The following is a 57671-nucleotide window of genomic DNA, read 5'->3' as shown; positions in this document are numbered from 1 at the left end:
GCCGGGGGCGACGAGGCGCTGCTGCGCTTTGCCCGTGAGCGGGAGATTGCCGAAATGGTCGAGACCATGGCGCCGCGCCTCTTCGGCGCGGTCTCCAGCGTGCCGCACGCTGACCCTGTGCGCGAGCCGAGCTGACGCCATGAAGCAGAGCACTCGATCCGCTACCGCCACCCACCCAACCCGCCACGTGCCCACAAGGAAACCTGCCATGGCCCGGCCAGTCACCTGTTCCCTCGCCAGCCTGCTGATGCTGCTCAGCCTCGGTGGCTGCGCGCAGAACCGCACCCACGAGCTGGCGCCGCCGCCCGGTGGTGCCCAGGTGCACTTCAGCATCAAGGTGCCGCCGGACCTGGCGGCGAACCCGATGCGGGTGATGTATCGCTCGGCAAAATGCCCCGCCACCCGCTCCGGGGCGGACTGGACGACTTACGAGGAAGACGGCCGCCACGCCATTGAGGTACTGCCGCAGCGCCAGGGCAACAGCGACCTCTACGTTGCCGACCTGGCGGTGGACGGCGGTGGTGCCTGCCAGTGGCAACTGAGCAACGTGACCTTTGGTGTGGACTACGGCAATACGTCGCGCTTTGGCGCTGACGTCAAATCCGGTGGTGGGGCGGAGATAATTTTGATTTTCGACGAAAACCTGCCGCAGCAGCGATCAATGTACCCGCCAGAGATAGTTAATGGGGATTTGACAATAAAACAAGACTATTACCCTTGGATTAGTGAGTCATTCCTAATTAGGCATGAACAGCTATCTCGTTTGTTTGGTAATACAAATTCTTTCATAACATACAAAGTCAAACAGGCCCGTAATGTCACTTTCGAGCCAGTACTGCATGCGGACTATGTCGTGTATTCGGAAGGCCCCAAAGTCAAGCGAGAAGGCAACTACACCCGCTTTACCTACCCTGACGGCAGCGTGGTGGCCGATGGCGACAGCAAGCCTGACTTCAGGAAGCTGGAAGCGATTAGGCAGGGACGTCAGCCATGAACGCGCGTCTTTCCCTGCTCATTGGCGGACTGGGCCTTGCGCTGACCCTGACGGCGTGCAGCTCGCGCTATGACCTGGCACCGCCGCCAGGCGGGCCGCAGATTAGCGTGACGATCAAGGTGCCCGAGGGCGCTTCGGTGAAGGCCATTGAGGCGAAGTATCTGTCTGACCAGTGCTTCCCGCCGCAGTCCGGGCCCTTCAACAGCTACGGCTCCGAGGTGCTGAAGGTCAAGCCGCAGCGCCAGGGCGACAGCGACCGCTACGAGGCGCGACTGGACCTGGATGGCGGCAGCATTTGCCGCTGGCGGCTCGCCACTGTGACGGTGGGGGTCAAGTACTGGCGAGCGGGGTTGCTCGACCTGGCCGGCAGTATGCAGGAAGACGTAACGGCTCTCTTCAACGTCGATCGCCAGCCCGAGCGCCTTAATGAGTTGCCCGAGGCCATGCGCACCCGCAAGGAGCTGCTGCTGACCGCTCACTACTACCCCTACGTGGCCGGAGCGGGATCGGGCAGTGCGGTGATCCGCTTCATTGCCAGCGGTTCGGATTATGCCGAGGGACCGGCAGCCGAGCGCCTGGTGTTCGAGCCCCAGGTGGAGAGCAAGTTCGTGGCGCGGATGAGCCAGGATGCTCAGGGGGAGTACAGCATTCTCTACCCGGATGGTAGCCGCAGGCCGGCGGAAACCTGGCATCCGGATGTGGAGAAGCTGGACGCCATTCGTTTGGGAGCGCTGCCTTCTCGATGACAAGGTTTTCATTCGCGTCGTTAAGGCGGCAAGGGCGTTTATCCCGTGATTGAGATGCCGTCAATTCAGCGCTCTGAACAAGGGCGATTCCGTATGCAAGGTAGTGGGAGTTATTGGTAATGAAGAAAGGACTCATGTTCGCTTTTGCTGTCGTTGTATTGGGCGGTTGCGCGAGTACGACACAGATAAACGGCAGTCTCGCGCAACATCCGGGTGCGACGAAGAATGCCGAGAATTCTTATTTCATTGATTTTGAAGGGCACGAGATTGTTGAGCTTGCGCCGGGAGCCAGGTTCTCCGAGGGAAGACGAGATGCGGCTCGGGGTATTACGAATAAAGCTGGCGAGACAGGAGTCTTCGTGGTCAAGGGGGATATTCAGGATAAAGACTATCGAGTGTTGCCGACCTACCGCGATTTTCTTTATGGCGCGTCGTACGGACTTAAGGATGAGAAAGGGAAGCCTGGATCATTTGTCGAGTACACGATCATCAATCAGTGCGACAAAAATGATCGTTATACGTCGGTGAGCGATATGCGGGGCAATACGGTGCTCTTCACTACGGAAAAGCCCTGCGACCTCTTGATTGAATTTCCTGGCTCGGAGTGAGCGTGCTTTCCGATCTTCCGGGAGGGAGTTTTTATGCCTGAGGGACTCGTTTTGCTTGGCGACAGGACCACTCACGGTGGCCAGGTCATTTCTGCGACTTCAACCCACGAAGTGCACGGCAAACTCGTGGCGCTGGTGGGTGATCAGGTCAGTTGCCCTGCCCATGGCGTCAACGCCATTGTTGAAGGCTGCACGGACTGGTCCGAGAACGGCCGCGCACTGGTGGTGAACGGGTGCCGCAGTGCCTGCGGCTGCCAGGTGATTTCCAGCGCCCCCGACTGCTCGGTGTTGTAAGCCATGGCTTGGAATCGTCGTGCGCCTGACGTCATCGAGGCACCTACGCCACTGTCGATGATCCGTTGGCTTGGAGCTGCTCTGTTGGCCGTGATCATTGGCATCGGTTTGTTCGTGCTGGTGGTGTCCGGGCGCCTGCCCGAACTGAGTACCTTCAACCCCTGGATGCTGGCTGCTTCGCCATTGCTGGTGTGGCTATTGGCGTTCGCGATACGCAGCTACACGTTTGGCGGTGCGCTCGGTCATTTCCAGTTCCTCGAGGAGCAGGCTGATGACGCCAAGGCCGCCTGGAACCAGTGGGCGCAGCGGAGTTTCGGGGTGCAGGCGAGTTGCGTGGTGTTGCCGGAGCAGGTATCCGCGGCCGTGATCGCCCAAGGAGCCCCTGGTGAGCCTCGCCGTCCAGGCGAAGTCTGCCGAATTGCTGAACTTCCGGCGGAGGGCAATGAGCGTGTGCAGGTGGCGTTGCAGCAGCTATTCGCCGGCGTAGGCCCTGCCCTGAATGCACTTCCCGTCGATCGTGATTTGCGTGTGACGGTGCTGAGTGACCTTGAGGCAGAAGGCCTTGAGGCGTTCCGCACGGTGTGGGGGAAAGCCTGGCTCAAGGCCATGCCTGGACGTTTGCACGTAGCACCGAACTTCGTCAGTGAGCTTTCCCTGCAATGGCTGGAAGACAACCTGAAGGCCCCCGGCGCGGCGATCGAGCTGATCCTGGTGCTGCAGGTCAACGGCGCGAGCGCGTACTCCGATGGATTGGCTGCCTTGTTGCTGTGCCCGGATGCCCTGGCGCAGGAGTGGGAGCTGCCCGTGCAAGGCCGGTTGCTGCGGCCGATGCCTCTGAATGTCGACCAATTGGATACGGAGCTTCCGCTCTTCCTTGAAACCCAATTGGCCGCACGAAGCGCAACCAGCATCCTCGCCGACAGCGTGCAATGGCAGCCGAGCCTGGGAGCCATTCTCGCGATGGGCGTGGCGCGGCAGGCGAAATTCCAAGTGGGTCAACAATGGATTCAGGAGTCGCTTTGTGGCGTGCCAGGGCCTTTCAGTGTCTGGCTGCTCGCGGCGTTGGGCCTTGAAATCAGCCGGCATTTCCAGCAGCCGCTGGTGCTGCTCAGTCAGGAGCCCTTGCAGCATTGGATCAGTACTGTCGCCGCGGGAGATTTGGTATGAGGACCTATAGCAACCTTTGGCGTCGGGCTGGCGGCGGGACGTTGATCGTTGTGGCGCTGGGGGCAGTGGGCGTGCTGATCTGGCGTTATGGCGATCGGATAGGGCTGGTCGAGGATCGCGACAAGGTGCTGGCCTTCCTGCTGCTGTCGGTCATCGTGCTGATCCTTCGTTTCGCTCCCAAACTGCTGGCCCATATCAAACGCCAGCAGCATCAAGAGCGAGGCGTGGCGACAGGCGTTCGTCCTGCATCGGATGGGACCCTACCGCCTTCTAGCAAGCGTGCTTCGCCGAAGGACGAGATCCCTGGACAGTTGCAGGCTCAGTACGGCTTCTTCTGGAAGCGCAAGGTCCGCCTGCTGCTGGTGGTTGGTGAGCAGGAGCAAGTCGAGGCAATAGCACCTGGGCTGTTCAAACAGCACTGGCTGGAGGGGCAGGACACCGTGCTGCTGCATGGCGGTTCGCTCCAGGGCCAGTGGCAAACCGATGTGGCGGCGTTGTTGAAGTCGCTGCGCCGTTCGCGCCCGGTGGATGGAGTTGTCTGGGCACTGAATGAGGGGCAGGGCAATGATGTGGCCACCCTGAGCACGGGTGTACGCCAGTTACGCGACCTGAGTCAGGCGTTGCGCTGGCAGTCGCCGCTGTACCTGTGGCAGGTGTGCGCGAGCCCGTGGACCCAGGCCGAGCGCGAGGCGCAATCCGTAGGCTGCCTGCTGCCGGCTCGGGCCACCGCAGAGCAGATCGAGGTGTCGTTGCGCAAACTGGTGGTGCCGCTGCGTGAGCGTGGGATAGGCCAGATCGCCGAGCACTCTTCCCATGATTTCTTGCTGCGCCTGTCCCGTGACCTGGGGCGTTCTGGCATCAGCCAATGGCGTCAGGCGCTGAGCCCCTTCCTGGCACAACTCAATCGTTCGGTGCCGCTGCGCGGTTTGCTGTTCAGCCCGAAGCTCACCGGTATTGCTACCGGCACGCCGAATACGTGGTGGCCGGAGGCGAGTTGGAACGCGGTACTTGGGGACAAGTCTACCCGCGGTCGTCGTTTGGCCTGGTCCTGGGTGCGGGGAGCCTACATCGCAGGATTGGCACTTGCAGGCCTATGCGCCCTGGCTTTCCTGTTGTCCTTCGCCAGCAACCGTAGCCAGATCGCTACCGTGGAAGCGGCATTGGCAATCATCAACATGCAGGGCGATGCCGATGCACAACTCAAGGCCCTGCACGAGCTGACTCGTGAAATGGCGCGTCTGGATTACCGGCGTGAGCATGGCGTGCCCTGGTACCAGCGTTTCGGCCTGAGCCAGAACGATGCCTTGCTGTCGGTGCTGTGGCCGCGCTACACGCAGGCCAACAATCGCTTGATGCGCGATTTGGCGACGAAGCACCTGGAGCAGCAACTCGCGGAGTTCGCCGCCTTGCCGGCGGACAGCCCGGAACGCACGTCGCGCGCGGAGGAGGCTCACGCCCAGCTCAAGGCCTACCTGATGATGGCCCGCCCGGAAAAGGCGGACCCGGCGTTCCTGGCCAGGGTGCTGACCGGCGAAGAAACCGTACGCCCCGGCGTCACGTCCGGCCTCTGGCAAGACCTGTCGCCCAACCTCTGGGCCTTCTACGCCCAGCACCTGGCTGCGCATCCCGAGTGGCGTACGCAGACAGAACCCAGCCTGGTGTCCCAGGCCCGGCAAGTCCTGCTGAGCCAACTGGGCCAGCGCAACGGCATGGCCAGCCTGTACCAGCAGGTAATCGACCGGGCGAGCAACAACTACGCGGCAATTACCCTGAAGAACATGGTCGGCGAAACCGACGCATCGATGCTGTTCGATACTCCCAACAGCGTGCCGGGTATGTTCACTCGCCGGGCCTGGGAGGGCCAGGTAAGGCAGGCCATCGACGAAGTTGCAGAGGCCCGTCGCGAGGAAATCGACTGGGTGCTGAGCGACCAGCAGAACACCATCGACAGCGACCTGAAGCCTGAGGTGCTCAAGGCGCAACTGACCGAGCGCTACTTCCAGGAGTTCAGCGGTGCGTGGCTTGCGTTCCTCAACAGCATCCGTTGGCGCAAGGCGGACAGCCTGTCTGACGCTATCGCGCAGTTGACCCTGCTCAGCGACGTGCGCCAGTCGCCGCTGATCGCCTTGATGAACACTCTGGCCTACGAGGGTAAGACTGAAGTCAAAGGCGAGGCCCTCAGCGATTCGCTGATGAAGTCAGCACAGCAGTTGCTGGACAAGGACAAGCGGCCGGTGATTGACCAGAAGGCCAGCGGCCCGCAGGGGCCGCTGGATACCACCTTTGGCCCGATCCTCGCGTTGCTGGGTCAGGAAAAATCCGCGAGCAGCAACGACAACCTGAGCCTGCAAGCCTTCCTGACCCGCGTTACGCGTGTACGCCTGAAGCTGCAGCAGGTAACGAATGCCCCCAACCCTCAGGCGATGACCCAGGCTCTGGCGCAGACGGTATTCCAGGGCACCAGCGTGGACCTCACCGACACGCTCGACTACGGCAGCCTGATCGCCGCCAGCCTGGGCGGGGAGTGGAACGGCTTTGGGCAGAACCTCTTTGTGCAGCCGCTCAACCAGGCTTGGGAAGGTGTTCTGCAACCCTCGGCGGCGGGGCTGAACCGCCAGTGGGAGCGAGCAATCGTGGGCAACTGGGAACGCTCCTTCGATGGTCGCTACCCCTTCGCCGTGAGCGGTAGCGATGCCTCCTTGCCGATGCTGGGGCAAATGATCCGCGCGGGAACCGGCCGTATCGACCAGTTCATCAGCTCGCAACTGGGTGGTGTGCTGCACAAGGAAGGCAACCGCTGGGTGCCTGACAGCGCCAACAGCCAGGGCCTGCACTTCAATCCGCAGTTCCTCAAGGCGGTGAACCAGCTCAGCGAACTGGCGGACATTCTGTACACCGATGGTGGTATGGGCATGACCTTCCAGCTGCAGGCCAAGCCGGTGCGCAACGTGGTGGAGACCACCTTCATCCTCGATGGGGTGAAGTTGGAGTACTTCAACCAGATGGAGAGTTGGCAGCAGTTCACCTGGCCGGGCGGCACCGACCACCCTGGCGCTTCGCTGAGCTGGACCAGCCTCAAGGGTGGGGCGCGGCTGTTCGGGGATTACTCGGGAACCTGGGGGCTGATCCGCCTCTTCGAACAGGCGCAGGTGACGGCACTGGACAGCAGCGACACGCTGTTCGAACTGGTGCTGACGGCACCGGACAAGCTGCCGCTGACCTGGCAGCTGCGTACCGAACTCGGCAGTGGGCCGCTGGCCTTGTTGCAACTGCGAGGGTTCACGTTGCCGGCCACTATCTTCGATGTGGGAGCGGGGCAGTCGATGCCCTATGCCAACCTCGATCCGTTCGAATAGGACACCCCGATGAGTTTGCATGGACTGATATCCAACTGCCTCGACGGTCAGGATGCCGTGGCGCTGGCCAAGACCCGGGGCGCCCATTGGGATGCCTGGCTGAAGCCGATCAGCAAGGCTGCACCCGTGGGGGAGGACCCTGGCTACGATGACGACTTCCAGCACATGCGCGAGGAAGTCAACAAGCTCTCAGGCGCAGATGTGGAGCGGGTAATCGGGTTGGCGGAGCAGTTGCTCAAGCAGCGCTGCAAGGACCTGCGGATTGCCACCTATTACCTTTGGGCGCGCACGCAACGCGATGGCGAAGCAGGGCTCGCCGATGGCCTTGAGTTGCTGGCGGCGCTGCTCGGGCGTTTCACCAGGCAGGTGTTGCCGATTCGTCCAAACAGCCGGCGCATGGCGCTGGAGTGGGTGGCCAGCGGCAAGGTTCTGGACAGCCTGTCGCTGTTTCCCGAGGTCGTAAAAATGGAGGCGCAGCGCACGGTCGCTGCGCTTGCCTGGCTGGAGCAGATCGTCTCGGCCTGGCCGGAAGGCGAGCGACCGGGCCTGGGATCGCTGTATGCAGCCCTGGCCGCTCGCTTGACGCAGTCAGGCGGGGTCAATGCTCTTGTGCCACAAAACAGCGCCGTGCAGAGCGAGCCGACTCCCCATTCGGCGGCACTGGTGCTGCCGGCGATAGGCTCCGGACGCGACCTGCTGGACGGCGGCAAGGCCCTGGCCGGCTACCTGCGCGATCAGCCCCAGGGCTGGCTGGCGGCCCACCGCCTGATGACCAGCCTGCGCTGGGACACCGTGCATCAATCGCCGCCACAGGAGGTCAACGGTTATACCCGCCTGGTGCCGCCCCGCACCGAGTACCGGGCGCAGCTCAAACGCCTGTACCTGCAACAGAGTTGGGCAGAGCTTCTGGACCAGGTGGAGCGCATGTACGCCGAAGGAGTGAACCATTTCTGGCTGGACCTGCAGTGGTACCTCTGCCAGAGCCTGGGCAAGCTGGGTGTGCCCTACGAAGGCTGGGCGGACATCATCAAGCGCGACCTGGGCATGTTCCTCGATCGCTTGCCGGGCATCGATCAGTTGCGCTGGAACGACGGAACACCGTTCGCCGATGAGACCACGCGCGATTGGATTGTGCAGCATGTCAGCGGCAACCAGCCTGCGGCCTGGATGTCCACACCGGTGGCCGCCAGTTCGACGACGGACGACATTCTTGCCCTGGAAAGCGAAGCATTGGCCCAGGCCGACAGCGACGGCGTCGGAGCGGCGTTGGCCTGGCTGGCGACACGACCCGAGGTGACCAGTGGGAGGCAACGCTGGCTATTACGCCTCTTGATGGCGCGGGTAGCAGAGCAGTACGGCAAGAGCGACCTGGCGATCCATCTGCTGGGCGAGTTGGACAGTGTCGCCCAGCAACAGCATCTGCAGGCCTGGGAGCCGGAGCTGGCATTCGAGGTCAAGGCTCGTTTGCTCAAGTTGCTGCGGCAGAAAGCCCAGCGCAATGACGTGGACAAGACCGCACTGGCCCAACGCATGGAGCATCTGCTGGCTGCCCTGGTGGCGGCCGACCCGGTACGCGCGGCGGTGCTCTGTGGCTAAGCCTCCCTTACTTTCAGGAATTCATTGGTGAGCATGGACAATCTGACGCTGCGTTATTTCGATGCCGAAATGCGCTACCTGCGCGAGGCCGGCAAGGAGTTCGCCGAAGCGTTTCCGGATCGGGCGGCGCAGCTCAACCTGGACAAGGCAGGCGCGCGCGACCCCTACGTGGAACGCTTGTTCGAGGGCTTCGCGTTCCTGATGGGACGCTTGCGCGAGAAGCTTGACGATGATCTGCCGGAGCTGACCGAGGGCCTGGTGAGTCTGCTGTGGCCTCATTACCTGCGCACCATTCCCTCGCTGTCGGTGGTCGAACTGTCGCCGGACATTCGCGAGATGAAACGTTGCGAGACCATCGCCCAGGGCTTTGAGGTTCTCTCGCAACCGGTTGGCCCCAAGCGCACGCGCTGCCGCTATACCACCACCCAGGACGTCATGCTGAATCCGATGGCGATCGAGTCGGTGCGAGTGGCCAGCGAGCCGGATGGCCGCTCGGTCCTGCGCCTGCGTTTTGCCTGCAGCCCCTTGGCGGACTGGTCGCAGATCGACCTGAGCCGCCTGCCGCTGTACCTCAATGCAGACGGTCCGCTGGCCTGCGCGCTGCATCGAGCACTGACGCTCAATGCCCAGACGCTTTATGTCCGGGTGCCAGGGCATACGGACCGACTGAAGCTGGACGGCCATTTCTCGCCCAAGGGGTTCGGTGATGAAGATCGCCTGTGGCCCAAGGGCGACAGTGCCTTCAGCGGTTACCAACTACTGCTGGAGTACTTCACCTTCCGCGAGAAGTTCATGTTCGTCATGCTCCGCGGCTTGGAGCAGATGCCGATCCCACCGGAGCTCACTGGCTTCGAGTTGGACGTGGTGCTGAGCGAGCAGTGGCCGCACGAATTCGTGGTGACAGCCGAGAATGTGCGCCTGCATGCCGTGCCGGTGATCAACCTGTTCGCCCTGGAAGCTGACCCGCTGACGCTGTTGCCGCTGCAAACCGATTATCTGCTGCGGCCGATGCGCCTGCAGGACGGCCACACGGAGATCTATTCGGTAGACAGCGTCTCGTCCTCCAAGCATTCCACGAAACGCGACTACGTACCCTTCACCAGCTTCCGCCACAAGGGCGGCATGCTGCGCGACGACGCGCCGGAGCGTTACTTCCATACGCGGATGAAGCGCGGCGCGAATGGCATGCATGACACCTGGTTGATCCTCGGCGGCGAAGGGTTCGATGCCGATCGTTTGAGCGACACCGAGAGCCTCTCCCTGCGCCTCACCGGCACCAACGGTCAGCTGCCGCGGAAAGCCTTGCAGAGCACGCTGCTGGACTCGCTGGTGAAGTCTCCTCTTTTCGGCTTGAAGGTGCGCAACCTGTGTGCCCCGACCCTGCCGTGCTATCCGCCCAACCAGGACCGCTTCCACTGGCGAGTGCTCAGCCACCTGGGCTCGAATTTCCTGCCCATGCTGGACAACGCCGAGGTGCTGCGCGGCACCCTGGCTCTGTACGACTGGAGCCATAGCGAACTGAATCGTCGGCGCTTGGCGGCCATCGTCGAGGTGCGTCATCACCTGATCCAGCGTTTTGAAAAAGGCTTCCTGCTGCGTGGCGTGGATATCGAAGTAACCCTGGACGCCAATGGCTTCAGTGGCGAAGGCGATATCAGCCTGTTCGGCGAGATGCTCAACCGCTTCTTCGCCTTGTATGCCGACATTCATCTGTTCACCCAGCTCACGCTGATCCTGCAACCTACTGGAAAGTGCCTGCGATGGAACGAGAATCACAGTCAGCGTATTCCCGGCTGAAGGCCAGCGGCCTGCTGGAGGTGCTGGGCGAGCGGATTTCGGAAGCCAACCTGTACCGTTTCTGCCAGTTGCTCGAGGCGGCGGCGCCGGGCAATCCGCCGCTGGGCACGACGGCGCGCCCCAGCGACGACGCCGTGCGCTTTCGGCCGCATCCCGGGATGGGCTTTCCTGCCAGTGAGCTCAGGGCCATCGAGTACGACGACGAGCATCCGGAGCGCCCGCCCACTGTGCGTACCCGCCTGCTTGGGTTGTACGGTGTCGACTCGCCGCTGCCCACCGTGTATCTGGACGACATCGCCCAGCGCCGCGAAGGTCATGAGGCGCTGGAGGCCTTCCTCGATATCTTCAACCATCGAGTCTTCACCCAGTTCTACCGCATCTGGCGCAAGTACTCCTATCCGGCCACCTTCGAGGCCGGTGGAGCAGACAAGACCTCGCAGTGCCTGCTCGGCCTGATCGGTCTGGGCATCCCGGGAACTGCCAACCATATCGCCACGCCGGTTTCGCGTTTTCTCGCGCTACTCAGCGTGATGCGGCTACCTACGCGAAATGCCGAGGGCATCGGTGCATTGGTGAAGTTGTTGGCCCCCAATACACGGGTTCGCGTGACACCGCATTGGCCGCGCAAGGTGCCCCTGGCGCAGCCCGCAGGGCTGTCGCGCCATAGCCCGGTCAGCCTTTGCCAAGGTACTCCGCTGGGAAACGTTGGCGCGGATGCCAATAGCCAGGTGCGCCTGGAGCTGCTCACCGAAGACCTCGCCGAAGCGCAAGGTTGGCTGCCAGGCCAGCCACTGCACACGGACCTGCTGGTACTGCTGCGGGTTTACCTGGGGTGGCGTTGCAACGCCAAGCTTGCACTCACCTTGCCGGTTGAGTGCCTGCCTGAACCTGTGCTGGGCAGCGCAGGAGTGTGGCTTGGGCTGACTGGCGTGCTCGGGCTTGCCGGTGGGAATCCGGAGCGTGCAGAACAACCGTGCATCACCGTCAACCTGGGCCGTTACCAGGGGCTGACAGAGAATATGACGCCCAGGGAGGCACAGCATGTCGCGTACGCTATTTAGGACCCTGCTGGTTACCACGACGCTTGTCTTGACGCTCGGCGGCTGCGGCTTGAGCCAGCGCGCGATGGACGGCGGCAGCACGATCGCCCATGGCATTTTCTACAAACAGGTCAAGATTCTGCATCTGGATCTGAATGCTCGGGCTGCCCTCAATACCAACAGCACGGACATGTCCGGACTCTCGGTATCGACCCTGGTCCGCGTCTACCAGTTGAAAGACCGGAAATCGCTCGATGCAGCAGACTATGAGAGTTTGCTCAACGAGGGTGATGGTGTCCTGGCTTCGGACCTGGTGGATTCGCAGCAGTTGGTGGTGAAACCCGATGAGGGTGCGCAACTGAATGTGCCGTTATCGCTGGATGCGCAGTATGTTGCGGTGGTCGCGCTGTTCCGCGCCCCAGACACGGAAAACGGTACCTGGCGCCTGGTGCTCGCCCGTGAGGACCTGGAGCCGGACCAGGCGAGGGTGATCGAGCTGGGTGACAACGCGTTGAATCTGGTGCCGTTGCCGAAGAAGGATTCCTGGTGGTGAGCGAACAGAGCCCGTCGCTTTATGAACTGCTGTTGCAGAACTTCACCGGTGAACTCGATCTGCAACGGGTCAGCGAGGCGGATCAGCCATTGTTGTCGGTACTGGACAACCTGCGGCGCATCCTGAACTGCCGCGCCGGCACTCTCAGCCATTTGCCCGACTATGGCCTGCCGGACATGAGCCAGATCCTGCAAGGGATGCCGGGAAGCGCGCATGGGTTGATGGGCACCATGACCAGCATGCTGCTCAAGTACGAGCCGCGCCTGGCCTCGCTACAGGCGGTGCTGCTGCCGCAGACGCTCCCTGGGCACCTGCAGTACAGCCTGGAAGTCGAACTGCGCGACGGTACCCGAGCCACATTCGGCACGACGCTGGACCCGCAGGGCAAGGTGCTCATGCGTCACCTGAGGCAGCAGGAGTACCTGGTGCGCTGATGGCAATGGAGTGGGATGAAGGGATGACAGTGGTCGAGGAAAAGCTGCGCCTGGGCGGTAATCCCCAAGGGCTTGAGAAGTCTGCGGCTCTGGGCGGCGAGCTGGCGAAACTGAATCATCCAGCGCAGCCGGATATGGACTGGCCGCGAGTGGAGCGTCTGTGCGTGGCGTTGTTTTGTGAACATGGCATGGAGTTGCAGTCCGTGACGGCCTTCGCCTTGGCCAGGGCGTATCTGCACGGATTGCAGGGGTTGGAAGAGGGGCTCGGCTTGACCCGCAGGTTGCTTGTCGGCGACTGGGAGAGACTCTGGCCGCTCACTCCGGCCGTGCGCATGGAGATGCTGGCCTGGCTGTTCACACAGGTGCGTCCGTGGCTGCGTGGCGTGTCACTGTCGGATGCGGACGTGCCGGTCCTGTTGCGGCTGGAGGAGTCACTGAAGGCGCTGGCTGATCTACTGCAACAGCGACAGCAGATGGCCCTGGCGTCGCTGGAGGCGCTATGCATTCAGGTGCAGGGGCTGCTCAGGCTGTTGTCTGGAGACGGACACGCGACGTCCCGGACAGTGACGACCACACCGGCAGAGGTCAAGACTGGTTTGCCAGTGCCCGCCGAGCCCATTGAAGAGCGGCAGATGGTGCACAGGCGCAGCGGCGACGCTCCTTCGGTCGTGGTGCTCACTCTGGACCGTGAGCCCGTGGCGACTGAGCGCAGTGGCCGCAAGCTCTGGCCATGGCTGCTGGTGCTGGGCGCGCTGCTGGTGTTGACCGGGTTGCTGGCCTGGGTACTCAGCCAGGGGCGGCAAGCCGCGCGGGTGGTTGCGCCGACGCAGGCAGTCTCTCCTCAGCCGTTGCGCCTGGACGGCCAACTGCTGTTTCCTCCCGGCAAGGCGGAACTCAGGCCCGATTCGGACAAGGTGCTGGTCAGAAGTCTGATCGACATCAAGGCGCAGCCCGGCTGGCTGATCATCATCACCGGACACAGTGACTCGACCGGAGATGCCCGGCACAACATTGAGCTGTCGCGAAGCCGAGCGGCCGCTGTCCGCGACTGGATGCAGCGGATGGGCGACATCCCCGACGATTGCTTCGAGGTTCGCGGCGCCGGTGATAGCCAGCCGGTTGCCAGCGACGAAACGGAGCAGGGGCGCAATGCCAACCGGCGAGTCGAGATCATTCTGACTCCCGACGGCGGCGCTTGCCGCAACGACAAGTCGCACCCGGACGCCTGAGGCTTGCGTCGCACCGAAAGTCAGCCAGGGCTGACATTCGGTGCGGTGCAGGGAGGTGTCAGCACACCGCGATATGCGAATCCGCCCGCGGCTCGGTACCGCCACAGAGCACGCCGGTCTGCGGATCGCGGACGATGATCTGGCCGCGGCCGTAGTCGGTCAGGTCGCAGGCGATCTCCACCTCGTGGCCACGCCGCGCAAGGCCGAAGGCGAGGTCGCGGTTGGCGTGCTGCTCGATGCCGACCTTCATGCCACCCAGCCATTGCCAGCGTGGGGCGTCCAGCGCAGCCTGCGGGTTGAGGCCGAAGTCCACCAGGTTCATCACCATCTGCACGTGGCCCTGGGGCTGCATGTAGCCGCCCATCACGCCGAACGGGCCGACGGCCACGCCATCCTTGCTGAGGAAGCCGGGGATGATGGTGTGGAAGGTCTTCTTGCCCGGTGCCAGGGCGTTGGAGTGCGCCGGGTCGAGGCTGAATTCCGAGCCGCGGTTCTGCAGGCCGATACCACTGTCGGGCAGCACCACGCCGGAGCCGAAGCCGTGGTACGCGCTCTGGATGAACGAGACCATGTTGCCTTCTCCGTCGGCGGTGGCGATGTACACGGTGCCGCTGGAGAGCGGGTCGCCATGCCTGGGTTCGGCGGCGTGCTCGCCGATCTCGGCGCGGCGGCGCGCGGCATAGTCATCGGACAGCAGCGCGGCGGTGCTGACGCGCATGTGCTCGGCGTCAGTGATGTAGTGCAGGCCGTCGGCGTAGGCCTTCTTCATCGCTTCGAGCTGGCGGTGCCAGGTGAGCTGGCTGTCGCGCTGGTCGAAGTCGTAGCCCTGGAGGATGTTCAGGGTCATCAGGGCGATCAGGCCCTGGCCGGCCGGCGGGATTTCCCAGACGTCGTAGCCGCGGTAGTTGGTCTTGATCGGCTCGACCCACTTGGGCTTGTAGCCGGCCAGGTCAGCGGCGCTCAGCTCGCCGCCGGTGGCGGCGGAGTGCGCGGCCAGGCGCTGGGCGAGGGCGCCACGGTAGAAGCTTTCGCACTTCGTCTCGGCCAGCTCGGCGAGGGTTTTCGCCTGGGCCGGGTTACGGAACAGCTGGCCGGCGCGCGGCGCTTCGCCGTTGACGGTAAAGGTGTCGAACCAGGCTTCCAGGGCCGGCACGGCGGCGCGGCTTTCCTGGTATTCGCGGCGGGCGATTTCCCATTGATGGGCGACTACCGGGGACACCGGGAAGCCGTCGCGGGCGAGGGCAATGGCCGGTTGCAGCAGGTCGGCGAAGGGCAGCTTGCCGAAGCGTGCGGACAGCTCGGCCCAGGCCGAGGGAATGCCCGGCACGGTGACCGGCAGCCAGCCGTGAACGGGCATCTTGTCGTGCCCGGCGGCTTTCACCTTGTCGATGGAAATGGACGCCGGCGCGTGGCCGCTGGCGTCCAGGCCGTGCAACTGGTCCTTGACCCAGACCAGGGCGAAGGCGTCGCCGCCGATGGCGCAGCCGGTGGGTTCGACCACGGTCAGCGCGGCGGCGGTAGCGATGGCGGCGTCGATGGCGTTGCCGCCGGCACGCAGCATGGCGATGCCGGCCTCGGCAGCCAGGGGCTGCGAGGCGGCGACCATGCCGTTACGGGCGAACACGCTCTGGCGCTGGGAAGCGTAGGGGTACTCGTGGGCAGAGAAGCTCAGCATGGAAAACTCTCTTCGGTTCAGCGGTCAGTCTTGATACGGGTCCATTCGCGGGTGATCACGCGCTGGATTTTCGGCGGCAGGTCGGCGGAGACGTAGAGCTTCTCGATCACCGCGTCGCTGGGGTAGATGCCGGGGTTGTCGCGCACTTTTGCATCGAGCAGCGGCGTGGCGTCCGGGTTGGGGTTGGCGTAGCCGACGTAGTCGCTGACCGGAGCGATCACTTCCGGGCGCAGCAGGTAGTTCACCAACTCGTGGGCGCCCTTGGGGTTCTTCGAGTCGCGCGGGATGGCGAGCATGTCGAACCAGAGGTTGGCGCCTTCCTTGGGAATCACGTAGCGCACGTCGATCTTCTTGCCGGCTTCCTGGGCGCGGGTCTGCGCCTGCATGACATCGCCCGAGTAGCCGACGGCCACGCAGATGTCGCCGTTGGCGAGGTCGGTGGTGTACTTGGAGGAGTTGAAGTAGGTGATCGACGGACGCAGCTTCTGCAGCAGCGCCGAGGCCTTGGTGTAGTCCTCGGGATTCGTGCTGTTCGGGTCCAGGCCCAGGTAGTGCAGGGCCTGCGGGATGATCTTCACCGGTGCGTCGAGGAAGGCCACGCCGCAGCCGTGCAGCTTGGCGAGGTTCTCGGGCTTGAAGATCAGGTCCCAGGAATCCAGCGGCGCGCTGTCGCCGAGTGCGGCCTTGACCTTGTCGTAGTTGTAGCCGATGCCCACGGTGCCCCACATGTAGGGCACGGCGTACTGGTTGCCCGGGTCGGCGGCTTCCAGGCGCTTCATCAGGCGCGGGTCGAGGTGCTTCCAGTTGGGCAACTGGGCGCGATCGAGCTTCTGGTAGACGCCGGCGTTGATCTGCTTGGTGAGGAACTGGCTGGACGGCACCACCAGGTCGTACCCCGAGTGCCCGGAGAGCAGCTTGGCTTCGAGCATCTCGTTGGTATCGAAGACGTCGTACTGGACCTTGATGCCGGTGTCCTTCTCGAAGTTCTTCAGGGTGTCCGGGCCCATGTAGTCGGACCAGTTGTAGAAGCGCACCAGCTTGTCGTCGGCATGGGCTGCGGTGGCGCAGGCGAGAAGGGTGAACAGCAGAACTCCATTACGCATGAGCTTTCCTTTCTTCATTGGTCAGAGAACACGGCTGAGGAATTCCCGCGTACGCGGGTGGTGCGGATTGCCGAAGACCTGCGCGGGCGGGCCCTCTTCGATGAGTTCGCCCTGGTGCAGGACCACCACGCGGTCGGCCACTTCGCGGGCGAAGCCCATTTCGTGGGTGACGACCACCATGGTCATGCCTTCGTCGGCGAGCTCCTTCATCACCTGCAGCACTTCGCCGACGGTTTCCGGGTCGAGGGCGCTGGTGGGTTCGTCGAAGAGCATCGCCTGGGGCTTCATCGCCAGGGCGCGAGCGATGGCCACGCGCTGCTGCTGGCCGCCGGAAAGCTGGCCAGGGTAGTGCTCGGCCTTGTCCGATAGACGCACGCGGGCGAGCAGGCGGCGCGCCTGCTCCAGCGCTTCGCCCCTGGACACGCCGAGCACCTGGGTCGGCGCTTCGATGATGTTTTCCAGCACGGTCATGTGCGGGAACAGGTTGAAGCGCTGGAACACCATGCCGATGTCGCGGCGGCGCCGGGCGATGTTGCTTTCCGAGTCGCGTACCAGCTTGCCGTCGGGGCGCTCGCGGTAGCCCATCAGCTCGCCGTTGACACGGATGCTGCCGCCCTGGATGTCTTCCAGGTGGTTCATGCAGCGGATGAAGGTGGTCTTGCCCGAGCCGGAGGCACCGATCAGCACCACCACTTCGCCGCGGTGCACTTCCAGGGACACGCCCTTGAGGATTTCCAGCTCGCCGAAGGCCTTGTGCACGTCGCGGGCCTGGATCACCACGTCTTTCATGTCCGGGATCATCTCAACGCCCCCTCAGCAGTTTCATCGCCTGGCGACCGAACATGCGGTTCGGTGCGGCGGCCTGGCCGTCGGATTTGCCGAAGCGAACTTCCAGCCAGCGCTGGAAGAAGCCCCACAGGGTGGTCAGGGCGAGGAAGTAGATCGCCACGACCAGGTACAGCTCGAACACGCGGAAGGTCGCCGAGGTGACCATCTGGGTGCTCAGCAGCAGTTCCTGCACGCCGATCACGCTGACCAGCGTGGTGTTCTTCAGCATCACGTTGAACTCGTTGCCCAGCGGCGGAACGATCACCCGGAAGGCCTGGGGCAGCACGATGCGGCGCATCAGCTTGGGGAAGGTCATGCCGAGGGATTTGCCGGCTTCGTACTGGCCCTTGTCCACCGCGCCGATGCCGGCGCGGATGATCTCGGCCATGTACGCGCCTTCGTTGAGGCCCAGGGCGATGATCGCTGCCTGGATGTTGCCGGGCAGGATGAACAGCCCCAGGTCCAGGTCCTCGAAGCGGAAGAGGCCGCCGGCGGCCAGTGCGGTGTAGAGGAAGACGATCTGCACCAGCAGCGGCGTGCCGCGCATCAGCCACACGTAGAAGCGCACCGGGTATTGCAGTAGCGGGTTGGTCGACAGGCGCATCAGCGCCGCCAGCAGCCCGAGCACGCAGCCCAGGAGCATGGCGCTGACGGCAATCACGCAGGTCAGCCAGAGGCCGTAGAGGTAGATATCGCTCGGCCGCAGCAGGTACTGCCAGAACACGTCCCAACTGAAGTTCATGTCTCGTTACCTCAGTCCAGTTTGTCGCCTTCGATGTGCCACTTGGCCAGGAGCGCGGCGTAGCTGCCGTCGGCCTGCATATCCTTGATGATCTGGGTGACGGCTTCGCTGAGCTGCTTGTCTTCCTTGCGGATGCCCAGGCCGGTGAGGATGCGTGCGAAGGCCGGCACGCCGATCTCGAACAGGTCCGGGGCCATGCTCTGGTAGTAGCCGGCGGTTTCCACGGTGGTGCCGTAGGCGTCGGTCTGGCGGATGCGCAGGGACTGGAAGGCGTCGGTGTCGGTGTTGTAGACCACCACCTTCATCGGCGGCTTGCCGGCCTTGGCCAGCTTCTCGTTGTGGGCGTCGAGCAGGGTGCGGATGGTCGAGCCATTGAGCACGGCGACCTTCTTGCCGGAGAGGTCGTCAAGGCTGCGGATGCCTTCGGGGTTGCCCTTGCCGACGACCACGGCCTGGCTGGAGTACATGTAGTTGACCATGTCGATCACTTCGCGCCGCTCGGGCTTGTCGAACAGCTGGTCCACCAGCATGTCGCACTGGCCGGCGAGCAGCGCCGGGATCAGCCCGGAAAAGGGCGTGATGCGCCAGTCGATCTTCTTGTCGCCCAGGCGCTTGGCGATGGCTTCGCCGAGGTCGATGGTGACCCCGGTGAGCTTCTGGTTGGCGTCATAGAAGCCCATGGGCGGGGAGTCCATGCCGCCGCAGAAAGTGACCTTGCTGGCGTTCTGCAAGCGGTCGGGAATCTTCACTTCGGCGTGCGCCAGCGGGGCGGCCAGGCAAAGGGCGAGAAGGCACTGCGGGATCCTGCGTTCGAACATGTTGCTCTCCGGGGTGGGGTTGCCAGGGGCAGTTCAGGGACACAGAAGTACGGGTCTAGGCGCCCGTTGCTTCAAAGGACTTGCGCTTGCTCAGGAGGATTGCGCCTCGAGGAATTTGGCCAGGGAGGGGATGGTTCCCTCGATGTGATCGCAGATCACCCGCTCGGCTTCGCGGGCATCGCCCGAGCGCAGGGCGTCGAGGATCACCGCGTGCTCTTCGCGAGCGCTCATGGGCTTGTCGACGTGCTGCAGCCACAGGCGCATGTGCGGCTCGATCACCGAATACAGGGCGGTGATCTGGCGTAGCAGGCGAGGGCGCCCGGCGAGGCTGCAGAGGTATTCATGGAAGGCGCGGTGACGGCTGACCCACTGCGCGCTGTCGTCGCGGTAGTCGTCCATCTCATCGAGCATGCGCTCCAGGCGAGAGATGTCGCGGTCGCTCAGTTGCGGCACGGCAATGCGGATGGCCAAGCCTTCCAGGGCGCTGCGCATTTCGAAGACTTCACGCATCTCCTCGATGTTCAGGCCGCTGACGATGGCGCCGCGATTGGGCCGCAGGGTGACCAGGCCTTCGGCGTCCAGGCGCTTGAAGGCTCCGCGCACGGGCATGCGGCTCATGCCGATCTCACCGGCGATGTCCTCGGCCACCAGCCGGTCGCCAGTCTTGTAATGGCCGGTGCAGATGGCTTGGAGGAGGTAGTCGTAGGCCTCGTCTTCGGCACTCATCGGTGGGCGGGCAGTGGGCACCAGGCGCATGGGGATGTTTCCTTGTGGATTTTTGGATCCAATTATCCATGCATGCAAATAAGCAGATGCCGTGCCAATGATGGCGAAGTGATTGGAAGTCGGCGGGGTAGAGCGGCGGGCGCCGGAAAGTGGCGTAGGAGCCATGGAGGGGGAAGGGGCGAAACAGTAACGGATGGGGCTGTTGGTGCGCGCTCGCGGTGCGCTTCGGTAACGTTGTGGTGCAGCAAGAGCATTGAGTTTTGTAGGAGCGAGCGCGCTTGCGAAGGGTTACCCGGCGAAACCGAGGCTGAGGGGGGAGCAAGCTCGCTCCTACAGTCCATGGCGCGCGCGCCGCGTGCAACCGAAGAACACACCTACATACAAACCGGCTGGTCGATAGTTGACCAAGACGCTTGGTGAATAGCTGCGGCTTTCTATAGAATGCACAAACGTTTCAGCAGACCATGCATCCCTCCCACAACAAAAGCCAAAGCCGAAGGCTTTGCGTGTCTCTCTGCGCAGGACGTCCCTCATTCCATCAAGCAGGCCCCAGAGCCGGCGGAGGAGGGAACTGAGTCCCGACTCATCCTCGTCATCTGTCGCCTTGCCCATCGCTCGCACGCTGTGCGCCGGGTCTGGCCTTCACGCTGAATGACGCCGGTGGGGAAGGCCAAGCCCTAACGACGAGAAACCTTTCGATGATCAAGAAAGTTAGCGGGGCGCTGCTGGGCCTCGCTCTGGCAGTGAATTGCGCGCCCGCCTTTGCGGATACCAAGAAAGTCGACGTGCTGCTGATCGGCGGCGGCATCATGAGCACCACCCTGGGCGTCTGGCTCAATGAGCTGGAACCGGGTTGGTCGATGGAAATGGTCGAGCGCCTCGACGGCGTCGCCCAGGAAAGCTCCAACGGCTGGAACAACGCCGGCACCGGCCATTCCGCCCTGGCCGAGCTGAACTACACGCCCGAGGACAAGGACGGCAACGTCACCATCGCCAAGGCCGTGGAGATCAACGAGTCCTTCCAGATCTCCCGTCAGTTCTGGGCCTGGCAGGTGCAGAACGGTGTGCTGAAGAACCCGCGCTCGTTCATCAACTCCACCCCGCACATGAGCTTCGTCTGGGGCGATGACAACATCGCCTTCCTCAAGAAGCGCTACGAAGCGCTGCAGGCCAGCCCGCTGTTCCGCGGCATGCAGTACTCCGAGGACCCGGCGCAGATCGCCAAGTGGGTGCCGCTGATGATGCAGGGCCGCGATCCTTCGCAGAAGATTGCCGCCACCTGGACGCCCATCGGCACCGATGTGAACTTCGGCGAGATCACCCGCCAGTTCGCCGGCTACCTGCAGACCAGGCCGAACTTCAGCCTGAAGCTCTCCAGCGAAGTCGAGAACATCACCCGTAACGACGATGGCACCTGGCGCGTCGAGTACAAGAACCTCAAGGACGGCAGCGTTACCGAGACCGACGCCAAGTTCGTCTTCATCGGTGCTGGTGGCGGCGCGCTGCGCCTGTTGCAGAAGTCCGGTATCGAGGAAGCCAAGGACTACGCCGGTTTCCCGGTGGGTGGTTCGTTCCTGGTCACCGAGAACCCGACCATCGCCCAGCAGCACCTGGCCAAGGCTTACGGCAAGGCGTCGGTTGGCGCACCGCCGATGTCCGTGCCGCACCTGGACACCCGCGTGCTCGACGGCAAGCGCGTGATCCTGTTCGGGCCGTTCGCCACCTTCTCCACCAAGTTCCTCAAGGAAGGCTCGTACCTCGACCTGCTGGGCAGCACCAACGTCCACAACGTCTGGCCGATGACCCGCGTGGGCATCGACGAGTACCCGCTGGTGGAGTACCTCGCCGGCCAGCTGATGCTCTCCGATGACGACCGCCTCGCCGCGCTGCGCGAATACTTCCCGGAAGCCAAGGCCGAGGACTGGCGCCTGTGGCAGGCCGGCCAGCGCGTGCAGATCATCAAGCGTGACGCGGACAAGGGCGGTGTGCTGAAGCTCGGCACCGAGATCGTCGCTTCCGCCGACGGCAGCATTGCCGGCCTGCTGGGCGCTTCGCCGGGTGCATCCACTGCGGCGCCGATCATGCTCAACGTGCTGGAGAAGGTGTTCAAGGACAAGCTCGCCACGCCCGAGTGGCAGGCCAAGGTCCACCAGATTGTCCCGAGCTACGGCAGCAAGCTCAACGACAGCCCGGAGAAGACCTACGCCGAGTGGAGCTACACCGCCAAGGTCCTGCAACTGGACCCGCCGCCGGCCATCGACCAGGCACCGGCCGTGCAGCCGACCGACGCTGCCCCGGCTACGGAAAAAGCCTCCAGCGACATGGCGCTTTAAGTTGCCACGCTGAATAAGCAAGGTCCGAAGACCGGACTTCAATCCCGGTCTTCGGAATCACTCTCCCTCTATTCATCCACTCTTGTATTGGCCGAACTAAAGTTCGGTGCCAATTGCCGAGATATAGTCTCGGCCTCCGCGCTATATCCCTGCCTTTCCCATGTCGCTTGGATTGTCCTTGCGAGAAAACAGACAACTTCGAAAGTGCCGGTGTGAGCCGATTGGATAACGACACCCGGTAATCCGCTGCTTTTGCCAAAGTTTCGCGCTCGCGTATTCAGCGGTGACGATCTGCCAGCCGTGCAGTCGGAAAGCGGACATTTACATTCGATTTTGCATGTCAGCCTGTCTATTCCGCCGCTTCGCTCTGGAGCGGGCCTCGGCGGGCCGGCTGGGCTGGAAATGGGCATGACCGTCCGGACAGGATTGCGTTATTAATTTTTCCGACGAACGGTATTTTTGTAAGTTATGGATTACATCGGTGTAAGCCGTTGGCGATAGTCAGGCAAGCGACTGAATATTGTCATGGAGGGGCCGTAGTGGCGAAGTGTGGCCGATCATCCGCGATGAAAAGAGTGTGTTCCCGGACTGACGCTGCTTGCAGTGCATGTCAATTAATTGTCGAAAATTAATGGGATAACAGCCAGCGCTTATATCTTCCATTGGTGACTGATGTCTGAACTTTCCCGTGGGTGCTTAGGTTACTACCTTTCGATTAAACCTTTCGTCCAAGAGGCCGTGGGAGTGCCTCCAGCGCCTTGTACAGAAGCTGCTATTTCTTTCAGGCCATAAACAACAACAGTTCCGGTCAGAGGAAGACAGCATGGCGATCCAGGCGAAGGTCGTGGCATCTCAGGTGGAGGTAGCCACCGCCACGCAGCAGACGGTTCAAGGAAGCATCGTTCTTCAGCAGGCCAGCAATGTGGCCCTGGATGTCACCGCTGATGCGGTCGCCAGCTACCAGCAGGTCGGTGCAGACCTGGTGGTACACCTCAAGGATGGCGAAACCATCCGTATCGCCAACTTCTACGCCCCGGACCAGCCACCCAGCCAGCTCTACCTGGTCAACGATAAGGGCGACCTAGTGGTGACCGAGCTCGACCAGGTCGCTGCCGATGGCACCCTCACGGCCACTTATGCCTCCGAGCCGATCGACGCCGGGTTCGAGTCCCTTACCGGCGCCGAGGCCGCTGCCGCGGGCACCGCCGGTGCTGCCGGCGGTATCGCTGGCCTGGGCGTGACTGGAACCATTCTCGCCGCTGCCGCGGTGATCGCCGGCGGTGCAGCCATTGCCAGTAGCGGCGGTGGTGGCGGTGGCGGTGGCGGAGGTGGAAGCGGAAGCAACCCGCCCACGACGCCGGCACCGGCGACCGATGTCGCGGTCAGCCCCGACGGCAGCACGATCTCCGGCCGCGCTACGCCCGGCAGCACTGTCGAAGTGGACGTCAATGGTGACGGCCAGCCGGACTACAGCGCGCCGGTGGACGGCAATGGCAACTTCCAGGTACCGGTCAGCCCGCCGCTGAGCAATGGCGAGACTGTCACCGTCATCGTGCGCGGCCCCAATGGCGGCAGTGCCAGTTCCGGCACTACGGTCACCGCACCGGATACCACGCCGCCGGGTGCCGCAACAGGCGTGACGGTCTCCGAAGACGGCAGCAAGGTCAGCGGCAGTGCCGAGCCGGGCGCCACTGTGAAGGTCGACACCAATGGCGATGGCATCCCCGATGCCAGTGGGGTTGCCGGTTCCGATGGGACTTTCCAGATCACCTTGCCCACCCCGCTGACCAATGGCCAGAGCGTCACGGTGACGGTGACCGACCATGCCGGCAACACCGGCCCTGCCACCGTGGTCAGCGCACCGGACACCACGCCGCCGGCACCGGCCAGCGGCCTGGCCATCAGTACCGACGGCAGCCAGCTTACCGGCCATGCCGAGCCTGGCAGTTCCCTGACGATTGACCTGAACAACGATGGGGTACCGGACATCACGGTGCAGGTGGGGGCGGACGGTAGTTTCAGCCTCACGCTGAACCCGCCGCTGCTGGGCGGCCAGCCGGTCTCGGTAATCGTCCATGATGCGGCGGGCAATGCCAGCCCTCTGGCGCAAGTGATCGCGCCGAACCCGAGCAGCCTGCCGTCGCCGGTGATTGAAGCGAGCAACGGCCACGTCATCCAGGGCACGGCCACGGTCGGTACGACGGTGTACCTGACCAATGCACAGGGTGGAGTGATCGGGGTTGCGCTGGTCGGCGGTGACGGACATTGGAGCTTTACGCCAACCGCAGCGCTGCCCGACGGCACGGTGGTCAATGCCATCGCGCGCGGTCCGATGGGTACCAGCGGCATATCGAGCGTGACGGTGGACGCGCTGGCGCCGGCTGCGCCAACCATCGCCCCGAGCAATGGCAGCCTGCTGGAAGGTACCGCGGAGGCAGGCAGCACCGTGGTCCTGACCGGGCCCGGTGGAGTTCCGATCGGCACCGTGCAGGCCGACGGCAGCGGCCACTGGAGTTTTGCTCCGGGTTCGGCACTGCCCAATGGTACCGAGGTCACAGCCACGGCACGCGATGCCGCCGGCAACACCAGCCTGCCAGGGCATGTCACCGTCGACGCGCTGGCGCCTGCGGCGCCGCTGGTCAACCCGAGCGATGGCGGATTGTTTTCCGGCACCGCCGAGCCAGGCGCGACGATCCTGCTGTTGAATGGCAATGGCCAACAGATTGGCCAGACCCAGGCTGACGGCAGCGGTGCCTGGTCGTTCACCTTCTCCCCGCCGCTGGCCAACGGCAGCGAGGTGAAAGTCCTCGCCAAGGACGCTTCCGGCAATGTCGGCGCCCCGACCACGGTCGTGGTCGACGACGGCACGGTGCCCGCTCCGATTGTCGAGCCCAGCGACGGCCACGTGATCTTCGGCCATGCCGAGCCCGGGCTGCGGGTGGAGATCCGCGATGCCAACGGTACGCTGCTCGCTGCGGTCACCGCCGACGCGAACGGTAGCTGGAGCTATATCCCTGGCACGCAGTTCCCTGATGGCACGCAATTGCAGGTGACCGCGGTCGACACCACCAACAGCCACCAGAGCACCGTGGTCCTGGTGACCACGGACTCCGTGGCACCGGCCGCGCCGCACGTCGACGCGAGCAATGGCAGCGTAATTGCCGGGACCGCCGAGATTGGCGCGACGATTATCCTGCTCGATGGCAATGGCAACCCGATCGGCCAGACCACCGTCGATGCGAACGGACATTGGACTTTCAGCCCGCAAACACCGCTGGCCAATGGCACGCTGGTCAATGCCATTGCCCGGGACGCCGCCGGCAACTCCAGCTTGGCCGGTACGGTAACGGTGGACACGATTGCACCACCGCCGCCCGTCGTGGCGCCCAGCAATGGCCTGGTCCTGACCGGCACCGCCGAGGCGGGCGCCACCGTGCGGATTCTCGATGCCGGCGGCAACCTGATCGGCCAGACCAGCGCGGATGGCTCCGGCAACTGGTCGTTCACGCCGTCCACGCAGATCCCCAATGGTTCAGTGCTGAGCGTGGTCGCCGTCGATCCATCGGGTAACCCGAGCCTGGCCAGCAGCGTCACGGTGGACGGGCTGGCGCCTTCCGTTCCGGTCATCGCTCCGAGCAATGGCAGCGTGCTTTCCGGTACGGCCGAGGCGAACGCCAGGGTGATCCTCACCGATGGCAGCGGCAATCCGATCGGCCAGGTCACTGCTGACGGGACTGGCCACTGGAGCTTCACTCCGGGCGTCCCGCTGGCCAATGGCACTGTGGTCAATGCCGTGGCGCGCGACGCCGCCGGCAATACCAGTACGTCGGCACAGACCACGGTGGACGCTGTGGCGCCGCCAGCGCCGCAGGTGAATCCGAGCAACGGCCTGCAGCTCAGTGGTACCGCGGAGCCGGGCAGCACCGTGCTGATCAGCGATGGCAACGGTAACCTGCTGGGGCAGGTGACGGTGGGCGTGAATGGCGCCTGGTCATTCACCTTCGGCCAGCAACAGCCGGACGGTACGCTCCTGCAGGTCACGGCGCGCGACGCCGCGGGCAATACCAGCATCGCCGCCAGTACTACGGTGAATAGCGCGCTGGTCTCGCCGCCGCAGGTGGACGCCAGCAACGGCGTGGATTTCAGCGGCACCGCGGAGGCAGGCCAGCAGATCGTCATCCGCGATGGCAACGGCAACCTCATCGGCCAGACCTCCGCTGACGGCAATGGCCACTGGAGTTTCTCGGCCGGCTCGGCGTTGGCCAACGGTGCGGCCTACCAGGTGGTCGCGGTCGACCCTGGCAGTGGCCGCAGCAGCGTGCCGGTCAACGGCACGGTGGATTCGGTCGCCCCGGCCGCGCCGACCATCGATGGCAGCAACGGTACGTCCCTCAGCGGCAGCGCCGAAGCCGGTTCGACGGTGACGCTCACCGATGGCAGCGGCAACCTCATCGGCCAGGCCAGCGTCGATGGCACTGGTCACTGGAGCTTCACTCCGGCCAGCCCGCTGCCCAACGGCACGGTGGTCAACGCCGTGGCCAGCGACGCTGCCGGCAACACCAGCACGTCGGCCAGTACCACGGTGGACAATGTGGCACCGCCGACGCCAACGGTGGAGCCGAGCAATGGGGCGCTGGTCGAGGGTAGCGCCGAAGCCGGCGCGACCATCCTGGTGCGCAATGCCGGCGGCAATGTGATCGGCCAGGTGACGGCCGATGCTGGCGGGCACTGGTCGTTCGCCCCGCAGCCGGCGTTGACCAACGGTACGCAACTGACGGTGCAGGCCCGTGATGCCGCCGGCAATGAAAGCGGTACCGCCAGCGTGACGGTGGATACCCAGGCACCGGCCGCGCCGGTGGTCGAGCCCAGCAGCGGCAGTGAGCTGACGGGTACCGCCGAGGCCAATGCCGAGGTGGTGATCATTTCCGCCAACGGCCAGGTGATTGCCCAGGTGCCGGTCAGCCCTGGCGGCACCTGGAGCTACACACCGAGCAGCCCGCTGCCCGATGGGGTGACCCTCAGCGTGGTCGCAGTGGACGCCGCCGGCAACCGCAGCGGTACCACCACGGTCACGGTGGACAGCACGCCGCCGGCCGCGCCCGTGGTCAACCCCAGCAACGGCAGCAGCATCAGCGGCACCGCTGAGCCGGGCAGCACGGTGACCGTGACCGATGGCAGCAACAATCCGGTCGGGCAGACCACTGCCGACGGCCAGGGCAACTGGAGCATCACACCGACCACGCCGTTGCCCAACGGCAGCACAGTCACGGTGGTTGCCACCGACGCCGCCGGGAACCCGAGCAATGGCACCAGCACGGTGGTGGACTCCAGTGCGCCGAGCACACCCGTGGTCAATCCCAGCAACGGCACCAGCCTCAGCGGCACTGGCGAGGAGGGCAGCACGCTGGTCTTCACCGATGGCAACGGCAGCACCCTCGGCCAGACCACCGTGGGGGCGGGCGGCGCCTGGTCGTTCACGCCGCACCAGCCGTTGGCCGATGGCACGGTGGTGACGGTCGTTGCCAAGGATGCGGCAGGCAACCAGAGCGGTACGGTGCAGGTCACGGTCGACGCGGTTCCGCCGGCCAACCCGACACTCGACCCGAGTAACGGTGTGTCGCTCACCGGCACCGGCGAGATCGGCAGCACGGTGATCATCAGCGTCGCCGGCAGCGAAGTAGCGCGCGTCGTCGTGGGCAATGACGGCCACTGGAGCTACACCCCGGGCAGCCAACTGGCGAACAACACCAACGTCTCCGTGGTGGCTGTGGATGCCGCCGGCAACAGCAGCCAGACGGTCAGTGGCGTCATCGACAGTGTGGCGCCGCCGACCCCGACCATTCTCCCCAGCGAAGGCCTCACCTTCTCCGGCACCGCCGAAGCAGGCGCGACGGTGATCCTCACGGACGCCGGCGGTAATCCGATCGGCCAGGCCACCGCCGATGCCGATGGCCGATGGACCTTCAATGCCGGCACCCAGGTGCCCGACGGCACCGTGGTCAACGCGGTGGCGCGCGATGCCGCCGGCAACAGCAGCGGCGCCGCCAGCACCACCGTGGATGCCGATGCGCCCGCGGCGCCGCTGATCAACCCGAGCAATGGCACCATCGTCAGCGGTACGGCGGAGATCGGCAGCACCATTACCCTGGTCTACGCGAACAATGTGCTGATCGGCCAGGCGACCACCGACTCCGACGGCAAATGGACGTTCACCCTGAGCCCGGCGCTGCCCGATGGCACCGTCATCACCGTGGTTGCCCAGGACGCCGCCGGCAATACCAGCAACTCGGCCAGCATCGTCATCGACAGCATCGCTCCGTCTGCACCCACGGTGGTGCCGAGCAACGGCAGCAGCCTGAGCGGCACCGCGGAGGCGGGCAGCACTGTGATCGTCAGCCTGGGCGGCGTGGAACTGGGGCGTGTCCAGGCCGACATCAACGGTCATTGGACGCTTCCGCTCAGCCCGACCCTGGGCGACGGCACCCAGCCCAGCGTGGTGGCAGTGGACGCCGCGGGCAATGCCAGCGCGCCCACCACGGTCACCATCGATGCCGTTGCTCCAGGTGCGCCGACCATCAGCGACAGCAATGGCACTCTGCTGATCGGCACGGCGGAGGCGGGCAGCACGGTCATCCTCACCAACGGCAGTGGCACTGCCATCGGCCAGACCACCGCCGATAGCTCCGGCCACTGGAGCTTCACGCCTCCCGTGCCGCTGCCCAATGGTACGAGTGTGACTGCCGTGGCGCAGGACGCCGCGGGCAACACCGGTCCGAGTGCCAGTGTTGTGGTCGATACGACGTTGCCCAACCCGCCCGTCTTCGAGCCGAGCAACGGCGTGACGATCAGCGGTACCGCTGACGCCCTGGCGCTGGTGCGGATTCTCGACGCCGGTGGCAACGTGCTGATCGAGGTCAACGCGGATGGCTCCGGCCACTGGAGCTGGACGCCGAGCGCGCCTCTGGCCAATGGCGTGGAGGTACGCGCCGTGGTGGTGGACGGGACGCGCGTCAGCGGCGTCAGCAGCGTCATCATCGATGCGCTGGCTCCGGCTCAGCCGGTGGTTCAGCCCAGCAATGGAATCCTCCTCAGCGGGACCGCAGAGGCCGGTAGCGTCATTACCCTGCTCACTGGTGGCGGCCAACTGATCGGCTCGACCACCGCCGACGCAGCCGGGAAGTGGAGCTTCAGCCCCGGGTCCCCGCTGGCGGACGGTACCCAGGTCCAGGTGCTGGCGACGGATGCCGCAGGCAACACCAGCATCCCGGGGCTCACCACCATCGACGCTGTGGCGCCTGCTGCACCAGTCGTCGCTCCGAGCAATGGCAGCGTGGTGGCCGGTACCGCCGAGGCCAACGCCACGATCCTGCTGACCGATGGCAACGGCAACGTCATCGGCCAGACCACCGCCGATGGCAGCGGCAACTGGAGCTTCACCCCGATTGCGGCGCTGGCCAATGGCACCGTGGTGAATGCCGTGGCACGGGATGCCGCGGGCAACACCAGTGTGCTCGGCAGCACCACGATCGACAGTGTCGCGCCGGGCGTGCCCACCGTCGATCCGAGTAATGGCGTCGTACTCAGTGGCACCGCCGAGGCCAATGCCATCATTCTGATTACCGACGGCAACGGCAACCCCATCGGCCAGACCGTAGCCAATGGCAGCGGACAGTGGAGCTTCACGCCCGGCACACCGCTGGCCAATGGCGTGGTGGTGGATGTGGTGGCGCGCGATGCTGCCGGCAACACCAGTAGCATGGCCACGACCACCGTGGATGCGGTGGCGCCACCCACTCCCACCATCAATCTCAGCAATGGCACGTCGCTCAGCGGTACGGCCGAGGCCAATGCCACGGTGATACTCACCGACGGTGGCGGTAATCCCATTGGCCAGGTACACGCTGACGGCTCCGGCAACTGGAGCCTGGCAGTCAGCCCGGCGCTGGCCAACGGCACCCAGGTCAATGCTGTGGCCCGGGATGCCGCTGGCAACACAAGCGGGCCGGTCAGCACTACCGTCGACTCGGTGGCACCTGGCAATCCGACCATTGCTGCCAGCAATGGCACCGAGCTGCACGGCACCGCGGAAATCAACGCCACGGTGATCCTCACCGATGGCAATGGCAACCTCATCGGCCAGACCACTGCCAACGGCAGTGGCGTCTGGAGCTTCATGCCGGGCACTGCACTGGCCAACGGCACAGTGGTCAACGCGGTGGCGCGCGATGCGGTCGGCAACACCAGTGGCGCCGCCAGCACCACCATCGACAGCGTGGCGCCGGCTACCCCGACCATCGACCCGAGCAACGGCTCGCTGCTGTCCGGCACGGCCGAAGCCAATGCCACGGTGATCCTCACCGATGGCAACGGCAACCCGATTGGCCAGACCACCGCCAATGGCAGTGGCAACTGGAGCTTCACGCCCGGCGTTGCGCTGCCAGACGGCGCCGTGGTCAACGTCGTCGCGCGCGATGCCGCGGGCAATAGCAGCGGTGTAGCCACTACCACCGTGGATACCGTGCCGCCGCCGACACCGACCGTGGAGCCGAGCAACGGCACGCACCTGGCCGGTACCGCCGAAGCCGGCGCCAGGGTGATTCTCACCGATGGTGGCGGCAATCTCATCGGCCAGACCACTGCCGATGGCAGCGGTCACTGGAGCTTCACTCCCGGCACGGCGCTGGCCAACGGCACCGTGGTGAATGTGCAGGCGCGCGACGCCGCCGGCAACGGCAGCGGTATCGCCACTACCACGGTGGATTCGGTGGCGCCGCCGACGCCGACTATCGACCCGAGCAACGGCACGCAACTGGCCGGCACCGCCGAGAGCAGTGCGACGGTCATCCTCCACGATGGCAATGGCAACCTGATCGGCACGACGCAGGCAGACGGCAGCGGCCACTGGTCGTTCACCCCGAGCCCGGCGCTGGCCAACGGCACCACGGTGAATGCCGTGGCCCAGGATGCCGCCGGCAACACCAGCGGCGCGGCGTCCACCGTGGTCGACAGCCAGGCACCCAATCCGCCCGTCTGCGACCCGAGCAACGGTACCCTGCTGAGTGGCACCGGCGAGGTGGGGGCAACCATCCTGGTCAGTGTCGGCGGGGTGACGCTGGCGCAAGTGCAGGTGGATGGAAGCGGCCACTGGAACTACGCGCCACCTATCGGGCTGCAGAATGGCGTCCAGGTAAGCGTGGTGGCGCGCGATGCGGCGGGCAACCTCAGCAGCGCCGTGAGCGTCACGGTCGACGCCGTGGCACCGCCGCCGCCCGTCATCGCGGCGAGCGATGGCACGGTCTTCGCCGGCACCGCCGAGGCCAACGCCACCGTCGTGCTGAGCATCGGCGGCAGTGTGCTGGCCGAGGTGAAGGTCGATGCCAACGGCAACTGGCAATACGTCCCGGCCGTTCCGGTGGGCGACGGCGTGCTGGTGAGCGCCAGTGCGCGGGACGCCGCGGGTAATGTCGGGCTGCCAGGCGATGTCACGGTCGACGCCAGCCTTCCGGCCATCCCGGTCATCAGCCCGAGCAATGGCCTGTCCATCAGCGGTACCGCGGAGGCCAATGCGACGGTCCTGATCAGTGTCAACGGCGTCCAGGTCGCGCAGGTGTCGGTCAATGGCGCCGGCAACTGGAGCTATGTTCCCGGCCTGGCGCTGGCCGATGGTGCGGTGGTCACTGCGGTCGCTCGCGATGGCAGCGGCAACCTCAGCGCTGCTGCCGTGGCGGTGGTCGATGCACTGGCACCGGCGGTACCGGTGGTGACACCGAGCAACGGCAGTGCCCTGAGCGGTACCGCCGAGGCGGGTGCGACGGTGATTCTCAGCGTGGGCGGAGTTCCCATCGCCCAGGTCACTGCCGATGCCAGCGGCCACTGGAGCTATGCGCCGGGTACTGCGCTGGCCAATGGCGTACAGGTCAGCGTCGTGGCCCGCGATGCCGCCGGCAATACCAGCGGTGCCGTCAGCGTCACGGTGGACAGCGTCGCGCCCAACGCCCCGACCATCGCCGCCAGCAATGGCGTCACCTTCAGCGGTACCGCCGAAGCCAACTCGACGGTGATCATCACCGGCGCCAACGGCGCGCTGCTCGGCCAGGTCACCACCAATGCCAGCGGCATCTGGAGCTTCACGCCCGGTGTTCCGCTGGGCAACGGCGTGGTGGTCAGCGTGGTCGCCAAGGATGCCGCAGGCAATGTCAGCGTCGCCGCCAGCACCACGGTGGATGCCGTGGCGCCAACCGTGCCAGTGGTGACACCGAGCAACGGCACCGTATTCAGCGGCACCGCCGAGGCGGGTTCGACAGTGATCCTCAGCGTCGGTGGCGCAGTGATCGGCCAGGTCACCGCCAACGCCCAGGGCCAATGGAGCTTCGCTCCCGGCACGGCAGTGGCGAACAACGCCCAGGTGAGCATCGTGGCCAAGGACGCGGTGGGCAACACCAGTGTCGCCGCCAGCGTCACCGTGGACGCGGTGGCGCCGACGGCGCCCGTGGTGGCGCCGAGCAATGGCACGGTACTCAGCGGTACGGCGGAGATCGGTTCGACGGTGATTCTCAAGGTCGGCGGCGCGGTCATCGCGCAGGTCACCGCCGATGGCACCGGGCACTGGAGCTTCACGCCGGGTACGGCGCTGGCCAACAACACCCAGGTCAGCGTTACCGCCAAGGACGCCGCCGGCAACATCAGCGTGGCGACTACGGTCGGCATTGACAGCGTCGCCCCGGTGGCGCCCAGCGGCTTGAGCGTCACCGCCAATGGCACGGTGCTCACCGGCATCGCCGAAGCCAACAGCACGGTGAAGGTGATCATCAACGGCGACACGAACAATCCGATCACCGTACAGGCCAACGGCAGCGGCAACTTCACGGTCAACCTCAGCCCGGCGCTGACGGCCGGCCAGGTGCTGACGGTGAACGCGGTGGATGCCGCCGGCAACGTCGGTTCGGCGATCCAGATCCAGGCGCCGGACCTGACCCGGCCGGTGCTGGCCATTGCCGAAGCGGCCGACGGCTACATCAACAAGACCGAACTCTCCGATGGCATCCAGGTGCGGGTGGGCCTGACTGCCGGTGCGCAGGCCGGGCAGACCCTGACCCTGCGCTACAGCGGCGCGGGCGGTTTCACCTACACCCAGGCGCACGTGCTCACGGCGGCGGAAATCCTTGCCGGGGTGGCGCTGGTGACCGTATTGCCGGGCGCCGGCGTCGGGGTGTTCCCACAGGGCGCGGCGAGCATTACCGCCGACGTCAACGGCGGCCTGACGGCGACTCCGGCGGCATTTACCGTCGATACCCTGGCACCGACCGCACCGGTGCTGGCGCTGGCTGGCAACGTGCTGGGCATCAGCGGCGAGGCCAACAGCACCTTGCTGGTGGACGTCAATCTCGCCGGGCTGAGCTCGCATACGGAAATCTCGGCCGGCAGCAGCGGTGCCAATACGCTGGACCTGTTGACTGGTCTGACCGGTGCCAGCCTGACCTGGGACCAGTTACTCGACGCCAGCATCGCGGTGGCGGCGCGTGACGCCGCCGGCAACGTCGGCACCGCGGCGAGCCTCAACCTGGAGAGTGTGCTCACGCAGAACACCGTGACCATCGGCGGCCTCGGCCTCGCCGTGGGCTTGCTGCCGCCGACCCTGGGTATCAGCGGTGCGGCGATTGCCGGCGGCAGCCTGGCCGTGCAGGTGGTCACCCCGGCGGCAAACGTGACGCTGCATCCCACGGTCGACGCCACCGGGCACTTCACCATCAATCTGCTGGCACCGGACCTGCTGGCGCAGCTCGGCCTGTCGGTGACCCAGATACTCAACCTGGGCAGCCAGCTCAGCCTGCAGTTGATCGCCTATGACTCCGCCGGCCACCCGAGCGCGACCTATGGCCTGTCCCTCACCGGCTCCGGCCTGACCCTGGCCATCGGCGAGGTCAGCGTCACCGGTACGGCAGGCGCCGACGTGTTCGTCGGCCAGAGCGGCGCTGAGCACTTCTACGGCAATGCCGGTGCCGATCTGTTCCTGCATGTGGGCACCAACGATATCGTCCAGGCCGGCGACGGCAACGACACCATCCAGTTGCAGGCCACCAACTTCAAGACCATCGACGGCGGTACCGGCTTCGACACGGTGATGCTCGGCAACGGCATCAACCTGAACTACGGCGCGGTCGGGACTGGCACCTTCACCAACGTCGAGCGTTTCGACATGGTCAAGGGGGACGCGGGCAGCAGCCTGACGCTCACCGCCGCCCAGGTGAATGCGGTGACCGACGCCAACCACACCCTGCAGATCACCGGCGACGCCAACGACACGTTGACGGTCAGAGGCGCGGTGGACACCGGCGTCAACCAGGTCCATGGCGGTATCAGCTATGACGTCTACAGTTTTGGCACCAGCACCCTGCTGGTGGAGGAGAACACCGTCCACGTCGTTGTGTCTTGAACAAGGAAAGCACTGCATGACACCACGCAACGCCTGGTTGTATGGCCTGTTGCTCATCAGCGCAGCAGGCCATGGGCAGACCCTGGATGAGGCCGTTCGCATTGGCCTCTCGATTCATCCGCAAGTCCGCGCCGCCGTCGCCGAGGCGGAGCGCGGCAAAACCGATGTAGATATCAGCAAGGGCGGCTACTACCCGCAGGTCAGCCTGTCCGGCGGCCCCAACGAATTCGATTTCGGTGAGGTGGTTTATGACGTCACCGCTTCGCAGATGCTCTTCGACTGGGGCCGGATGAAAAGCAAGGTAGACAGCGCCAAGGCCACCCATCGCCAGCTCGATGAGACCGCGCTGGTGAGCCGCGAGGATGCGGCGCTGGACATCGTCGAGACTTACCTGGACGTCCTCGCCGCGCAGGCCCGGATCGACACGGTGCGCGAGCATATCCAGCGCCTCGGCGACATCCGCGAAATGACCCAGGCGCGCGGTGGCGATGGCTACTCGGACCGCAGCGAACTGGACCGCGCGAACCTCGAGTTGTCCCGCGCTCAGGAGCAGCTGGCGCTGGAGAAGGGCGCCCTGCAGGACGCGCGCAATCAATTCGAGGTGCTGGTCGGCAAGCCGCCGGCCGATCTCGCCGTACCGGAGCCGCTGTCCATGCAGCGCTACCTGCTGGGTACGGATCTGAACCGGTTGGTTCTCGACAGCCCGCTGTATCGCAAGGCCGCCGAGGACGCCGAAGTGGCCGAGGCCAAGGTCCGCGAGAGCAAGGCCTCGCTGCTGCCGCAGCTGAACCTGGAAGCGTCGAGCCTGCGCCGGGAAATCGGTGGGCACCTGGAAAACGATTCGGTGGTCTCCCTGCGCCTGCGCATGGATACCTTCGAAGGCTTGTCCAACTTCCGCCGGCCCACCGCCGCCCAGCAGCACCTGGAGTCCACCCGCTGGACCCGCGACGCCATGCTGCGCGACATCAAGCGCAAGCTGCAGACGCTGTTCGATACCGACGACACCCTGCGCTGGCGGCAGGACTCGCTGGTACAGCAGGTGCACGAATCGGATCAGGTCAGTGGCGTCTACCGCGACCAGTTCGAAGTCGGCCGGCGCGACGTGATCGACCTGCTCAACGTGCAGCGCGAACGCTTCGAGGCCGAGCGCCAGTTGGCCAACCTGCGCTTCGAGCGCAAGCGCGTGGAATACCGCGCCGCCGCGCAGATCGGCCTGCTCGGGCCACTGCTGGAAAATCACCTCGCCCCGGGAGCCTCCTGATGAACGCCGACAATGTCGTACTGCTGGCGGAGCACGAAGCCACTACCGATCCGCTGCGCCAAGGCCTGGCCTTGCTCTGCCGGCAGCTGGGGCGGCCGCTGGGCATTGCCGAGCTGGGCGAGGGCATGCCGCTGCAGCAGGGCCGCCTGCCGCTTCGCTTCGTGCCGCGCGCGTTGCGCCGTGCGGACATCGTGGCGCGGGTCGAACGCCTGCCGCTGGTGAAAATGGACAGCTACCTGCTGCCCGCGCTGCTGGTGCTTGAAGACGGCGGCACCCTGGTGCTCTGCGAGCTGGACGGCGAGTCCGCCAGCGTCCTGGTGCCGCACAGCGATGGCGGCGTCGAACGCCTGTCGCTGGCAGCACTGGAAAGCCGCTACAGCGGCATCGCGATCTTCGCCAAGTGCCGCTACCGTGCCGACGGCCGGGTCGGCGACTTCGCCAAGCGGGCCCAGCAACACTGGTTCTTCGGCCCGCTGCGGCAGCTCTGGCGCTCCTACTTCGAAGTGGCGATGGCGGCGATGATGGCCAACCTGCTGGCCATCGCCTCTGCGCTGTTCGCCATGCAGGTCTACGACCGCGTAGTGCCCAATGCGGCCATGGACACGCTGTGGATCCTGGCCAGCGGCGTCGGCCTGGCGATCATCCTCGAAGGCGTGATCCGCTCGCTGCGCGGCCACCTGCTGACCACCATGGGCAAGCGCATCGACCTGCAGCTCTCGACCTTGCTGTTCGAGCGCGTGCTCAATACCCGGCTGGCGGCCAAGCCCGCCTCGGTGGGGGCCTTCAGCACCCAGGTGCGCGAGTTCGAGGGCGTGCGTGAGTTCTTCACCTCGTCCAGCGCGGCGATGATCAGCGACCTGCCGTTCGTGTTCCTGTTCCTGCTGATCATCGCGCTGATCGGCGGCCACCTGGTCTGGGTGCCGGCGGTGGCGGCTGTGCTGATGCTGTTGCCGGGGCTGCTCTGCCAGGGTCTGCTGGCCCGGCTGTCGCGGGAGAACCTGCGTGAGGGTGCGGTGAAGAACGGCATCCTGCTGGAGTCGATCGAAAATCTCGAATCGGTCAAGGCGACCCACGCCGAAGGTCGCTGCCTGCACCTTTGGGAGACGCTCACTGCCCAGCTGGCAGGCAATGCCATGCGCACCCATACGCTGACCACGGCGCTGTCCTATGGCGCAAGCATCGTTCAACAGTTGTGCTACGTCGGCGTGGTGGTGTTCGGTGTCTACCGCATCAGCGATGGCGCACTGAGCGTCGGTGCCCTGGTGGCCTGTTCGATCCTCGCGTCCCGTGCGGTGGCGCCACTGTCCCAGGCGGCGGGCATCCTCGGTCGCTGGCAGCACACCAAGGTGGCCATGGAGGGGCTCGACCAATTGATGCAGGCGCCGATGGAGCGGCCCCAGGACAAGCGCTTCGTCAGCAAGGAACGGCTAGCCGGGCATTACCGCCTGGAGCGGGTGCGCCTGGTGCACGGCGAGAACGCGCCGGCAGTGGACATCGCCGCGCTGGAAATCCGCCCCTACGAGCGGGTCGCGCTGCTGGGCGGCAATGGCGCCGGCAAATCCAGCCTGCTGCGGCTATTGGCCGGGCTGTACGACCCGGAGTCCGGCCGCCTGCTGCTGGATGACGTGGCGCTGGCGCAGATCGACCCGTCCGACCGCCGCCGTCACATCGGCTATCTGCCGCAGGATGTCGCGCTGTTCTACGGCACGCTGCGCGACAACCTCAACCTGGAGGGCGTGGCAATCAGCGACGAGGAGATGTTCGAGGCGCTGGATGGTGTCGGCCTGGGGGATTTCGTCCGCGCCCATCCACTGGGCCTGGACCTGCCGTTGCTGGGCAACGGCAGCCTGTCCGGTGGCCAGCGCCAGGCTGTCGGCCTGGCCCGGGTGCTGTTGCAGGACCCACCGGTGGTGCTGCTCGACGAGCCCACCGCGAGCTTCGACCAGAGCACCGAGCTGCATGTGATCGGCTACCTGCAACGCTGGCTGGAGGGCCGCACCCTGATCATGACCACGCACAAGAAGAGCATGCTGGCGGTGGCCACCCGTGCGGTGGTGCTGAGCCAGGGCAGGGTCGTGATGGACGGCGCGCTGGACCAGATCGTCAAGGATCGCACGGTACAGATTCCCGAGCAGGAGGGCGCTGCCCATGGCCAGTGAAACCCGTGCCGCCGAACGCCTGCGTCGCGAACTGCAGGACCCCTTGCTGGCCGCCAGCCACCCGGTGTCGCGGCCGCTGCTGTGGGCGCTGCTGTTGAGCCTGGTGGCGGCCATTGTCTGGGCTGCGCTGGCCCAACTGGATGAAGTCACCCGTGGCGATGGGCGTGTGGTGCCGTTCAGCCGCATGCAGAAGATCCAGAGCCTGGAGGGCGGCATCCTCGACCGCCTGCTGGTGCAGGAGGGCGAGCTGGTGCAGGTCGGCCAGCCGCTGGTGCGTCTGGACCGCACGCACTTCGAGACCTCCTGGCAGGAAGCCGCCAACCAGGCCGAGGTGCTCGGCGCCGCGATCGCCCGGTTGGACGCCGAGGTGATGGGCCAGGACCACATCGTCTTCCCCGAAGGCATGCCTGCCGACGGCCCGGTGGCACGCTCCGAACGCGAGCTGTTCAAGTCGCGCCGCGACAAGCTGGAGGAAAACTCCCGCTCGCTGCAGAAACAGATCCGCCTGGCGCAAAGCCAGCTGGCGCTCGTCGAACCTCTGGTGGCACGCCGCGCGGTGAGCCAGATGGAGGCGCTCAAGCTGAGCCAGGACATCGCCACCCTGAGCGGCAAGCTCACCGAGTTGAAGAACACCTATTTCCAGGATGCCTACACCGAGCGCCAGGAGAAGAAGGCCCAGCTGGCGCAGATCGAACCCATCGTCCAGCAGCGCAAGGACCAGTTGCGCCGCACGGAAATCCTCTCGCCGGTGCGCGGGCGGGTGAATACCGTGCTGATCAGCACCCGCGGCGGCGTGGTGCAGCCGGGCGAGCCGATCATGGAAGTGATCCCGGTGGAGGAGCGCCTGCTGGTGGAAGCCAAGGTCAAGCCGCGTGACGTGGCCTTCCTGGTGCCGGGCATGCCGGCCAAGGTCAAGATCACCGCCTATGACTACAGCATCTACGGCGATCTCAAGGGCACCCTGGAACAGATCAGCGCCGACACGATCGAAGAAGATACCGTGCACGGCAAGGAGTACTACTACCAGGTGCTGATCAAGACCGACGGCAGCCAGCTCAAGCGCAATGGCGAGGTCTTGCCGATCATCCCCGGCATGGTCGCCGAGGTGGACATCCTCAGCGGCAAGCGCAGCGTGCTCAACTACCTGCTGCGGCCGTTGCTGAAGGCGCGGTTGATGTAGATCGCCACTGATCGCCCGTGTGAGAGCGGACTCTGTCCGCGATGATTTTGCCCCGCGTCGAGTTTGGTCGGAGCGGGGATGAGCCACTCGCGGACAGAGTCCGCTCCTGCGCAAGGTTGGCTCTTGGCAGCAATCGGAACACCCGGCGTACGCCTCCTTCCCGCGACAGGAAAGGGCCGGGGACCTGGGGAGGGAAAGGCGTGGCACTGTAGGGGCGAGCCCGCCGGCCATGAGTATCCGGGCGGGGCTTGCCGCTGGGCTCGCTCCTACGGCGGCCAATCAATCCTCGCACCCGCCACACTGGCTCTTCCTGTAGGAGCGAGCTCGCTCGCGAACCGCCCAGCGCCGGAGTCACCGGGAAACTCGTTCGCGAGCAAGCTCGCTCCTACAGATGCATGGCCGAGCGTAGGAGCAGACTCTGTCCGCGATCGACCCAACACCGATCCAATCGACCAGGGAGCTGGGCGCAATCATCGCGGACCGAGTCCGCTCCCACGAGAGAAGCGCCAGCCGCTGCTGCGGCTTTTCGTGTAGGAGCGAGCTTGCTCGCGAATCGCCCAGCGCCGGAGTTACCGGGAGGCTCGTTCGCGAGCAGGCTCGCACCTGCGCGCTCCGTATCAGCCGCGCGAAGCCTTCCAGCGGCGGATTACCAGCTTCTCCAACTCCACCGCGAAGAACACCGCGATGCCGATGCCCAGCGCGATTAGCCAGCCGCTGAAGGGCAGGGCGACGGTGTGGAAGGCGGTCTGCATGAAGGGCACGTAGATCACGAAGCATTGCAGCAGGATCAGCGCCAGGGTCACCGTGAGCAGTGCGCCATTGCGCAGCAGCGCCCAGTTCAGCGAGAACTCCTCCTGCAGGCGGCAGTTGAACAGGTACGCCCACTGCGCGGTGACCAGCGTGTGCAGGATCATGGTGCGGATATAGTCGGTATCGTGGCCGTTGCTGACCAGCCAGGCTTCCAGCAGGAAGGCCGCGGCGGTGAGCAGGCCGCCGACGTAGAGCACCCGCCAGACGGCGAAGCCGTTGAGGATCGACTCCTTCGCGTTGCGCGGCGGCCGGCGCATCATCCCCGGCTCGCCGGGCTCGAAGGCCAGGGCGAAGGACAGGGTGGTGGAGGTCGCCATGTTCATCCAGAGGATCTGCAGCGGCGCCAGCGGGATCACCGCGCCGGCGAGGATCGCCATGACGATCAGCAGGCCCTGGGCCATGTTGGTCGGCAGGATGAACAGCACGGTCTTCTTCAGGTTGTCGTAGACCCGGCGGCCCTCGCGCACGGCGCCGGCGATGGTGGAGAAGTTGTCGTCGGTGAGCACCATGTCGGCGGCTTCCTTGGTCACCTCGGTGCCCTTGATGCCCATGGCGATACCGACGTCGGCCTGCTTCAGCGCCGGGGCGTCGTTGACCCCGTCGCCGGTCATGCCGACCACTTCCTCGTTGGCCTGCAGCGCGCGCACCAGGCGCAGCTTGTGTTCGGGGCTGGTGCGGGCGAACACCGAATATTGCAGGGCGAGGGATCTCAGCTGCGTATCATCGGCCTGCTCCAGTTCCTGGCCGGTCATGGCGCGCAGGTCGTTGCCCATGCCGAGCATGCCGGCGATGGCGACGGCGGTGTCCGGGTGGTCGCCGGTGATCATCTTCACCTGGATGCCGGCGCGCTTGCACAGGGCGATGGCTTCGATGGCCTCCGGGCGCGGCGGGTCGAGCAGGCCGGCGACGCCGAGGAAGATCATGCCGTCCTGCACGTCCTCGTGGTCGATCACGCCGTCATCGGGCTGCACCGGCTTGTAGGCAGCGGCCAGCATGCGCAGGCCTTGCCCTGCGATGAAGCCCATCTCGCGCTCCCAGTACTCGCGGTCCAGCGGCTCGGCGCCGTTGGCGCCCAGTTGCTGGTTGCACATGCGCAGCAGCACGTCCGGCGCGCCCTTGAGGTAGATCAGGCTCTGCCCGGCAACGTCACAGCGGCGCGCCATGTACTTGTAGGCGGAGTCGAAGGGGATCTTGCCGAATTTCTGGAACTCGATCTCCGGCAGGGTAGCCTTGCGCGCCAGGACTTTCAGTGCGCCCTCGGTGGGGCCGCCGACCACGCCCCAGCGGCCTTCTTCATTGAGCTGCAGGCTGCTGTCGTTGCAGATGTCCACCGCGCGGATGAAGGCTTCCAGCGAACCGTGTTGCGACCAGTCCAGCTCGTCACTGTTGCCGCCAAAGGTGATACGGCCCTTGGGCTCGTAGCTCTGGCCCTCGACGCTGTAGAGACCGTTGGCGAGCAGCACGCTCTTCACGGTCATCTCGTTCATGGTCAGGGTGCCGGTCTTGTCCGAGCAGATCACGCTCATGGCGCCAAGGGTTTCCACGGTCGGCAGCTTGCGGATGATCGCCTTGTTCTGCGCCATGCGCTGTACGCCCAGGGACAGGATGATCGAGACGATGGCCGGCAGGCCCTCCGGCACCGAGGCCACGGCCAGGCTGATCAGCGACAGCAGCAGCTCGCCGAACGGATAGTCATGCCAGAAGAAGCCGATGATGAAGAGCACCACCATCATGCCGACGATCAGCTGGAAGATGCGCTTGCCCAGCTCGGCGATCTGCCGCAGCAGCGGGGTTTCGCTTTCATCGACGTTGGCGATCAGCTTGTTGATGCGGCCCAGCTCGGTGTTCGCTCCGGTCTCGATTACCACGCCGCGCGCGTTGCCGGCGCTGACGTTGGTGCCGGAGAATCCGAGGTTCAGGCGGTCGGCCAGCAGTGCCTCCTTGTCCAGCGCGTTGGCCTGCTTGCCGACGGTGAGGGATTCGCCGGTGAGCATGGATTCCTCGACCTGCAGGTGGTGCACGTCGAACAGGCGCACGTCGGCGGGAATCTTGTCGCCGGGGCGCAGGATGACGATGTCGCCGGGTACCAGCTGGGCGGCGTCCATCTCGATCTTCTTGCCATTGCGCACCACGTGGGCGGTGCTGCTGAGCATGCCGCGCAGCGCGGCGAGGGATTTCTCCGCCTTGTTCTCCTGGAAGAAGCCGATACCGGCGTTGATCACCGCCACCAGCAGGATGACGATGGTGTCCGTCCAGTGGCCCATCAGCGCGGTGGCCACGGCGGCGGCCAGGAGGATGTAGATCAGCACGTCGTTGAAGTGCCGGGCGAAGCGCAGCCAGAGCGGATCGACGTCCTTGGCCGGTAGCGCGTTGGGACCGACGCGCAGCAGGCGTGCGCCGGCATCGTCAGGGGAAAGGCCTTCCGCACTGGTCTGCAGGTCGGCCATGGTCTGCTCGACGCTCTTGCGGTACCAGTCGGTGGCTTGCGGTTTGTGGTCGGTGGTTTGCGGTGCAGTCATGCTCTGACTCCCGGCTCCTGCCTGTTGGGAAAGTGGGACTGCACCCAGACTAGACGGTGGGGATTGCACCGGACCTGTCATATCTCAAGGTTCGGCGGGTCCTCGCTGAACCGTCGCTGAACAGCGTAGGAATTGTCATCAGTGGTGGCGATTGGCCTAGGAACGGGCTCCGCATCGCTTCGGGCCAGCAGGAGTAGGGCAAACCCATCGCGGACGGAGCCCGCTCCTATATGGCCGGTAGCTCCAGTTCCCGCGTTCCCCCCACCCGGCTGGCTTGCCGCCAGCGGTTCGGCGTGCAGCCTACGAGCTTGCGGAAGCTGCGGCAGAAGTGTGACTGGTCGGCGAAGCCGCATTCCTGCCCGACCTGGGAAATCGGCGCGTCGCCGCTGGCCAGCAGTTCGCGGGCGCGGTCAATGCGCAGGCGCAGCGCCCACTCCCGCGGCGCGAGGCCGGTGGCCTGCTTGAACGCACGGGAAAAGTGGCTGCGCGACATGCCGCACTGTTCGGCGACATCGGCGATGTACAGGCGGTTGAGCAGGCAGCCGGCGAGGATTTCCTTAGCCTTGCGCTCCTGCCAGGGGGCGAGGGCGAGGCGTTTGCCATCGCTGCGCGCGTCGTTGCAGGGTTCCGGCATGCGGTAGTGCTCCAGCAGATGCCGGCAGAGACGCTGGCTGGCTTCGTGCAGCCCTTCGCCGGAGGACTGCAGTTGCTCCATGAGCTGCAGGACCAGGCGGTGTGTCGCGGGGGCGAGCATGGTCGCTACCTGGTGGGCAGGTGCGGGCATGATGTCTCTCTTCTCGTCGGCTTCCAGTGGCGGCAAAAGCCGTCTGAATAAATGAAAAACTCAAGGTAAATCAAGGTGATCCGATGCTCAATCGAATTCACCGGAGGCAGCGCTTTCAAGCACATCCGTCCAAGAAAAACCTGGTGGGGCATGGTCGACTGGCGCGACCCTCATCTTGTGCCAAGATGCCCATTCCCACAGCCCCGAGCGACCAGCCATGAACCGTAACGACCTGCGCCGCCTGGACATGAACCTGCTGGTGATCTTCGAATCCCTGATGCTGGAGCGGAACCTCACCCGCGTCGGCGAGAAGTTGTTCATCACCCAGTCCACCGTCAGCGCCGCCCTGGCGCGCCTGCGCGACCTGTTCGACGACCCGCTGCTGGTGCGCGCCGGCCGCGCCATGGAGCCCACCAGCCGGGCGCTGCACATCTTCGAGGAGCTGCGCCCGGCGATGGATGTGATCTCCGCGGCGGTCAGCCGGGCCAAGTCCTTCGAGCCCGAGACCAGCTGCAATATCTTCCGCCTGGGCCTTTCCGACGATGCCGAGTTCGGCCTGTTCCCCGCATTGCTGGCGCGGCTGCAGCAGGATGCGCCGAATGTCACGGTGGTGGTGCGCCGGGCCAATTTCCTGCTGATGCCGGCGCTGCTGTCGTCCGGCGAGATCACCGTTGGCGTCAGCTACACCACCGACCTGCCGGCCAACGCCAAGCGCCGCAAGCTGCGCGATATCGGTGTGAAAGTGCTGCGCGGCGACGACCGCCCCGGCCCGCTGACGCTGGACGAATACTGCTCGCGGCCGCACGTGATGGTGTCCTTCTCAGGCGACCTGAACGGCGCCATCGACCTCGACCTGGAGCGTATCGAGCGCCGCCGTCGGGTGGTGCTTGCCGTGCCGCAGTTCGGCAGCCTGCGCGCGCTGCTGCGCAACACCGAGATGATCGCCACCGTGCCGGACTACGCCGCCTGCGCGCTGGTGGAGGACAGCTGCCTGCGCGCCGAAGAACCACCGCTGGAGATCAAGCCGGCGGAGCTCTCGATGGTCTGGAGTGCTGCCCACGACAACGACCCGGCCGAGCGCTGGTTGCGCGAGCGGATGGCCGAGTACATGAGCGCGCCGGTGGCCTGAGCGGCGTCCTCCGGTATTTGTAGGATGGGTGGAGCGTAGCGATACCCATGCTGCTGGGAGGGGGAGTGATGGGTATCGCTGCGCTCCACGCCATCCTACGAGGTGTCTTCCGATGTAATCACGTAGGGCGAATAACCTGGAACAGGTTATCCGCCGGCTCGGTTGCGGCGGATAACGCCGGCGCGTTATGCGCCCTGCGGAGGTGCGGAGGCCGTCTGATCTAGAACACACCCTTGAGCGGGTACTCGATGATCACGTAGATGCGGTCGATGTCCGCTCCGCCCTGGGCGTCGTTGGCGCGGTGCGAGACCTGGGCGAAGCTCAGCGCCAGGTCCTTGGCCGGGCCGGATTGCACCACGTAGCGAACGTCGAGGTCGCGCTCCCAGTGCTTGCCGCCGTCGCCGTAGGCAGGCTGGCAGGTGCCGCCCTGCATGGGGTTGTAGGCGCCGCCGCAAGGCGCATGGGTGCCGTCGATGCCGCTGCCGCGCACGTAGCGTGCGGAGAGGGTCAAGCCGGCAACGCCGGCGCTGGCGCCATCCCACTGGTAGCGCGCCTGCCACGAGTGTTCGCCGGGGCCGTTGAAGTCGGCGTACTTGATGGAGTTGGCGAGGTAGATGGAGTCGCCGCCGACGAAGTCGAAGGGCGTGTCACCGTTGACCTTCTGGTAGGCGAGGCTCAGCGCGTGACTGCCCAGGGCGACCTTGCCCAGCAGGCTCCAGGCCAGGGTGTCGATATCCCCTGCGCGGGCGCTGCCGGTGTCGCCGGTCTTGTACAGGTTGGCGTCCACCGACCAGCGACCGACTCGGCCATTGAGGTTGGCGTAGGCCTGGCGCCAGACGTCGTCCAGTTGGCTGGCATAGAGTGCACCTCCCCAGTTCGCATCGGGTGCGCTCCAGGTGGCGCCGGCCAGGCTCAGGCCGCCGAAGCGGGTACTGGCACCGTAGCCTTCGAATTCGCCGTGGCTGGAGCTGGAGTTCTGGTTCTTGAAGGCGGTGAAGCGCCCGGCTTGCAGGCGCAGGCCCGGCAGGCTCCTGTCGTCGACAAACCAGCCGGTGGCGTACTCGGGTTGCAGGCGCTTGTCACCGGTGTCGAATACCGGCGTTTCCACTTCCATTTCGCCCCAGGCCAGGCTGGTTTTCTCGTGCACCAGACGCAGCGCGGCACCCGCATCGGAGTAATCGCTCTCGCTGCGGCCGTCGCTGTCCAGCGGTAGCAGGCCGGTGCCGGCGTGGCCGCGCCCGCCATCGAGCTTCAGGCCGAGGAAGGCATGGGCATCGACGCCCAGGCCAATGGTGCCGGGCGTGACGTCGCTGTTGAACTTGCCGATGAAGCCCTGCGCCCATTCGCGGCGCAGGCTCTGGCCGTTGGGGCCGGGGCTGCGGTAGTCGTTGTCGAGGAAGTAATTGCGCGACAGCAGCGACCAGTCGGCGGCGTGGACCGGAACGCAGGCGAACGCCAGGGCGCAGGGAAGCAGGGCGTTTCTCACGGTCTGGGCTCCATGTGGAGGGCGCCAGGGCGGGGCAGGGCGAGGCGGTAGCTTCCCGGCCCGGCAATCGCCAGGCCGGCGAAGAGAATCAGCATCCACCAGGCGAACTGGCCTTCCTCCAGCGACCACTGCGGGTGCACGAACACCAGTGCCACCAGCAGCACGGCGATCACCGGCAGGCAGGCGAGGCGGGCGAACACGCCGAGGATCAGCAGGATCGGGCAGAGCACTTCGGCGAACACCGCCAGCGCCAGGGTTGGCACAGCGCCGAGGCCGAAGGGGTCTTCGATGTGCTGCAACTCGCTTTGCCAGTGCAGCAGCTTGGGCAGCCCGTGCACCTGGAGCAGCAGCAGGGCGGCGGTAACGCGCATGAACAGTAGCGCTAGCGCGCCGGAGCGGTCGTAGGTCGGCATGGTGTCTTCAATCCTGCGAATGAAAAGGGGCGGCACTGCCGCCCCTTTCCGGTGCCCGGGCTCAGTGGCCTTCGCTGGCGTTGAACATGGTCTTGGCGTAGATCAGGCCCAGGCCGTAGGCGCCGCCATGCTCGATGGAGGTCTTCACGGTGGCATCGTAGGTCTCGCCGCGGGCCCAGTCGCGTTGCAGCTCCAGCAGGTACTGCAGGGAGGTCATCGGGCGGGCGCCCAGCTGGATCATTCGTTGCAGGGCCATTTCGTGGGCCTCGGTGGAGACGTCGCCACAGGCGTCGGCGATGACGTAGACCTCGAAGCCCTGGTCAATGGCCGACAGCGCCGGGCCGACGATGCACACGGAGGTCCAGAGGCCGGCCAGGACGATCTTCTGCTTGCCGAACTTGTTCACTTCAACGGCGATGCGCGGGTCTTCCCAGGTGTTCATGCTGGTGCGGTCGATGACGTTGTGCTCGGGGAAGACCGACTTGATCTCGTCGAAGATCGGGCCGGAGAAACTCTTCTCGGCGACGGTGGTGAGGATGGTGGAGACGTCGAACTCCTTGGCCGCCTTGGCCACCAGGGCGGCGTTGTTGCGCAGGGTCACGGCGTCGATGGACTTGGTCGCGAAGGACATCTGCGACTGGTGGTCGATCATGATCAGGGTGTGGTCGGTGGGGTTGAGCAGGGTCTTGCCGGGAACGGCTTTGGCGATGGCGGTCATGGCGATGGTCCTTGTGGATGGCGTGGGTGGATGAGGTTCGAGTGGTCGGTGGGCCCGGACTGCCGTAGCCAGTGCCGAACCGTGGACGCATCTTTGCCGATCGGCGAAAGGCGCGGAACAGACAGCCTTGCATGGCCACTTTGCAGTTCTGCAAGGCCCGCCCGAGGGCGTTGATGGGCAGACTATGGTTCCGCCGACCCGCCAATTATTGGACCTGTGTGCTCGGCCCGCCTGGCGGAGAATGATGCAAACGTGCGATTCGCCGGCTTGGCGAATCGGTACAGTGGTTTTTTCCATACCGGGGCACGCGAGACCGCCAAGCCCCGTTTGCGTGCGAGTAGAAGAATGAAAACAGTGGCCATGGTGCTGTACGACGATGTGCTGGCGCTGGATGTAACGGGGCCGATGGAGGTGTTCTCCATGGCCAACCGCTACCTGCCGCCGGAGCAGCACTACCGGTTGCTGACGGTGGCGGCGAAGCCCGAGGGCGTGCGCGCCTCCAGCGGCCTGAAGATGAGCGCCGACCTGCCGCTGGAAGCGCTGCTCGCGGGCGTCGACCTGCTGCTGGTGCCCGGCGGGCCGGGCGCCTACAACGGTCGCAACGACGCGCTGACTGCCTGGCTGCCGGCAGCGGCGCGCGCAGCGAAACGCTATGGCGCGGTGTGCACCGGAGCCTTCCTGCTCGGCGCGGCCGGGTTGCTTGACGGCTACCGTTGCACCACCCACTGGAATTACCTGGAGCGCCTGGCACAGCTGTACCCGCGCACCCAGGTGCAGGCCGAGCGTATCTACGTCATCGACCGCAACCTGATTACCTCTGGTGGTGTCACCGCCGGCATCGACATGGCACTGGCGGTCGTCGCCGAGGACCACGGCAAGGATGTCGCACTGGAAGTCGCCAAGGTGTTGCTGGTGGTACTCAAGCGCCAGGGCGGGCAGACGCCGTTCGGCCCGCTGCTGGTGTCGGTGGTGCGCGACGGCTCGGTGATCGCCCGCGCACAGGCCTACGTGGTGGACCACATCGACGAGCCGCTGACGGTGAATCGCCTGGCCGAGCAGGTGGCCATGAGCCCCCGCAACTTCGCCCGCGCCTTCCAGCGCGAGACCAGCATGACGCCCATGCAGTACGTGCAGAGCGCGCGCATCGACCACGCGCGCAAGCTGCTGGAAAGCAGCGACCTGCCGCTCAAGCAGGTGGCCTGCCGCAGCGGCTTCGGCAGTCCCCGGCACATGCGCACGGTCTTCGGCGAACGCATCGGCATGACGCCGAGCCAGTACCGCGAGCAGTTCGGCTTCGCCTGATGGCAGTACGCCGCATTTCACGCCGGTTGACCGTCCGGCGCACCCTGATTGGCCGAATCCTTCCCCCTGCGGGAATTGCGCTGTCACACGAGGACGGGAAAATACCCTGACCACCAATCAGGGGCGCGTCACCTCGGTACTGGCCAGATCGCCTGGAGGACCCGTTGTAGAGCGATCCGTCAGATCCGCAGACGTGAGCAGGACATGAGCGCAAGCACGGAAAACCGCACCGAGACCGTCCTGCAGTTCGGTCGCTTCCAGTTCCACCCCTACAAGCGCCAGCTGCTGCAGGGGGATCGCCCGGTACGCATCGGCAGCCGGGCGCTGGACATTCTCCAGGTGCTGATCCGCCAGCCCGGCGAGATCATCGGCAAGGACAGGATCATCGCCCAGGTCTGGGGCGATACCGTGGTCGAAGAGATCAACCTGCGCGTACACATCGCCGCCCTGCGTCGCGCCCTCGGCGAAGGCCGCACCGGCGAACGCTACATCGCCAACGTGCCACTGCGCGGCTATGGCTTCGTCGGCGTGGTGGAAACCGTCATCGCTCCACTGCCGGCCGCTGCACTGCCGTGCGAGGTGCGCGCCAGCAACCTGCCGGTGCTGCTGATGGGCCTGGTCGGCCGCCAGGCGCTGCTCGAACGAGTGGTGAAGCAGTTGCCTGCGACGCGCCTGCTGACCCTGGTCGGCCCTGGCGGCATGGGCAAGACCTCGCTGGCGATCCACTGCGCCGAGTTGCTGCACAAGCATTTCAGCCAGGTGCGCTTCCTCGACCTGTCCATCGACCCGGACGGCATCTCCCTCAGCCAGAACCTCGCCGTCCTCCTGCGCGAGCCGGCGCAGGAGCCGACCCTGCTGTTGCTGGACAACTGCGAACACCTCGCCGAGCGCTGCGCCGAGGCGGTGGAGCACCTGTTGCGCCTGCATCCGGCGCTGAGCATTCTCGCCACCAGCCGCGAGCCGTTGCGCGCCGAGGGCGAACACGTGTTGCGCCTGCCGCCGCTGGAGGTGCCCGCGCAGGACGACGCGCCGCTGGCACTGGCCATGTGCAGTTCGGCGGTGCAGCTGTTCGTGATGCGCGCGCGGGAAGTCTGCGACCGCTTCGAACTCAAGCCGGGCCAGGTGCGCGCGATCATCGACGTCTGCCGGCGCCTGGACGGCATTCCCCTGGCTATCGAGATGGCGGCGCGGCAGGTGGGCATCCTCGGTCTCGCCGGGCTGCCGGCCCTGCTGGATACCCCGATGCAGCTGCTGATGCCCGGCCGCCGCACCGCGCCGGCGCGGCAGCAGAGCCTGCGTGCGACCTATGACTGGAGCTACGGCCTGCTGGACGTTGCCGAGCAGCGCTGCCTGCGTCTGCTCGCGCAACTGGGCGAGGACTTCACCCTAGACACGGCGGTGGCCTCGCTGGACGACCAGCATTGGTGCCGTGAGAGCGTATTCGCCGCGGTGCGGCAGTTGGCGGACAAGTCCTTGTTGTGGGTGGAGCAGGGCGAGAGCGAGGTGCGCTACCGCGTGCCGCATACGGCGCGTGCCTATATGCGCCAGGTGACCTTGCCGGAGCTTGCCATCACCGCCGCCTGATCGCCGGTAACGCACGCTTCTACAAACTGCATGCGCCCGACGATTCAAGAACCCGGTAGGAGCGGGCCATGCCCGCGATCCGCCGGCATGGCCGGCGCCTGCCTCGGCTCCTATGGTGCAGGTTTGTGCTGCTTTGGCTTGGTTATTTCAGCGTCGCTTCGGCGTGCGCGCGGACTCTCTGTTTCGCCCCCTCGGGCGACCTTCTTTGGCAAACGCCCCAAAGAAGGCAAAGGTCTTGCCCCGGACATCCGGTTTTTCGCTTCGGGCGAAAAATTCCCTCGTTGAAGCGAAATTTCAGAGGCCCGCGCTGACGGGCCATCCCTGGCCCGACAGCGCTCTCGCGACATCCATGTCGCTCAACCCCTGAAACTCCGCTTCAACGAGGCCTCCTGAACGGGGCATTCGGCGTGCTCGGACATTTCGCTGGAAGTCTTCAGAGAGCGAAGAGCAAAGAGCGGTTGTAGGAGCGAGCTTGCTCGCGAACCGCCTAACGCCGACGTTTTCCTGTGGGAGTGTCGGTGCCAAGGAAGTGCAGGGAGCCCCGGCACAATGTGGGTATGCACGCTGATCCAGCACATGCGTCCAATAGGCCAGCCGTAGCCAAGGCCATAGTGACCGGACCTCAACCCCGAACCCGGAACACCCATGAGCGCCGAAGCCATCGATCTGAACAGCGTGGTGACGCTGGTGGTTCACCACAAGGTGCGTTGCGAAGCGCTGCCCAGCTACGAGGCCTGGTTGCGCCGCACCGTCGCCGCCGCGCGGCGGCAGCCGGGGCACCTGGGCGTCAACGTGATCCGCCCGGACGGCGAGGGCGCGATGTTCACCACCGTGGTGCGCTTCGCCCGCGCCGGCCAGCTGCAGGCCTGGATCGACTCCCGCGAGCGCGCCGAGCTGGTCGCCGAGGTCCTGCCGCTGCTGGAAGAGGGTGACCACCCGCTGATCCACAACGACGCCGAGTTCTGGTTCACCCCCGAGCACGGCAGCGTGCGCCAGCCACCGAAATGGAAGCAGGCGTTGCTCACCTATCTGGTGATCAGCCCGCTGACCATGGTCATTCCACCGCTCTGGGCGCCCGCGTTCGAGCGCTTTCCGCTGCTGGCCGGCGTGGTGCCGAGCAACCTGCTGGTGACCCTGTGCATCGTCCTTCTGGTGGTCTACCTGATCATGCCCTGGGTGACCCGGCGTTGCGCCGGCTGGCTCAACGCCGACTGAGCTTTCCCCTGACTTTCCCCTCCCGCGGCGCCCGCGTGGTGCCCGTTCCCACATCGTCCTGCATGGCAGGCAGAGGAGTTTCCATGAGCACTTTCGTCACCCGCGACGGCACCGAGATCTATTACAAGGACTGGGGCAGCGGCAAACCCGTGCTGTTCAGCCACGGCTGGCCGCTGGACGGCGACATGTGGGAATACCAGATGCAGTACCTGAGCAGCCGCGGCTATCGCACCATCGCCTTCGACCGCCGCGGTTTCGGTCGTTCCAGCCAGCCGTGGAGCGGCTACGACTACGACACCTTCGCCGATGACATCGCCGGCCTGATCGAGCACCTGGACCTGCGCGAGGTGACGCTGGTGGGTTTCTCCATGGGCGGCGGCGACGTCAGTCGCTACATCGGCCGCCACGGCACCTCACGCGTCGCCGGTCTGGTGCTGCTGGGCGCCGTCACCCCGATCTTCGGCCAGTCCGCGGACTTCCCCCAGGGGGTGGAGAAGGGCGTGTTCGACGGCATCAAGGCCGGCCTGCTGCAGGATCGCGCACAGTTCATCGCGGACTTCGCGGCGCCGTTCTATGGCACCAACCATGGCCAGAAGGTTTCCGAGGGCGTGCTGACCCAGACCCTCAACATCGCCCTGCTGGCATCGCTCAAGGGCACCGTGGACTGCGTCACTGCGTTCTCCGAGACCGACTTCCGTGCGGACCTCGCGAAGGTCGACGTGCCGACCCTGGTGATCCACGGCGATGACGACCAGATCGTGCCGTTCGAGACCACCGGCAAGCTGGCTGCCGAGCAGATTCCGGGCGCCGAATTGAAGGTCTATGCCGGTGCGCCCCACGGTTTTGCTGTCACCCACACGCAGCAACTCAACGAAGACCTGTTGGCCTTCCTGCAACGCTGAGGTACCCGAGCATGAGCAACGCAGAGCTGATCCTGTTCAACGGCAAACTGCACACCGTCGACCCTGAGCGGCCGCACGCCACCGCCGTGGCCATTGCCGACGGCAAGTTTCTCGTCGTGGGCACCGACGCCCAGGCGATGGCCTACCGTGACGCCTCGACGAAGCTGGTCGACCTCAATCGCCGCACCGTCATCCCCGGCCTCAACGACTCGCACCTGCACCTGATCCGCGGCGGCCTGAACTACAACCTGGAGCTGCGCTGGGAAGGCGTGCCGTCGCTGCACGACGCCCTGGAAATGCTGCGCCTGCAGGCCCAGCGCACGCCGTCGCCGCAGTGGGTGAGGGTGGTCGGCGGCTGGAACGAGTTCCAGTTCGCCGAGAAGCGCATGCCGACCCTCTCGGAGCTGAACCAGGCGGCGCCGGATACCCCGGTGTTCGTCCTGCACCTCTATGACCGTGCGCTGCTCAACCGCGCCGCGCTGCGCGTCGTCGGCTATACGAAGGACACGCCGAACCCGCCCGGCGGCGAGATCGTTCGCGACAGCAACGGCGAGCCCACCGGCATGCTGATTGCCCGCCCCAACGCGATGATCCTCTACGCGACCCTGGCCAAGGGGCCGAAGCTGCCGCTGGAATACCAGGTCAACTCYACCCGCCAGTTCATGCGCGAGCTGAACCGCCTGGGCSTGACCAGCGYSATCGATGCCGGCGGCGGCTTCCAGAACTACCCGGACGACTACCAGGTGATCCAGCAGCTGGCCGACGCCGACCAGCTTACCGTGCGCATCGCCTACAACCTGTTCACCCAGAAGCCCAAGGAAGAGCTGGCGGACTTCCGGAACTGGACCTCCAGCGTGACCTACGGCCAGGGCACCGACTTCCTGCGCCATAACGGTGCGGGCGAGATGCTGGTGTTCTCGGCGGCCGACTTCGAGGACTTCCTCGAACCGCGCCCGGACCTGCCCGGCACCATGGAAGCCGAGCTGGAACCGGTGGTGCGCCACCTGGTCGAGCAACGCTGGCCGTTCCGCCTGCATGCCACCTACGACGAGTCCATTTCGCGGATGCTCGACGTGTTCGAGAAGGTTGACCGCGATATCCCGTTCAATGGCCTGCCGTGGTTCTTCGACCATGCCGAGACCATCACGCCGAAGAACATCGAGCGGGTGAGGGCGCTGGGYGGCGGCATCGCCATCCAGGACCGCATGGCCTTCCAGGGCGAGTATTTCGTCGACCGTTATGGCAGGCAGGCCGCCGAGGCCACSCCGCCGATCAAGCGCATGCTGGCCGAAGGCGTYCCCGTCGGCGCCGGYACCGAYGCCACCCGTGTSTCCAGCTACAACCCCTGGACCTCGCTGTACTGGATGGTCAGCGGCAAGACCGTGGGCGGCCTGAGCCTTTACCCGGAAGGGCTGTCGCGCGAAGTGGCGATCCAGCTGTTCACCCACGGTAGCGCCTGGTTCTCCAGCGAGCAGGGCAAGAAGGGCATGCTCAAGGCCGGCCAGCTGGCTGATCTGGCAGTGCTGTCGGAGGATTTCTTCAGCGTCGAGGAAGAGGCGATCAAGACCATCGAGTCCGTGCTCACCGTCGTCGGCGGCAAGATCGTCCATGGCGACCGCGAGTTCGACAAGCTGGCCCCGCCGAGCATCCCGGTGGTGCCGGAGTGGTCCCCGGTGGCCATGGTCCCCGGCCACTGGCGCCCGCAGGCACCGTTGCAGCAGGCCGTGCACCAGTGCGTTGGTTCCTGCGGCGTGCATGGGCACGGCCATGAGCGTGCACGGACGAAGGACGTGCCGGTGAGCGACTTCGCCGGCTTCTGGGGCGCGTTCGGCTGTTCCTGCTTCGCATTCTGACGGTGTGAGAGTCCGGCCCGCGAGGGCCGGATTGTAATCGTTCATCCAATGGGCGAGGTTCCTTGTAGGAGCGAGCTTGCCCGCGAACCGCCCTGTACCGGATCAAGCCGACGTGATGCGGGTTCGCGAGCGAGCTCGCTCCTGCACCATCGATGACAACTGCGTCCGTTGCCGTCTACCGCGATGAGGCCTTTGGCCACCCTCCATCGATAGCCTTTTACCGCTTCAGCCAATCGAAAACTGCAATAGCAGCCCGCCCCGTTTGATCTATCTTCTGATGGGTTGTGCGAATACAAGGCGCCAACGATAGGCGCCCCCAAGGAGCCTGCAATGAGTGAAGAAAAGAAAGGTAGCTGCCCGTTCCACCAGACCGCTGGTGGTGGTACTTCCAACCGTGACTGGTGGCCCAACCAGCTGAGGCTGGACCTGCTGCACCAGCATTCTTCCAAGTCCAACCCCATGGGCGAGGACTTCAACTATGCCGAGGCCTTCAAGACCCTCGACCTGGAAGCGGTGAAGGCCGACCTGCGCGCCGTGATGACCGACTCCCAGGACTGGTGGCCCGCCGACTTCGGCCACTACGGCCCACTGTTCATCCGCATGGCCTGGCACGCCGCCGGCACCTACCGCATCGGCGATGGCCGTGGCGGTGCCGGCCGTGGCCAGCAACGCTTCGCTCCGCTCAACAGCTGGCCGGACAACGTCAGCCTGGACAAGGCCCGTCGGCTGATCTGGCCGATCAAGCAGAAGTACGGCGCCAAGCTGTCCTGGGCCGACCTGATCGTCCTCACCGGCAACGTCGCCCTGGAGTCCATGGGCTTCAAGACCTTCGGCTTCGCCGGCGGCCGCGAGGACGTCTGGGAACCGGACATGGACGTGTACTGGGGCGAAGAGACCACCTGGCTGGGTGGCGACAAGCGCTACACCGGCGACCGCGACCTGGAGAACCCGCTGGCCGCGGTACAGATGGGCCTGATCTACGTGAACCCGGAAGGCCCCAACGGCAACCCCGACCCGGTGGCTGCCGCCCGCGACATCCGCGAAACCTTCGCCCGCATGGCCATGGACGACGAGGAAACCGTCGCCCTGATCGCCGGCGGCCACACCTTCGGCAAGACCCACGGCGCTGGCCCGGCGGATAACGTCGGGGTCGACCCGGAAGCCGGCGGCCTGGAGAACCAGGGCCTGGGCTGGGTCAGCAAGTTCGGCAGCGGCTCCGGTGGCGATGCCATCACCAGCGGCCTGGAGGTCACCTGGACGTCGACGCCGACGCGCTGGAGCAACAACTTCTTCTGGAACCTGTTCGGCTACGAGTGGGAACTGACCAAGAGCCCGGCCGGCGCGCACCAGTGGCAGCCGAAGAACGGCGCCGGTGCCGGCAGCATTCCCGATGCGCACGACAAGTCCAAGCGCCGTGCACCGTCGATGCTCACCACCGACATTTCCCTGCGCGTAGACCCGGCCTACGAGAAGATTTCCCGTCGTTTCTACGAAGATCCCGAGGCATTCGCCGACGCTTTCGCCCGCGCCTGGTTCAAGCTGACCCACCGCGACATGGGCCCGCTGGCCCGCTACCTGGGGCCGGAAGTGCCGAAAGAGGAGCTGATCTGGCAGGACCCGATCCCGGCGGTCGACCACCCGCTGGTGGATGAGAAGGACATCACCGCGCTCAAGGCCAAGGTACTGGCCTCGGGCCTGTCGGTCTCCGAACTGGTGTCCACTGCCTGGGCGTCGGCCTCCACCTTCCGTGGCTCCGACAAGCGCGGCGGTGCCAACGGCGCGCGTATTCGCCTGGCACCGCAGAAGGACTGGCCGGTGAACCAGCCGGAGCAGCTGGCCAAGGTGCTGGGCGTGCTGGGTGAAATCCAGTCCGAGTTCAACGCCTCGGCCGGTGGCGGCAAGAAGATCTCCCTGGCGGACCTGATCGTCCTCGCCGGCGATGCCGCTGTGGAAGAGGCCGCGCGCAAGGGTGGCCACAGCGTCAGCGTACCGTTCGCGCCCGGCCGCATGGACGCCAGCCAGGAGCAGACCGACGTGCACTCGGTGGGCATGCTGGAGCCGGCGGCTGACGGCTTCCGCAACTTCCAGAAGTCGAAGTTCTCGGTTCCGGCCGAAGCGCTGCTGATCGACAAGGCGCAACTGCTGACCCTGACCGCGCCGGAAGTCACCGCGCTGATCGGCGGCCTGCGCGTGCTGGGCGCCAACACCGGTGGCTCGCAGAACGGCGTGTTCACCTCGCGTCCCGGCACCCTGAGCAATGACTTCTTCGTCAACCTGCTGGACATGGGCACGGTGTGGAAACCGACGTCGGACGCCAATGACCAGTTCGAGGGCCGCGATCGCAAGACCGGCGAAGCGAAGTGGACCGGCAGCCGTATCGACCTGCTACTGGGATCAAACTCCCAGCTGCGGGCGTTGTCGGAGGTCTATGGTTGCTCGGATGGCGAACGCAGGTTCGTCAATGACTTCGTCAAGGCCTGGACCAAGGTGATGAACCTCGACCGCTTCGACCTGCCGCGCTGATCGGGCAGGGAAGAGCAAAGGCCCGCGGACGAGCGATCGTCCGCGGGCCTTGTCGTTCCAGCCGTCGCAGGATGTTCACAGGCCGCCGGCAGACTGGGCCGCTTAACCGGGAAAGGGGGGCTTTCGCCTATGCGCCGTCGACTCATCGCTGTATTGGGCACCTTCGCGCTGGCTGTCGCCAGCTTCACCGCCAGCGCCGAGGAGTCGCCCGGCCGCGCCCTGAGCGAGGCCGCCGGCGTTCCCTGGCCGACGGTGATCGCCCACCGCGGCGCCTCCCACGATGCCCCGGAGGAAACGGCGCCGGCCTATCTCGCCGCCCGTGACCTGGGCGCGGACTATCTGGAAGCGGACCTGCAGCGGACCAAGGATGGCGTGTTGGTGGCGGTGCACGATGACACCCTGGAGCGCACCACCGATGTCGCCAAGGTCTTCCCCGGCCGCGAAAAGGCCCCGGTGAGCCAGTTCACCCTGGCCGAGCTCAAGCGCCTGGACGCCGGCAGCTGGTTCAACACCACCTATCCCGAGCGCGCCCGCTCCAAGTACGCAGGTGTGCGCATTCTCACGCTCGACGAGCTGATCGATATCGCCGAAGGCGGCGGCGAGACGCCCGGTCTGTACCTGGAAACCAAGGCACCGGGGCAGTTCCCCGGTATCGAGGAAGACCTGCGCAAGGTCCTGGAAAATCGCGGCTGGCTCAATGCAGACGGTGAGCCCCAGGGCCGAATCGTGCTGCAGACCTTCGAGAAGAGCAGCCTGGAGCTGTTGCACAAGAGCATGCCGAAGGTGCCCAAGGTCCTGCTGCTGTGGGTCGGTGATGGCTACATGGCGGCGAAGAAGCCAACCTCCTTTGCGCAGTCCGGCGAGAAGATCAAGGCGGACTTCTATGCGCAGCAGGAAGTGAAATCCAAGGAGGAGCTCTTCGCCTGGCTCGACTGGGCCAAGGCCCACGGCGCACTGGGCACCGGGCCATCGGCGACCCTGACCGCGCGAGGCGACCAGAGCTACATGGACCTCGTCCAGCCCTGGATGAACCAGGCCGCCCATGAGCGAGGCCTGTTCGTGCATGCCTACACCGTCGACGACTCGGTGGACTTCGACAAGCTCAGCAAGGCCGGGGTGGACGGCTTCTTCACCAACCGCACCGACCAACTGCTGAAGTTCCTCGGGCGCCCGCCGAGCCAGGATGTGGATGAGGTACTGAAATCGGTCGGTTATTGAATAGCGATGAGCAGTCGAAGGCTACACTCGCAGTGGTCCTTCACGTCTGGTTCGTATCAAGGAGTACTCCATGAACGCCCGCAAACTGATCCCCGCCGTCCTTACTGTCGCATTGCTGCCCTGGCCGCTGGTGCAGGCTGCGT

General features: G+C 65.4%; 38 protein-coding genes (2 of these 38 only partly in view). 27 read left to right on the top strand and 11 right to left on the bottom strand.

The window, feature by feature from the left end; all coding sequences use genetic code 11:
• From A6723_RS15905 to A6723_RS15850, 13 genes are all read left to right on the top strand, one after another.
• A protein-coding gene (locus A6723_RS15905) for a lipase family protein (RefSeq protein WP_082450719.1) crosses the window boundary here: on the top strand, nucleotides 1-135 show its 3' portion. It extends 2016 nt beyond the left edge of the window; only the last 135 of its 2151 coding nucleotides appear in the window; its start codon lies beyond the left edge, outside the window; the stop codon is at nucleotides 133-135.
• Between the two features lie 73 nt (nucleotides 136-208).
• Complete coding sequence (locus A6723_RS15900; RefSeq protein WP_054909308.1) at nucleotides 209-994, top strand: hypothetical protein; 786 nt, start codon at nucleotides 209-211, stop codon at nucleotides 992-994.
• Complete coding sequence (locus tag A6723_RS15895; RefSeq protein ID WP_054909309.1) at nucleotides 991-1740, top strand: hypothetical protein; 750 nt, start codon at nucleotides 991-993, stop codon at nucleotides 1738-1740. The genes A6723_RS15900 and A6723_RS15895 overlap by 4 nt, the downstream gene beginning before the upstream one ends.
• Before the next feature lie 119 nt (nucleotides 1741-1859).
• Nucleotides 1860-2348 carry a hypothetical protein gene (locus A6723_RS15890; protein ID WP_139092998.1) on the top strand — a complete coding sequence of 163 codons (489 nt, stop codon included), beginning with the start codon at nucleotides 1860-1862 and terminating at the stop codon, nucleotides 2346-2348.
• Between the two features lie 33 nt (nucleotides 2349-2381).
• The gene (locus A6723_RS31315) at nucleotides 2382-2642 is read left to right on the top strand and encodes a PAAR domain-containing protein (RefSeq protein WP_054909311.1); all 261 of its coding nucleotides are present in this window, start codon (nucleotides 2382-2384) and stop codon (nucleotides 2640-2642) included.
• Nucleotides 2643-2732: 90 nt separating this feature from the next.
• Nucleotides 2733-3809, top strand: a complete 1077-nt coding sequence (locus A6723_RS15885) for a hypothetical protein (RefSeq protein WP_256233880.1) — start codon at nucleotides 2733-2735, stop codon at nucleotides 3807-3809.
• A complete protein-coding gene (locus tag A6723_RS15880) occupies nucleotides 3806-7165 on the top strand; it encodes an ImcF-related family protein (protein WP_054909313.1) in 3360 nt (1119 codons plus the stop codon). Before A6723_RS15885 ends, A6723_RS15880 begins: the two co-directional genes overlap by 4 nt.
• Before the next feature lie 9 nt (nucleotides 7166-7174).
• A complete protein-coding gene (gene tssA / locus A6723_RS15875; RefSeq protein WP_054909314.1) occupies nucleotides 7175-8761 on the top strand; it encodes a type VI secretion system protein TssA in 1587 nt (528 codons plus the stop codon).
• 27 nt (nucleotides 8762-8788) lie between these two features.
• Complete coding sequence (gene tssF / locus A6723_RS15870; protein WP_054909315.1) at nucleotides 8789-10558, top strand: type VI secretion system baseplate subunit TssF; 1770 nt, start codon at nucleotides 8789-8791, stop codon at nucleotides 10556-10558.
• On the top strand, nucleotides 10522-11619 hold the full coding sequence (gene tssG, locus A6723_RS15865) for a type VI secretion system baseplate subunit TssG (protein WP_054909316.1): 1098 nt from the start codon (nucleotides 10522-10524) through the stop codon (nucleotides 11617-11619). The genes tssF and tssG overlap by 37 nt, the downstream gene beginning before the upstream one ends.
• Nucleotides 11600-12151 (top strand): type VI secretion system lipoprotein TssJ, encoded by a 552-nt coding sequence (gene tssJ, locus A6723_RS15860; protein WP_054909317.1) that lies wholly within the window; start codon nucleotides 11600-11602, stop codon nucleotides 12149-12151. The genes tssG and tssJ overlap by 20 nt, the downstream gene beginning before the upstream one ends.
• Nucleotides 12148-12585 carry a type VI secretion system baseplate subunit TssE gene (gene tssE, locus A6723_RS15855; protein ID WP_054909318.1) on the top strand — a complete coding sequence of 146 codons (438 nt, stop codon included), beginning with the start codon at nucleotides 12148-12150 and terminating at the stop codon, nucleotides 12583-12585. The genes tssJ and tssE overlap by 4 nt, the downstream gene beginning before the upstream one ends.
• On the top strand, nucleotides 12585-13814 hold the full coding sequence (locus A6723_RS15850; RefSeq protein WP_054909319.1) for an OmpA family protein: 1230 nt from the start codon (nucleotides 12585-12587) through the stop codon (nucleotides 13812-13814). The genes tssE and A6723_RS15850 overlap by 1 nt, the downstream gene beginning before the upstream one ends.
• Before the next feature lie 58 nt (nucleotides 13815-13872).
• Here the strand turns inward: A6723_RS15850 and A6723_RS15845 are convergent, their stop codons facing one another.
• The 6 genes from A6723_RS15845 to A6723_RS15820 form a co-directional block, all read right to left on the bottom strand.
• Nucleotides 13873-15489, bottom strand: coding sequence for a gamma-glutamyltransferase family protein (locus A6723_RS15845; RefSeq protein WP_054909320.1), 1617 nt, complete (start codon nucleotides 15487-15489; stop codon nucleotides 13873-13875).
• Nucleotides 15490-15506: 17 nt separating this feature from the next.
• Nucleotides 15507-16592, bottom strand: a complete 1086-nt coding sequence (locus tag A6723_RS15840) for a polyamine ABC transporter substrate-binding protein (RefSeq protein ID WP_054909321.1) — start codon at nucleotides 16590-16592, stop codon at nucleotides 15507-15509.
• 21 nt (nucleotides 16593-16613) lie between these two features.
• Nucleotides 16614-17393: an amino acid ABC transporter ATP-binding protein gene (locus tag A6723_RS15835; RefSeq protein ID WP_038803185.1), complete on the bottom strand. Its 780-nt coding sequence runs from the start codon at nucleotides 17391-17393 to the stop codon at nucleotides 16614-16616.
• A 1-nt stretch (nucleotide 17394) separates the two neighbouring features.
• A complete protein-coding gene (locus tag A6723_RS15830; protein ID WP_054909322.1) occupies nucleotides 17395-18162 on the bottom strand; it encodes an amino acid ABC transporter permease in 768 nt (255 codons plus the stop codon).
• Nucleotides 18163-18173: 11 nt separating this feature from the next.
• On the bottom strand, nucleotides 18174-18980 hold the full coding sequence (locus A6723_RS15825) for an ABC transporter substrate-binding protein (protein WP_037009662.1): 807 nt from the start codon (nucleotides 18978-18980) through the stop codon (nucleotides 18174-18176).
• Between the two features lie 90 nt (nucleotides 18981-19070).
• Complete coding sequence (locus A6723_RS15820; protein WP_054909323.1) at nucleotides 19071-19736, bottom strand: GntR family transcriptional regulator; 666 nt, start codon at nucleotides 19734-19736, stop codon at nucleotides 19071-19073.
• Nucleotides 19737-20404: 668 nt separating this feature from the next.
• Between A6723_RS15820 and mqo the strand changes: the two genes are divergently transcribed.
• The 5 genes from mqo (at nucleotide 20405) to A6723_RS15795 (ending at nucleotide 39072) form a co-directional block, all read left to right on the top strand.
• Nucleotides 20405-22039, top strand: coding sequence for a malate dehydrogenase (quinone) (mqo, locus tag A6723_RS15815; protein ID WP_054909324.1), 1635 nt, complete (start codon nucleotides 20405-20407; stop codon nucleotides 22037-22039).
• Between the two features lie 823 nt (nucleotides 22040-22862).
• Nucleotides 22863-34472: an Ig-like domain-containing protein gene (locus A6723_RS31795; protein ID WP_054909325.1), complete on the top strand. Its 11610-nt coding sequence runs from the start codon at nucleotides 22863-22865 to the stop codon at nucleotides 34470-34472.
• A gap of 16 nt (nucleotides 34473-34488) precedes the next feature.
• Nucleotides 34489-35733, top strand: a complete 1245-nt coding sequence (locus tag A6723_RS15805) for a TolC family protein (RefSeq protein ID WP_054909326.1) — start codon at nucleotides 34489-34491, stop codon at nucleotides 35731-35733.
• A complete protein-coding gene (locus tag A6723_RS15800) occupies nucleotides 35733-37892 on the top strand; it encodes a type I secretion system permease/ATPase (RefSeq protein WP_054909327.1) in 2160 nt (719 codons plus the stop codon). Before A6723_RS15805 ends, A6723_RS15800 begins: the two co-directional genes overlap by 1 nt.
• On the top strand, nucleotides 37882-39072 hold the full coding sequence (locus tag A6723_RS15795) for an HlyD family efflux transporter periplasmic adaptor subunit (RefSeq protein ID WP_082450721.1): 1191 nt from the start codon (nucleotides 37882-37884) through the stop codon (nucleotides 39070-39072). The genes A6723_RS15800 and A6723_RS15795 overlap by 11 nt, the downstream gene beginning before the upstream one ends.
• 617 nt (nucleotides 39073-39689) lie before the next feature.
• Here A6723_RS15795 and A6723_RS15790 read toward each other — a convergent pair.
• Together A6723_RS15790 and A6723_RS15785 are read right to left on the bottom strand one after the other, a co-directional pair.
• Nucleotides 39690-42401, bottom strand: a complete 2712-nt coding sequence (locus tag A6723_RS15790; protein ID WP_054909328.1) for a cation-transporting P-type ATPase — start codon at nucleotides 42399-42401, stop codon at nucleotides 39690-39692.
• A gap of 226 nt (nucleotides 42402-42627) precedes the next feature.
• Nucleotides 42628-43185 carry a helix-turn-helix transcriptional regulator gene (locus tag A6723_RS15785; RefSeq protein WP_054909329.1) on the bottom strand — a complete coding sequence of 186 codons (558 nt, stop codon included), beginning with the start codon at nucleotides 43183-43185 and terminating at the stop codon, nucleotides 42628-42630.
• Between the two features lie 217 nt (nucleotides 43186-43402).
• Between A6723_RS15785 and A6723_RS15780 the strand changes: the two genes are divergently transcribed.
• Nucleotides 43403-44314 carry a LysR substrate-binding domain-containing protein gene (locus A6723_RS15780; protein ID WP_054909330.1) on the top strand — a complete coding sequence of 304 codons (912 nt, stop codon included), beginning with the start codon at nucleotides 43403-43405 and terminating at the stop codon, nucleotides 44312-44314.
• A 220-nt stretch (nucleotides 44315-44534) separates the two neighbouring features.
• Here the strand turns inward: A6723_RS15780 and A6723_RS15775 are convergent, their stop codons facing one another.
• From A6723_RS15775 to A6723_RS15765, 3 genes are all read right to left on the bottom strand, one after another.
• A complete protein-coding gene (locus A6723_RS15775) occupies nucleotides 44535-45800 on the bottom strand; it encodes an OprD family porin (protein WP_054909331.1) in 1266 nt (421 codons plus the stop codon).
• On the bottom strand, nucleotides 45797-46213 hold the full coding sequence (locus A6723_RS15770; RefSeq protein ID WP_054909332.1) for a DoxX family protein: 417 nt from the start codon (nucleotides 46211-46213) through the stop codon (nucleotides 45797-45799). The genes A6723_RS15775 and A6723_RS15770 overlap by 4 nt, the downstream gene beginning before the upstream one ends.
• 61 nt (nucleotides 46214-46274) lie before the next feature.
• Nucleotides 46275-46931, bottom strand: coding sequence for a hydrolase (locus A6723_RS15765; RefSeq protein ID WP_024762844.1), 657 nt, complete (start codon nucleotides 46929-46931; stop codon nucleotides 46275-46277).
• A gap of 345 nt (nucleotides 46932-47276) precedes the next feature.
• On the opposite strand from A6723_RS15765, the gene A6723_RS15760 reads away from it, so the two are divergent.
• From A6723_RS15760 to A6723_RS15725, 8 genes are all read left to right on the top strand, one after another.
• Nucleotides 47277-48233, top strand: coding sequence for a GlxA family transcriptional regulator (locus A6723_RS15760; protein ID WP_054909333.1), 957 nt, complete (start codon nucleotides 47277-47279; stop codon nucleotides 48231-48233).
• Nucleotides 48234-48437: 204 nt separating this feature from the next.
• The gene (locus A6723_RS15755) at nucleotides 48438-49817 is read left to right on the top strand and encodes a winged helix-turn-helix domain-containing protein (protein ID WP_054909334.1); all 1380 of its coding nucleotides are present in this window, start codon (nucleotides 48438-48440) and stop codon (nucleotides 49815-49817) included.
• A 645-nt stretch (nucleotides 49818-50462) separates the two neighbouring features.
• Nucleotides 50463-51032: a hypothetical protein gene (locus A6723_RS15750; protein WP_054909335.1), complete on the top strand. Its 570-nt coding sequence runs from the start codon at nucleotides 50463-50465 to the stop codon at nucleotides 51030-51032.
• An 83-nt stretch (nucleotides 51033-51115) separates the two neighbouring features.
• Nucleotides 51116-51934: an alpha/beta fold hydrolase gene (locus A6723_RS15745; protein WP_054909336.1), complete on the top strand. Its 819-nt coding sequence runs from the start codon at nucleotides 51116-51118 to the stop codon at nucleotides 51932-51934.
• A gap of 11 nt (nucleotides 51935-51945) precedes the next feature.
• Nucleotides 51946-53787: an amidohydrolase gene (locus A6723_RS15740; protein WP_064979802.1), complete on the top strand. Its 1842-nt coding sequence runs from the start codon at nucleotides 51946-51948 to the stop codon at nucleotides 53785-53787.
• A gap of 330 nt (nucleotides 53788-54117) precedes the next feature.
• Nucleotides 54118-56310 carry a catalase/peroxidase HPI gene (katG, locus tag A6723_RS15735; RefSeq protein ID WP_064979800.1) on the top strand — a complete coding sequence of 731 codons (2193 nt, stop codon included), beginning with the start codon at nucleotides 54118-54120 and terminating at the stop codon, nucleotides 56308-56310.
• A gap of 129 nt (nucleotides 56311-56439) precedes the next feature.
• Entirely contained in the window at nucleotides 56440-57528 is a 1089-nt protein-coding gene (locus A6723_RS15730) for a glycerophosphodiester phosphodiesterase (protein ID WP_054911143.1), read from the top strand.
• A gap of 70 nt (nucleotides 57529-57598) precedes the next feature.
• A protein-coding gene (locus A6723_RS15725; RefSeq protein WP_054911144.1) for a DUF2501 domain-containing protein crosses the window boundary here: on the top strand, nucleotides 57599-57671 show its 5' end (the start). Its footprint extends 329 nt past the window's final position; the window shows 73 of its 402 coding nt (coding positions 1-73); it begins with the start codon at nucleotides 57599-57601; its stop codon lies off the right edge, out of view.

This window comes from Pseudomonas sp. AU11447, assembly GCF_001672555.2.
Lineage (GTDB): Bacteria > Pseudomonadota > Gammaproteobacteria > Pseudomonadales > Pseudomonadaceae > Pseudomonas > Pseudomonas nitroreducens.
The sequence above is the reverse complement of the archived record's forward strand: the minus strand, read 5'-3'. Positions and strand labels throughout refer to the sequence as shown.

Excerpts from the sequence above, each read along its gene's own strand:
- A6723_RS15850 (WP_054909319.1), top strand. The coding sequence starts at position 12,585 with ATGGCAATGGAGTGGGATGAAGGGATGACAGTGGTCGAGGAAAAGCTG.
- A6723_RS15820 (WP_054909323.1), bottom strand. The coding sequence starts at position 19,736 with ATGCGCCTGGTGCCCACTGCCCGCCCACCGATGAGTGCCGAAGACGAG.
- A6723_RS15760 (WP_054909333.1), top strand. The coding sequence starts at position 47,277 with ATGAAAACAGTGGCCATGGTGCTGTACGACGATGTGCTGGCGCTGGAT.
- A6723_RS15780 (WP_054909330.1), top strand. The coding sequence starts at position 43,403 with ATGAACCGTAACGACCTGCGCCGCCTGGACATGAACCTGCTGGTGATC.
- A6723_RS15895 (WP_054909309.1), top strand. The coding sequence starts at position 991 with ATGAACGCGCGTCTTTCCCTGCTCATTGGCGGACTGGGCCTTGCGCTG.
- A6723_RS15890 (WP_139092998.1), top strand. The coding sequence starts at position 1,860 with ATGAAGAAAGGACTCATGTTCGCTTTTGCTGTCGTTGTATTGGGCGGT.
- A6723_RS15800 (WP_054909327.1), top strand. The coding sequence starts at position 35,733 with ATGAACGCCGACAATGTCGTACTGCTGGCGGAGCACGAAGCCACTACC.
- A6723_RS15830 (WP_054909322.1), bottom strand. The coding sequence starts at position 18,162 with ATGAACTTCAGTTGGGACGTGTTCTGGCAGTACCTGCTGCGGCCGAGC.
- A6723_RS15835 (WP_038803185.1), bottom strand. The coding sequence starts at position 17,393 with ATGATCCCGGACATGAAAGACGTGGTGATCCAGGCCCGCGACGTGCAC.
- A6723_RS15770 (WP_054909332.1), bottom strand. The coding sequence starts at position 46,213 with ATGCCGACCTACGACCGCTCCGGCGCGCTAGCGCTACTGTTCATGCGC.
- tssG (WP_054909316.1), top strand. The coding sequence starts at position 10,522 with ATGGAACGAGAATCACAGTCAGCGTATTCCCGGCTGAAGGCCAGCGGC.
- A6723_RS15785 (WP_054909329.1), bottom strand. The coding sequence starts at position 43,185 with ATGCCCGCACCTGCCCACCAGGTAGCGACCATGCTCGCCCCCGCGACA.
- A6723_RS15765 (WP_024762844.1), bottom strand. The coding sequence starts at position 46,931 with ATGACCGCCATCGCCAAAGCCGTTCCCGGCAAGACCCTGCTCAACCCC.
- A6723_RS15730 (WP_054911143.1), top strand. The coding sequence starts at position 56,440 with ATGCGCCGTCGACTCATCGCTGTATTGGGCACCTTCGCGCTGGCTGTC.
- A6723_RS15755 (WP_054909334.1), top strand. The coding sequence starts at position 48,438 with ATGAGCGCAAGCACGGAAAACCGCACCGAGACCGTCCTGCAGTTCGGT.
- tssA (WP_054909314.1), top strand. The coding sequence starts at position 7,175 with ATGAGTTTGCATGGACTGATATCCAACTGCCTCGACGGTCAGGATGCC.
- tssJ (WP_054909317.1), top strand. The coding sequence starts at position 11,600 with ATGTCGCGTACGCTATTTAGGACCCTGCTGGTTACCACGACGCTTGTC.
- katG (WP_064979800.1), top strand. The coding sequence starts at position 54,118 with ATGAGTGAAGAAAAGAAAGGTAGCTGCCCGTTCCACCAGACCGCTGGT.
- mqo (WP_054909324.1), top strand. The coding sequence starts at position 20,405 with ATGATCAAGAAAGTTAGCGGGGCGCTGCTGGGCCTCGCTCTGGCAGTG.
- A6723_RS15880 (WP_054909313.1), top strand. The coding sequence starts at position 3,806 with ATGAGGACCTATAGCAACCTTTGGCGTCGGGCTGGCGGCGGGACGTTG.
- A6723_RS15750 (WP_054909335.1), top strand. The coding sequence starts at position 50,463 with ATGAGCGCCGAAGCCATCGATCTGAACAGCGTGGTGACGCTGGTGGTT.
- A6723_RS31315 (WP_054909311.1), top strand. The coding sequence starts at position 2,382 with ATGCCTGAGGGACTCGTTTTGCTTGGCGACAGGACCACTCACGGTGGC.
- A6723_RS15745 (WP_054909336.1), top strand. The coding sequence starts at position 51,116 with ATGAGCACTTTCGTCACCCGCGACGGCACCGAGATCTATTACAAGGAC.
- A6723_RS15845 (WP_054909320.1), bottom strand. The coding sequence starts at position 15,489 with ATGCTGAGCTTCTCTGCCCACGAGTACCCCTACGCTTCCCAGCGCCAG.
- A6723_RS15795 (WP_082450721.1), top strand. The coding sequence starts at position 37,882 with ATGGCCAGTGAAACCCGTGCCGCCGAACGCCTGCGTCGCGAACTGCAG.
- A6723_RS15825 (WP_037009662.1), bottom strand. The coding sequence starts at position 18,980 with ATGTTCGAACGCAGGATCCCGCAGTGCCTTCTCGCCCTTTGCCTGGCC.
- A6723_RS15790 (WP_054909328.1), bottom strand. The coding sequence starts at position 42,401 with ATGACTGCACCGCAAACCACCGACCACAAACCGCAAGCCACCGACTGG.
- A6723_RS15840 (WP_054909321.1), bottom strand. The coding sequence starts at position 16,592 with ATGCGTAATGGAGTTCTGCTGTTCACCCTTCTCGCCTGCGCCACCGCA.
- A6723_RS15900 (WP_054909308.1), top strand. The coding sequence starts at position 209 with ATGGCCCGGCCAGTCACCTGTTCCCTCGCCAGCCTGCTGATGCTGCTC.
- A6723_RS31795 (WP_054909325.1), top strand. The coding sequence starts at position 22,863 with ATGGCGATCCAGGCGAAGGTCGTGGCATCTCAGGTGGAGGTAGCCACC.
- A6723_RS15805 (WP_054909326.1), top strand. The coding sequence starts at position 34,489 with ATGACACCACGCAACGCCTGGTTGTATGGCCTGTTGCTCATCAGCGCA.